Source organism: Bdellovibrio sp. ArHS (assembly GCF_000786105.1).
In the GTDB taxonomy this organism is placed as follows: domain Bacteria; phylum Bdellovibrionota; class Bdellovibrionia; order Bdellovibrionales; family Bdellovibrionaceae; genus Bdellovibrio.
In genome coordinates, this window is record NZ_JTEV01000019.1 from 1 (window position 1) to 56,900 (window position 56,900).

The 56,900-nt window shown below is 46.0% G+C and carries 60 protein-coding genes and 1 tRNA gene (1 of these 61 running past the window's edge); 31 read left to right on the forward strand and 30 right to left on the reverse strand.

Going from position 1 to position 56,900, the window contains the following annotated elements; all coding sequences use genetic code 11:
- From OM95_RS10640 to OM95_RS10650, 3 genes are all read left to right on the forward strand, one after another.
- Positions 1-604, forward strand: a 604-nt coding sequence (locus OM95_RS10640) for an RHS repeat-associated core domain-containing protein (protein WP_041873532.1), incomplete at its 5' end; no start/stop codon positions are given.
- A gap of 2 nt (positions 605-606) precedes the next feature.
- On the forward strand, positions 607-1,161 hold the full coding sequence (locus OM95_RS10645) for a hypothetical protein (protein ID WP_041873535.1): 555 nt from the start codon (positions 607-609) through the stop codon (positions 1,159-1,161).
- A 196-nt stretch (positions 1,162-1,357) separates the two neighbouring features.
- Positions 1,358-1,990 (forward strand): hypothetical protein, encoded by a 633-nt coding sequence (locus OM95_RS10650; protein WP_041873537.1) that lies wholly within the window; start codon positions 1,358-1,360, stop codon positions 1,988-1,990.
- Between the two features lie 17 nt (positions 1,991-2,007).
- Here OM95_RS10650 and OM95_RS17535 read toward each other — a convergent pair whose 3' ends face one another.
- Positions 2,008-2,268 (reverse strand): tyrosine-type recombinase/integrase, encoded by a 261-nt coding sequence (locus OM95_RS17535; protein ID WP_363228118.1) that lies wholly within the window; start codon positions 2,266-2,268, stop codon positions 2,008-2,010.
- A 162-nt stretch (positions 2,269-2,430) separates the two neighbouring features.
- Between OM95_RS17535 and OM95_RS10655 the strand changes: the two genes are divergently transcribed.
- Positions 2,431-4,710 carry an IPT/TIG domain-containing protein gene (locus OM95_RS10655; protein WP_041873539.1) on the forward strand — a complete coding sequence of 760 codons (2,280 nt, stop codon included), beginning with the start codon at positions 2,431-2,433 and terminating at the stop codon, positions 4,708-4,710.
- Complete coding sequence (locus OM95_RS10660; RefSeq protein ID WP_041873541.1) at positions 4,707-7,172, forward strand: hypothetical protein; 2,466 nt, start codon at positions 4,707-4,709, stop codon at positions 7,170-7,172. Before OM95_RS10655 ends, OM95_RS10660 begins: the two co-directional genes overlap by 4 nt.
- 38 nt (positions 7,173-7,210) lie before the next feature.
- Here the strand turns inward: OM95_RS10660 and OM95_RS10665 are convergent, their stop codons facing one another.
- From OM95_RS10665 to deoC, 7 genes are all read right to left on the reverse strand, one after another.
- Positions 7,211-7,738, reverse strand: a complete 528-nt coding sequence (locus OM95_RS10665) for an acetyl-CoA carboxylase biotin carboxyl carrier protein subunit (RefSeq protein WP_041873544.1) — start codon at positions 7,736-7,738, stop codon at positions 7,211-7,213.
- A gap of 1 nt (position 7,739) precedes the next feature.
- Positions 7,740-9,242: an acetyl-CoA carboxylase biotin carboxylase subunit gene (accC, locus tag OM95_RS10670; RefSeq protein ID WP_041873546.1), complete on the reverse strand. Its 1,503-nt coding sequence runs from the start codon at positions 9,240-9,242 to the stop codon at positions 7,740-7,742.
- A gap of 23 nt (positions 9,243-9,265) precedes the next feature.
- The gene (locus OM95_RS10675; protein WP_041873548.1) at positions 9,266-10,834 is read right to left on the reverse strand and encodes an acyl-CoA carboxylase subunit beta; all 1,569 of its coding nucleotides are present in this window, start codon (positions 10,832-10,834) and stop codon (positions 9,266-9,268) included.
- Between the two features lie 138 nt (positions 10,835-10,972).
- Positions 10,973-12,202 carry a S8 family peptidase gene (locus tag OM95_RS10680; protein WP_041873551.1) on the reverse strand — a complete coding sequence of 410 codons (1,230 nt, stop codon included), beginning with the start codon at positions 12,200-12,202 and terminating at the stop codon, positions 10,973-10,975.
- A 229-nt stretch (positions 12,203-12,431) separates the two neighbouring features.
- A complete protein-coding gene (locus OM95_RS10685; protein WP_041873553.1) occupies positions 12,432-13,247 on the reverse strand; it encodes a purine-nucleoside phosphorylase in 816 nt (271 codons plus the stop codon).
- Between the two features lie 26 nt (positions 13,248-13,273).
- Positions 13,274-14,593, reverse strand: coding sequence for a thymidine phosphorylase (locus tag OM95_RS10690; RefSeq protein ID WP_041873555.1), 1,320 nt, complete (start codon positions 14,591-14,593; stop codon positions 13,274-13,276).
- Positions 14,593-15,255, reverse strand: coding sequence for a deoxyribose-phosphate aldolase (deoC, locus tag OM95_RS10695; RefSeq protein WP_041873556.1), 663 nt, complete (start codon positions 15,253-15,255; stop codon positions 14,593-14,595). The genes OM95_RS10690 and deoC overlap by 1 nt, the downstream gene beginning before the upstream one ends.
- Before the next feature lie 60 nt (positions 15,256-15,315).
- Here deoC and OM95_RS10700 point away from each other — a divergent pair, with 60 nt between their 5' ends.
- Complete coding sequence (locus OM95_RS10700; protein WP_291516137.1) at positions 15,316-15,690, forward strand: hypothetical protein; 375 nt, start codon at positions 15,316-15,318, stop codon at positions 15,688-15,690.
- Here OM95_RS10700 and OM95_RS10705 read toward each other — a convergent pair whose 3' ends face one another.
- On the reverse strand, positions 15,691-16,788 hold the full coding sequence (locus OM95_RS10705) for a type IV pilus twitching motility protein PilT (RefSeq protein ID WP_041873849.1): 1,098 nt from the start codon (positions 16,786-16,788) through the stop codon (positions 15,691-15,693). It lies immediately after the preceding gene.
- Positions 16,789-16,906: 118 nt separating this feature from the next.
- Between OM95_RS10705 and OM95_RS10710 the strand changes: the two genes are divergently transcribed.
- The gene (locus tag OM95_RS10710) at positions 16,907-18,427 is read left to right on the forward strand and encodes an Rne/Rng family ribonuclease (RefSeq protein WP_041873557.1); all 1,521 of its coding nucleotides are present in this window, start codon (positions 16,907-16,909) and stop codon (positions 18,425-18,427) included.
- On the opposite strand, the gene OM95_RS10715 is transcribed toward OM95_RS10710, so the two are convergent.
- Positions 18,387-18,698 (reverse strand): helix-turn-helix transcriptional regulator, encoded by a 312-nt coding sequence (locus OM95_RS10715; RefSeq protein WP_291516139.1) that lies wholly within the window; start codon positions 18,696-18,698, stop codon positions 18,387-18,389. The two genes, OM95_RS10710 and OM95_RS10715, sit on opposite strands and share 41 nt — an antisense overlap.
- An 840-nt stretch (positions 18,699-19,538) precedes the next feature.
- On the opposite strand from OM95_RS10715, the gene rplU reads away from it, so the two are divergent.
- The 5 genes from rplU to OM95_RS10740 all read left to right on the forward strand — a co-directional run bounded on the left by rplU (position 19,539) and on the right by OM95_RS10740 (position 23,122).
- Positions 19,539-20,096: a 50S ribosomal protein L21 gene (gene rplU / locus OM95_RS10720; protein ID WP_041873559.1), complete on the forward strand. Its 558-nt coding sequence runs from the start codon at positions 19,539-19,541 to the stop codon at positions 20,094-20,096.
- Between the two features lie 26 nt (positions 20,097-20,122).
- Positions 20,123-20,383 carry a 50S ribosomal protein L27 gene (rpmA, locus tag OM95_RS10725; protein WP_011166148.1) on the forward strand — a complete coding sequence of 87 codons (261 nt, stop codon included), beginning with the start codon at positions 20,123-20,125 and terminating at the stop codon, positions 20,381-20,383.
- Positions 20,384-20,585: 202 nt separating this feature from the next.
- Positions 20,586-21,617, forward strand: a complete 1,032-nt coding sequence (gene obgE, locus OM95_RS10730; protein ID WP_041873564.1) for a GTPase ObgE — start codon at positions 20,586-20,588, stop codon at positions 21,615-21,617.
- Complete coding sequence (gene nadD / locus OM95_RS10735) at positions 21,617-22,648, forward strand: nicotinate (nicotinamide) nucleotide adenylyltransferase (protein WP_041873566.1); 1,032 nt, start codon at positions 21,617-21,619, stop codon at positions 22,646-22,648. Before obgE ends, nadD begins: the two co-directional genes overlap by 1 nt.
- A gap of 3 nt (positions 22,649-22,651) precedes the next feature.
- Positions 22,652-23,122, forward strand: coding sequence for a 23S rRNA (pseudouridine(1915)-N(3))-methyltransferase RlmH (locus tag OM95_RS10740; RefSeq protein WP_041873568.1), 471 nt, complete (start codon positions 22,652-22,654; stop codon positions 23,120-23,122).
- On the opposite strand, the gene OM95_RS10745 is transcribed toward OM95_RS10740, so the two are convergent.
- Entirely contained in the window at positions 23,119-23,931 is an 813-nt protein-coding gene (locus OM95_RS10745; protein WP_041873571.1) for a protein-glutamine glutaminase family protein, read from the reverse strand. The two genes, OM95_RS10740 and OM95_RS10745, sit on opposite strands and share 4 nt — an antisense overlap.
- Positions 23,932-24,678: 747 nt before the next feature.
- On the opposite strand from OM95_RS10745, the gene OM95_RS10755 reads away from it, so the two are divergent.
- On the forward strand, positions 24,679-25,326 hold the full coding sequence (locus tag OM95_RS10755; protein WP_041873575.1) for an outer membrane lipoprotein carrier protein LolA: 648 nt from the start codon (positions 24,679-24,681) through the stop codon (positions 25,324-25,326).
- The gene (gene rimO, locus OM95_RS10760; RefSeq protein WP_041873578.1) at positions 25,323-26,696 is read left to right on the forward strand and encodes a 30S ribosomal protein S12 methylthiotransferase RimO; all 1,374 of its coding nucleotides are present in this window, start codon (positions 25,323-25,325) and stop codon (positions 26,694-26,696) included. Before OM95_RS10755 ends, rimO begins: the two co-directional genes overlap by 4 nt.
- Here rimO and OM95_RS10765 read toward each other — a convergent pair.
- On the reverse strand, positions 26,693-27,886 hold the full coding sequence (locus tag OM95_RS10765; RefSeq protein WP_041873580.1) for a tetratricopeptide repeat protein: 1,194 nt from the start codon (positions 27,884-27,886) through the stop codon (positions 26,693-26,695). The genes rimO and OM95_RS10765 overlap by 4 nt on opposite strands.
- A 31-nt stretch (positions 27,887-27,917) precedes the next feature.
- Between OM95_RS10765 and OM95_RS10770 the strand changes: the two genes are divergently transcribed.
- From OM95_RS10770 to OM95_RS10780, 3 genes are all read left to right on the forward strand, one after another.
- A complete protein-coding gene (locus OM95_RS10770) occupies positions 27,918-28,784 on the forward strand; it encodes a hypothetical protein (protein ID WP_291516141.1) in 867 nt (288 codons plus the stop codon).
- 135 nt (positions 28,785-28,919) lie between these two features.
- Positions 28,920-29,273 carry a DUF2203 domain-containing protein gene (locus OM95_RS10775; RefSeq protein WP_291516201.1) on the forward strand — a complete coding sequence of 118 codons (354 nt, stop codon included), beginning with the start codon at positions 28,920-28,922 and terminating at the stop codon, positions 29,271-29,273.
- Complete coding sequence (locus OM95_RS10780) at positions 29,270-30,889, forward strand: NAD+ synthase (protein ID WP_041873586.1); 1,620 nt, start codon at positions 29,270-29,272, stop codon at positions 30,887-30,889. Before OM95_RS10775 ends, OM95_RS10780 begins: the two co-directional genes overlap by 4 nt.
- Before the next feature lie 48 nt (positions 30,890-30,937).
- On the opposite strand, the gene OM95_RS10785 is transcribed toward OM95_RS10780, so the two are convergent.
- Positions 30,938-31,552, reverse strand: a complete 615-nt coding sequence (locus tag OM95_RS10785) for a 3'-5' exonuclease (RefSeq protein WP_291516143.1) — start codon at positions 31,550-31,552, stop codon at positions 30,938-30,940.
- Between the two features lie 69 nt (positions 31,553-31,621).
- Here OM95_RS10785 and OM95_RS10790 point away from each other — a divergent pair, with 69 nt between their 5' ends.
- Positions 31,622-31,936: a 2Fe-2S iron-sulfur cluster-binding protein gene (locus tag OM95_RS10790; RefSeq protein WP_291516145.1), complete on the forward strand. Its 315-nt coding sequence runs from the start codon at positions 31,622-31,624 to the stop codon at positions 31,934-31,936.
- Here OM95_RS10790 and OM95_RS10795 read toward each other — a convergent pair.
- From OM95_RS10795 to mdh, 10 genes are all read right to left on the reverse strand, one after another.
- The gene (locus tag OM95_RS10795) at positions 31,926-33,137 is read right to left on the reverse strand and encodes a hypothetical protein (RefSeq protein ID WP_291516147.1); all 1,212 of its coding nucleotides are present in this window, start codon (positions 33,135-33,137) and stop codon (positions 31,926-31,928) included. The genes OM95_RS10790 and OM95_RS10795 overlap by 11 nt on opposite strands.
- Positions 33,134-34,447, reverse strand: a complete 1,314-nt coding sequence (locus OM95_RS10800; protein WP_291516149.1) for a glycosyltransferase family 39 protein — start codon at positions 34,445-34,447, stop codon at positions 33,134-33,136. Before OM95_RS10800 ends, OM95_RS10795 begins: the two co-directional genes overlap by 4 nt.
- Positions 34,448-34,449: 2 nt before the next feature.
- Positions 34,450-35,577, reverse strand: a complete 1,128-nt coding sequence (locus OM95_RS10805) for a helix-turn-helix domain-containing protein (RefSeq protein WP_041873590.1) — start codon at positions 35,575-35,577, stop codon at positions 34,450-34,452.
- Positions 35,577-36,323, reverse strand: coding sequence for a tetratricopeptide repeat protein (locus OM95_RS10810; RefSeq protein WP_041873592.1), 747 nt, complete (start codon positions 36,321-36,323; stop codon positions 35,577-35,579). The genes OM95_RS10805 and OM95_RS10810 overlap by 1 nt, the downstream gene beginning before the upstream one ends.
- A gap of 23 nt (positions 36,324-36,346) precedes the next feature.
- Positions 36,347-37,528, reverse strand: coding sequence for a class I SAM-dependent RNA methyltransferase (locus OM95_RS10815; protein ID WP_041873594.1), 1,182 nt, complete (start codon positions 37,526-37,528; stop codon positions 36,347-36,349).
- Positions 37,529-37,550: 22 nt separating this feature from the next.
- The gene (gene ndk, locus OM95_RS10820) at positions 37,551-37,976 is read right to left on the reverse strand and encodes a nucleoside-diphosphate kinase (protein WP_041873596.1); all 426 of its coding nucleotides are present in this window, start codon (positions 37,974-37,976) and stop codon (positions 37,551-37,553) included.
- A 187-nt stretch (positions 37,977-38,163) separates the two neighbouring features.
- Complete coding sequence (locus tag OM95_RS10825; protein ID WP_291516152.1) at positions 38,164-38,916, reverse strand: hypothetical protein; 753 nt, start codon at positions 38,914-38,916, stop codon at positions 38,164-38,166.
- Positions 38,917-39,149: 233 nt separating this feature from the next.
- Positions 39,150-40,019, reverse strand: coding sequence for a succinate--CoA ligase subunit alpha (gene sucD / locus OM95_RS10830; RefSeq protein ID WP_041873600.1), 870 nt, complete (start codon positions 40,017-40,019; stop codon positions 39,150-39,152).
- Positions 40,020-40,024: 5 nt separating this feature from the next.
- Complete coding sequence (sucC, locus tag OM95_RS10835; protein ID WP_041873603.1) at positions 40,025-41,188, reverse strand: ADP-forming succinate--CoA ligase subunit beta; 1,164 nt, start codon at positions 41,186-41,188, stop codon at positions 40,025-40,027.
- Positions 41,189-41,254: 66 nt separating this feature from the next.
- Positions 41,255-42,199: a malate dehydrogenase gene (gene mdh, locus OM95_RS10840; protein ID WP_041873606.1), complete on the reverse strand. Its 945-nt coding sequence runs from the start codon at positions 42,197-42,199 to the stop codon at positions 41,255-41,257.
- Positions 42,200-42,336: 137 nt separating this feature from the next.
- Between mdh and OM95_RS10845 the strand changes: the two genes are divergently transcribed.
- The 13 genes from OM95_RS10845 to OM95_RS10910 all read left to right on the forward strand — a co-directional run bounded on the left by OM95_RS10845 (position 42,337) and on the right by OM95_RS10910 (position 51,696).
- Positions 42,337-43,092 (forward strand): ABC transporter ATP-binding protein, encoded by a 756-nt coding sequence (locus OM95_RS10845; protein WP_041873609.1) that lies wholly within the window; start codon positions 42,337-42,339, stop codon positions 43,090-43,092.
- Positions 43,093-43,167: 75 nt separating this feature from the next.
- The gene (locus OM95_RS10850; RefSeq protein ID WP_041873611.1) at positions 43,168-43,563 is read left to right on the forward strand and encodes a DUF2784 domain-containing protein; all 396 of its coding nucleotides are present in this window, start codon (positions 43,168-43,170) and stop codon (positions 43,561-43,563) included.
- Between the two features lie 87 nt (positions 43,564-43,650).
- Complete coding sequence (locus tag OM95_RS10855) at positions 43,651-44,337, forward strand: ABC transporter ATP-binding protein (protein ID WP_291516154.1); 687 nt, start codon at positions 43,651-43,653, stop codon at positions 44,335-44,337.
- Positions 44,334-45,113 carry an ABC transporter permease gene (locus tag OM95_RS10860; RefSeq protein WP_041873617.1) on the forward strand — a complete coding sequence of 260 codons (780 nt, stop codon included), beginning with the start codon at positions 44,334-44,336 and terminating at the stop codon, positions 45,111-45,113. Before OM95_RS10855 ends, OM95_RS10860 begins: the two co-directional genes overlap by 4 nt.
- Entirely contained in the window at positions 45,110-45,829 is a 720-nt protein-coding gene (locus tag OM95_RS10865) for an ABC transporter permease (protein ID WP_041873619.1), read from the forward strand. The genes OM95_RS10860 and OM95_RS10865 overlap by 4 nt, the downstream gene beginning before the upstream one ends.
- A gap of 8 nt (positions 45,830-45,837) precedes the next feature.
- Positions 45,838-46,614: an MlaD family protein gene (locus tag OM95_RS10870; protein WP_041873622.1), complete on the forward strand. Its 777-nt coding sequence runs from the start codon at positions 45,838-45,840 to the stop codon at positions 46,612-46,614.
- Between the two features lie 21 nt (positions 46,615-46,635).
- A complete protein-coding gene (locus tag OM95_RS17290) occupies positions 46,636-47,460 on the forward strand; it encodes a hypothetical protein (RefSeq protein WP_291516156.1) in 825 nt (274 codons plus the stop codon).
- Between the two features lie 478 nt (positions 47,461-47,938).
- Entirely contained in the window at positions 47,939-48,676 is a 738-nt protein-coding gene (locus OM95_RS10885; protein WP_041873626.1) for a hypothetical protein, read from the forward strand.
- A complete protein-coding gene (locus OM95_RS10890; protein WP_041873628.1) occupies positions 48,664-49,101 on the forward strand; it encodes a hypothetical protein in 438 nt (145 codons plus the stop codon). Before OM95_RS10885 ends, OM95_RS10890 begins: the two co-directional genes overlap by 13 nt.
- 27 nt (positions 49,102-49,128) lie before the next feature.
- Positions 49,129-49,338, forward strand: a complete 210-nt coding sequence (locus OM95_RS10895; RefSeq protein WP_041873630.1) for a hypothetical protein — start codon at positions 49,129-49,131, stop codon at positions 49,336-49,338.
- A gap of 7 nt (positions 49,339-49,345) precedes the next feature.
- Positions 49,346-50,395: a cysteine synthase family protein gene (locus tag OM95_RS10900; protein WP_041873633.1), complete on the forward strand. Its 1,050-nt coding sequence runs from the start codon at positions 49,346-49,348 to the stop codon at positions 50,393-50,395.
- A 7-nt stretch (positions 50,396-50,402) separates the two neighbouring features.
- Complete coding sequence (locus OM95_RS10905; protein ID WP_041873635.1) at positions 50,403-51,566, forward strand: cystathionine gamma-synthase; 1,164 nt, start codon at positions 50,403-50,405, stop codon at positions 51,564-51,566.
- A gap of 54 nt (positions 51,567-51,620) precedes the next feature.
- Positions 51,621-51,696 (forward strand) — tRNA-Phe (locus OM95_RS10910).
- 89 nt (positions 51,697-51,785) lie between these two features.
- On the opposite strand, the gene OM95_RS10915 is transcribed toward OM95_RS10910, so the two are convergent.
- The 7 genes from OM95_RS10915 to OM95_RS10945 all read right to left on the reverse strand — a co-directional run.
- A complete protein-coding gene (locus OM95_RS10915) occupies positions 51,786-52,880 on the reverse strand; it encodes an alkaline phosphatase D family protein (protein ID WP_041873638.1) in 1,095 nt (364 codons plus the stop codon).
- Positions 52,881-52,969: 89 nt separating this feature from the next.
- Positions 52,970-53,605: a hemolysin III family protein gene (locus OM95_RS10920; RefSeq protein ID WP_041873640.1), complete on the reverse strand. Its 636-nt coding sequence runs from the start codon at positions 53,603-53,605 to the stop codon at positions 52,970-52,972.
- A 126-nt stretch (positions 53,606-53,731) separates the two neighbouring features.
- Positions 53,732-54,313, reverse strand: coding sequence for a DNA-3-methyladenine glycosylase (locus OM95_RS10925; protein ID WP_041873643.1), 582 nt, complete (start codon positions 54,311-54,313; stop codon positions 53,732-53,734).
- Complete coding sequence (gene pgeF, locus OM95_RS10930) at positions 54,310-55,008, reverse strand: peptidoglycan editing factor PgeF (RefSeq protein WP_041873645.1); 699 nt, start codon at positions 55,006-55,008, stop codon at positions 54,310-54,312. Before pgeF ends, OM95_RS10925 begins: the two co-directional genes overlap by 4 nt.
- The gene (locus OM95_RS10935; RefSeq protein WP_041873647.1) at positions 55,005-56,000 is read right to left on the reverse strand and encodes an RluA family pseudouridine synthase; all 996 of its coding nucleotides are present in this window, start codon (positions 55,998-56,000) and stop codon (positions 55,005-55,007) included. The genes pgeF and OM95_RS10935 overlap by 4 nt, the downstream gene beginning before the upstream one ends.
- Positions 56,001-56,006: 6 nt before the next feature.
- Positions 56,007-56,633 (reverse strand): helix-turn-helix domain-containing protein, encoded by a 627-nt coding sequence (locus tag OM95_RS10940; protein WP_041873649.1) that lies wholly within the window; start codon positions 56,631-56,633, stop codon positions 56,007-56,009.
- A gap of 8 nt (positions 56,634-56,641) precedes the next feature.
- Positions 56,642-56,900, reverse strand: the final stretch of a protein-coding gene (locus OM95_RS10945; protein WP_291516159.1) for a P-loop NTPase. The gene runs 713 nt beyond the window's last position; only the last 259 of its 972 coding nucleotides appear in the window; the start codon falls outside the window, past its right edge; it ends in the stop codon at positions 56,642-56,644.

The following is a 56,900-nucleotide window of genomic DNA, read 5'->3' on the forward strand; positions in this document are numbered from 1 at the left end:
ATGGGGAAAAATGGTGAAAAATACACTTCCTGATTTCCAGCCCTACGGGTTTGCGGGCGGTTTTTATGACCGATATACAGGGCTCGTTCGTTTTGGAGCACGCGATTATGATCCGGAGGTGGGTCGGTGGACTAGCAAGGACCCAATCTTGTTTGCTGGTGGGGATACTAATTTGTATGGGTATGTTGCCAACGATCCGGTGAACTGGGTGGACCCCGATGGCTTGAGGAAGAACTTTGTTTTTCAGGGTGGAAACTTGTCCTTTTATGGGGATGCTGGTGAGCTACTTTTTGAGGGTCCTGCTGTTTCAGGCCCATGGGGGAATGGAGCCCTGCCGAAAGGCTCGTATTCCGTCGGGGGTATGAGGGATGGTCGATCCGGATCATTTGCCTGCGATGGAAGCAATGGGTATTCTTTAGACTTAGAAAGTAGAAGCCCCATCAATCGCAATCTCTTGAGAATCCATCCTGACGGCGGAACACCCGGAACAAAGGGATGTGTAGGTGTGAGCTGTCAAAATGGAGCGGCGGATGCATTGGGTGAAATTCTTCGAGGAATTTATAATCAGCCCATGACGCCATGGATTGATCTGGATGTGAGGTAGATATGAAGCATTTGTTCAGAACAACGGTCATTATTTTATTCGCCCTCTCTTCTTACGGTGAGGTCTCTCAATTTTCCCGATTTCAATCAGAGGTTACTCCCAAGCTTTCCATGATCCCCGATAAAGACGAGAAAGCCATTTTAGAGAATTACCTGACATATCTTGGGAGTGGTGAAGCAAAAATCTTGGAAAAGGTAATTTCTGATTTGAAGAAAAAAGCGACGAAAAGCGGGAAGCCAGTTTCTCCTCGGTGGATTAGTTTTTTTGAAGGAAACAGCGAATTTTGCCTTCATAAAAACCCAAATGTTTGCGAGTACAGTGTTGGCAGTGCTTCAAGCGAAAAACTAAAGCCAAGAATAGACAAGGGTGACAAGCTTGCGATGGAACTTATCCTTGTTTATTCGGCGGCAGTTGCGACGGATGGAGCAGATGCCGAGGGCCTTGAAGAATATCAAGGTGTGCTGAAAAAAAAATATCCTGAGCAAATTAAAAATATAGAATCGAAGCATAAGTCGTTTTTCAAAAAACTGCCGATCAACTGGCTTGAAGGTGCCTAGTTCTTGTTGAAGGCGTGCCAAAATTACAGTTCCTCCACAGAACCCGTGCCATGAGCGTGCCAAAAAATTCGATAAAATTGGCAACGCAGGCACGATGTACAGAGTGGCGATGCCGCAATCCGTTGACACGCTAAAACAGGGGTTGGCACGGCCTGAAAATGCGACTTGATACGAATTTTTTCGAGGTTAGATTTTGATGGATGACTGGTTCCTAAAGTTTGATGAAGTAATTCTTGGTTGGTTTCTGGGCGTCTTGAGCACACCACTGGTGATGTACTTCACGGCGATTGTTGAGCGAAGAAGATTTGAAAATGTTTTGAAAGAAGAGCTTCGAGAAGTTCGATTCCGGCTGGCCGCTTCAATATATTCACTCAGAAACCATCTTGGACAGATGGATAGACCCGCTCTTGAATGGATCGCTGTTGAATTGAACGCATACCCCGCAGAACCCGTCCGAGATCGACTGCTTGCAGGAATACATCAAATGCTTCAACTTAACGATGCACAATTGACAGCACTGGCCGCTCGACCAAGAAATCCACTTGGAACAAAAGCAGTTCCCAAAGTTGCAATTCCGTACCTTTCGGCCAAGGTTGAGTCAATTGGTCTCCTATGTTCAAGCAGACAGAAGGAGCTCGTCAATCTGCTTCACTATGTTGAAGTCATCAATATTAAGGTCGAGGAATTGGCGGACTGGAACAGGATGACGTTTGAAGTCACGAATGATGAAAATCATGCTCTGATCTCTGGAAATGCCGACGTATCAATCCAGGCGATCATAACGGCAGCAGAACGAGCTTCTGCCTGCATCAAGAATTATCTGTCCTGAAAATTTTGAGCCGCAAATCAAAAATCATAAGGTGTCGTCTTCTCTGTTTTCTTATCCGCGATTCCGCCATACATGAAAACCGTCATGTCGATGCTTCGGTGTCCAAGTAAAGCCTGAAGCTGAGAGAGCGTTCCTTCCTTGCGACGAAAGTGGTAAGCGAACGTGTGGCGGAAGGCGCAACTGTCAAAACTCCGCCTCGCTGCGATCTTGGACCTGAGACGCGCAAACTTTCGATAATATGAGACAACGGACCATGCATCGCCTTCTTTTGCAAAAATCCCGGCTAGTCAATATATTCGTCAAGTCCAGAAGATACCCACTTGTGCCATGCATAATTTTTTATTTGTTTATATAAACTAGATTTACTTTGCAAGCGGTAATCATTTTAAATACTATTTCTGAAAACATTCTGAAAGAGCATCAGTTTCAGGGAGGAAAAGATGTTTAGACTGATATTCACAGGCATACTCCTGTGGGCAAGTTGTGCATTTTCGACTGCGAAAGACTCCAAAAATTTAAGTAGTTTGGAGTTCACTCGATTAATTAAAAAATTAAACATTAGTAGTCAGTATTCAATCGGCAGCATTCGTCTTTCACCTTCACAACCCAAGCAGGGCGACAAAGTTACAGTATTTATTGAGCTATCTACCGAGTTTGAGGGAAATAAAACTGTTCGATCTGTTGTTGCACTTAAAGTTAATGGCGCAGATGTGAAGGTTAGCAGCCGTAGCGAGCGGCTTTGGATTTCTTCACCGATTACATTTCATTCCACGGGGCCACAAAGTATCGAAATCCAAGCATTCGTTGAAGATGCGAATGTGAGTAATCAGTTGCATCAAGCGTTAATGGTATTAAATCGTGAAATAGATCAGCTGAGTAATGAGATTCTAAGAGAGTTGGACCCAATCCGTAGAGCCCAACTTGAAGCAACGTTGGATCAAAAGAATACCCAAAAAATAGACTTTGAAAATACTTTGAATTCCCTAAAAAGGGCGGTCGCTACCAAGACTGAGGTTGTCTCTGTGACCCCCGCCTCAGGAACGATATATCCTACCATAAATAGTCTAGAGCCTAACTATGGTTCGATATCTGGTGGGTATCAGGTTAAGGCAGTGGGTGAAAATCTTTCGAATGTTCAGTCATTAAAGATTGGTGGCGTGACATTAAACTCTTCTCAACTCTCTATTTCAAACAGTGATATCACATTTAATGTACCGCCCATGTCCGTAGGAATGCATGATATAGCGGTTACCCGGATGATCGATGGGCTTGAGGCTACGACTGAGCTAAAAAATGCATTTTTTGCGTTAGACGGAAATATATCTGGTCCCAGCAACAGCCATCCAGTCGCTTTTGCCGGCTTCCCGCAGCATACTCAGTCAGGGGTTTCCACTTCATTAGATGGCTCTAGATCATATGATGACGGTGGACAGTCCCTGACTTATTCTTGGTCAGTTGTCTCAAAACCCGAAGGTGCGACAGTGCTCGACGGAATCTTAAGTGATCCCACTGTTATTAATCCGTCTTTTCTGGCCCACACTGCTGGCAGCTATGTTCTTGCTCTTGTTGTTTCCAATGGCGCCTTAGAGAGCGTTCCATCATTGACTGTAATTACCGTAGGGGAATTAGAAGCCGTTACTGTGATACCTCAAAGTATCGCGGGAACAGCTGTGGATGGATCATTTTATGTTGGTATGTTCCGGGTTTGTAACAATTTGAATTCCGAGGCCTCATACCAAATTATGGGTAGTGGATATTCGTTATTAATGGGAGCTAAGGCGGGCACTTTAATTGCCAGATCCTGTCTCAACTTTCAATTTTCAGTAATCTATTCTGGGAATGGCGAATTGAAAATTGATATTCCGGTAATTCTAAAAGGCGTATCAAATTCTAGAAAGATCATCCAGGTGTCAATCACTCCTGCTTCGCCATCAAGCCTTTCTTTTTTCGGAAAATTCAACTCGCTACAGTGGTCTGGCGAGCAGAATATTGATGAGATTGCCGCAGTCTCTCCAGTTGGACTCTATGGTACTCATGACTCGGTAAGCACAACGGTGTTTGAAATAAGAAACCGATCTAATACGAGCTATACAATCACGAATCCTCCATTGATAACTCATATGGGAGGAGCAACGGGAATTTTTTCAGCATCTTTACCCCCGGGCGGGCTGAGTATCTGCGCCGGTTGCGTCAGTCAAATTTCAATTAATGTTATGCCCGGCAACTTCAATGGCGCTGATACTGCCCAAGGTATATTTGAGTGGGATGCGATTCCTGGCGAAGCACCAAAAGTCTTCATTGTTAAAGCAGCGAAACTTCCGGCTCCAGCCAGCATTATTTATGAACTAAATTTCGGAGATGTTGAGGCGAATCGCTATGTCCCCACCCTTCATCCAAACATTCTAAACGACTTTTTTCAGAACCTTCCAGCCTACAGCTTATTTAAGGTAACTGGGATAGCTGAAGGGTTAAGCGGAAAATTCGACTGGTTTCATTTGCCCTTCGCTCCGTTAATGCTGGGGTCGACTGACTATATTCAACCTACTATGAGTATTTCTGTAGATCTGAATCCGACGTCTACACTTGGTATAATTCAAGATGAAGTTTCGATAGATATCGAGGGTTACACCACACCGCTTAAATATATTCTGAAAGCCAACATTATACCTCAGACATTACTACATAGAAAGCAAACCTCATCATCCGGGAGCGCTAAGTGAAATCATTTTTTGTAATTACTTTTTTATTCTTTTCAAAGGTGTTTGCAGCGACACCGCAATTCATAGAGTTGCGCACCAATAAAGCTAGCTATACTGTCGGAGAGAAAGTTGTCTTAATGGCTTCCGTGAAAACAAGCCCCACCGATCCAGACTCCGAAGTATTCGTGACGGGAACTTGGGGAGCTGCGCCAATTAAGCTGGTCAAGTTTTCTGATTTCGAGTCGGCGGCGGTAACACCTCCACTCGTGTCGCCTGGTCAGATGGTATTTCATGTCGACGCATATTTGCAAAACAAGCAGTTAGCTAAAAACATTTTGACTAGTGTTGCGAGTCTAGAACAGGAATCAATCAAGTTAAATAATTTGCTGTCGAAGGAAACTATTCCCGCGAAGAAAGCTAACCTTCAGCAGGCGATCGACAACAACAGTCAATTAAGGCAGGATTTACTTTCTCAGCTAAGTTCACACAGAACGCTGGTTGAATCGAAGGACGTTACAGTTACCGTTGCCGCTGCATTACTCGAAAAGAAACTTGTTTCTGGATTGTCTTTAATTCCTGACCATTTGAACTACACATACTCGCTCGGTCAAAACGCGAATATCGCGGCAAGCGTGGATGCTGCAGCTCTTGGATACGACATTAAAGAAATTGATTTATTCCTTACTGCAAAGATAAACGCAAATCCATTAATTGCAACACCGACGAACCCATCGTCTTTTAATATTTCAATTTCTTCTGCGAATCTTTCTTTAGGGAGCCATGAAGTAACAGCGAGTTTGACTGTTCGAAATAAACGAGATGGTAAGTCGTTGAATGATGCCATCTCCGCGGGTTTTTTGTACAAATCTGAAATGATTCAAGAAAGGAACAAGGCGACTGATCCTAACTTAATAGCCTATTATCAAAGCGAAATAGATGATTTGGATTTAATAATTGCGGCCTTTTCAGATGTTCTGGATAATCTAAAAATATTTATTGGGGACACTTTAATCACGATCAAAGTTGAAGCGCCTAGTATTATTCTAAGTAAAGATTATATCGAAATTTATGAAGGAAGCAGAAGTTTCTATAATGTTTCATTGGTTGCGCAGCCCAGTTCTAGTGTTACCGTAGTAGCGGCTTCCCCTACTGCTGATGTCACGCTGTCGAATACCGACGGCCCACCTTGGGCGAATACAGCCACATTAACTTTCACAACTTCTAATTGGAATATTCCACAAAAGGTTAGTATTCGCACTCTTGAAGATTTCCTGGCCGACGGCGACGCAGTTCACTCGATAACACATACTGTTTCTGGAGGGGGAATCGCATCAGGTCAATACATGCCTGTTAGAGTAAGCCTCAAAGATAATGGAGCTACGCCTTTGGTTTGGGATAGCATATCAATGAACAATCAGTCTGCGTGTGCGACCCGAGGCGGTGCCCTATATTGCTGGGGAAACAATTTAAACGGTCAGTTAGGCGTTGGCGACAAAGACGATAGAAATGTTCCAACTCCAGTGAAAGGTATGACGACTAACGTACAGTCAGTTAGCGTAGGTCAAAATTCAACATGTGCAGTTAAACAATCAGAACTCTACTGTTGGGGTAGTAACTATCAAGGACAGATCGGTCAAGGAATGGCGGGTGGAGAGTATCCAATTCCAACTAAGGTAAATTTGAACAATGTATTAAGTGTTGCCGTAGGGGACTCAACTGCTTGCGCGATAACGAACAACACGTTCTTAAACCCACCTGAAAAAATGCTTTTCTGCTGGGGCTGGAACGCTGGGGGACAGTTGGGGCTGGGTGACAAGGCCGCCAGGAGTGCCCCTGCGCTAGTATCTGTAAGCAAGCCGAAACAGGTTTCGGTGGGGTATTTGCACACGTGCGCAGTCACAGAAACAGGTTCTCCGTACTGTTGGGGCAACAATTCCTTATACAAATTAGGCAATGGCCTTACCACGGAAAGTCTAACGCCGGTTTTGGCGAATCAATTCACAAATGGTTCGGTTTCTAAGATAGTGGCGGGGCATGAGAATACATGTGTGTTGGAAAATGGCGCTGTTCGATGCGTTGGTGCCAACACTTATGGTCAATTAGGGGACCCCAATTATATCGGTGGATCCTCTGCTTCACCAATTACGGCAGTTGGCTTATCGTCCTTGGTTACTGATGTTGAGCTTGCAAAAAGCTCTATCGCGGCCATTAAGGGTGGACTAGTATACTATTGGGGCTTTGTAGCAGTGCCGGCTGCAGGAATTCCTTCAAGCTTGAAAACTCCGACGATTATGTCGGGAGTAGAGAACGTCACCAGCATCGACTCAGAACAAAATGGTCAATGTGCTATTGGAGAGGGTAAGGCATTCTGCTGGGGCTTCGGCACAAAGGGAATGTTGGGTAATGGTCAGAACCAAAACTCAGATTCACCAGTCGAAGTTAACAGACCTAATTCTCTGCTCAGAAATACTACCAAATTCTAAAATAAAAAGGGGCTTCATCAGCCCCTTTTTTAATAGCCCTACGGCTCTTCAAATTTAATCAAGACAGCCCCGGATTCCACCGAGTCACCTTGTTTGACTTTGATCTCTTTGATCTTCACATCGCGAGTGGCGCGCATTTCGTTTTCCATTTTCATCGCTTCCATAATAAGAAGCGGTTTATTGGCTTTTACGATGTCGCCTTCTTTTGCAAAGATTTCGATGATCTTGCCTGGCATGCCGGACTTCAGCTCTTGATCAGCGCCGAAATTGCCGCCTTTTTTCAAAGATTCATGCAAGAGCATTTCATCATTGAATACTTTGATTGTGCGAAACGAGTTGCGAGTAAATACAGTGTATTCAGTGTCTTGCCCGATTACGTCAATCAAGTAAGACTTCCCTTCAAAAAGGAAGCTGATGTATTGCTCGGCCTCTTTAAAGTCACGTTTAGAAATGTCGTAGTGAGTCCAGCTTTTGCCCTCTTCCTGTAAAGAAACCTTCCAGGTCGTGCGCTGCTCAGTCACGTCGACTTTATATTTTTTGCCTTTTAGTTCTGCTTCGAAATACATGTTACGTCCTTAATTGAAGTTTACGACCGACGCGCTTCCAGTTCGAAGTCAGATTAAGCTGACGAACGTCCTTGGATTTACGGTCATTGTAAGCGGTGATAGCCGCCGCGATCAAAAACACAGGGTCTTCAACTTCCTTAAAGAGCTGTGGTTCGATCACTTCAAAGTTCTTTTCAATAAACTGGGTCGTGTAAGATCCATCGCGGAATTTTGGATGATCCAAGATTGTTTTGTGAAGAACGATGTTGGTTTTAATTCCCGTTAGAACGAACTCAGACAACGCCCGTTGCATTCTATCAATGGCTTCGTCGCGCTTATCACCCCAAGTGATCACTTTCGCAATCATCGGATCATAGTAGATAGGCACTTCGTAGCCAGGGTACGCATAAGAGTCCACACGCATGAACGGACCTTGGGGATGGCGACAGGCGCGAATCACACCAGGGTGTGGTTTATAGGTAATGGGATCCTCAGCGCAGATACGAGCTTCGATGGCGTGACCTTTTTGTTTAATGTCTTCTTGCTTGAAAGAAAGGGGCTTTCCAGCCGCCACATTGATTTGTTCTTTCACCAAATCAAAACCCGTCACGATTTCGGTGATGGGATGTTCCACCTGAAGACGTGTATTCATCTCCATGAAGTAGAATTCTTTGGTTGTGTTATCGAAGATAAACTCAATCGTCCCGGCACCCACGTAGTTGATTTGTTTGGCAGCGCGAACAGCGGCCTCACCCATGCGCAGACGTACATCATTGGGCACAGATGGCGACGGACATTCCTCAATGATCTTTTGGTGACGACGCTGAACCGAGCACTCACGTTCAAACAAGTGAACATGGTTTCCGTGTTTGTCGCCGAACACTTGAATTTCAATGTGTTTGGGGTCGTTGATGAACTTTTCGATATAAACAGTCGGGTCAGCAAAGTAGTTCTGACCTTCAGAGCGGCAGGCACGGAAGGCACTTTCCAGCTCGTCCATCTTGCGAACAACACGCATCCCTTTACCACCACCACCGGCCGAAGCTTTGATGATGACTGGCAAGCCGATCTTTTCGGCAATGGCCTGAGCTTGTTCAACAGTTTCAACCCCGCCATCGCTGCCGGGAACGGTCGGAACACCAGCTTTTTTCATCAAGGCTTTTGCAGAAAGTTTATCACCCATGGATTCAATATTTGAAACCGTGGGGCCGATAAATGTGATGCCGGCCTCTTCCAAAGCTTTCGCAAAGACCGTGTTTTCAGAAAGAAAACCGTAGCCGGGGTGAATTGCATCCACGCCAGCTTGCTTCGCCACTTCGATGATTTTTTTGTAGTTCAAATAGCTTTCTTTCGAAGGAGAAGGCCCAATATGATAAGCCTCGTCCGCCAAGAAAACGTGAAGACTGTCGCGATCCGCATCAGAGAATACCGCGACAGAGCCGATACCCAACTCGCGGCAGGCGCGAGTGATACGGATGGCGATTTCTCCACGGTTCGCAATCAGGATTTTTTTAAATAATGCCATAGTAAAGCTTCCTCACCCTCTGATTAAAGAGGAATATTTCCGTGCTTCTTAGCCGGCATGATGTCGCGTTTATGTTTCAACATCTCTAGTGAATCAATGATGCGCTTACGAGTCATAGCAGGCTCGATCACTTCATCTGTGTATCCAAGCTCGGCAGAAACGTATGGATTGCTGAACTTCGCCTCATACTCTGCTGTTAAGCGAGCCTTTTCCGCGACCGGATCTTTTGCCTTCGAGATTTCTTCACGACTGATGATGCTTACAGCACCTTCCGCACCCATCACCGCAATTTCGGCGGACGGGTAAGCAAGGTTCACATCAGAACGAAGAAGTTTTGAGCCCATCACGATGTAAGCACCGCCGTAAGCTTTACGGGTGATGATGGTGATCTTCGGCACAGTTGCTTCCGCGTAAGCATAAAGAAGTTTTGCGCCGTGAGTGATGATCCCATTCCATTCCTGGTCTTTACCTGGCAAGAAGCCGGGAACGTCGACAAAGGAAACGATAGGAATGTTGAAAGCGTCACAGAAGCGAATAAAGCGAGCCGCTTTACGAGACGCTTCAATGTTCAGGCAGCCGGCAAGTACATTTGGCTGATTTGCCACGATGCCGACAGGGCGACCGTTGAATCGAGCAAAGCCCACGATCACATTTTGTGCGAAGTGCTTGTGAACTTCCAGGAAGTAACCTTCATCCACGCACTCTGTGAGAACACTTAACATGTCATAAGGTTTTTTTGGATTTTCTGGAATCAAGGTGTTCAATGATTCAGTCACGCGGTCTGGACGATCATTGGTCGGAAGAACCGGAGCATCATCCAAGTTGTTTGAAGGCAGGAAGTTCATCAATTCGCGGATCAACAACAAGCAGTGCTTATCATCTTCAGCCGCAAAGTGCGCCACACCAGATTTCGCCGAATGAGTCGTTGCTCCACCCAGGTCCTCTTTGGTCACTTCTTCGTGAGTCACCGTTTTGATAACATCGGGACCAGTGACAAACATATAACTGGTGTTTTTCACCATGAACACAAAGTCTGTGATCGACGGGGAGTAAACCGCTCCACCAGCGCAGGGGCCCATGATCGCCGTGATTTGTGGGATCAAGCCAGAAGCCATCGTGTTGCGAGTGAAGATGTCTGCGTAACCACCCAAGGATTCGATACCCTCTTGGATACGAGCGCCACCGGAGTCATTGATAGAAATGAAAGGAGCGCCGTTCTTCATCGCCAAATCCATCACTTTGCAGATTTTATTGGCTTGAGTGCGTGACATAGATCCACCGATGACGGTGAAATCTTGAGAAGAGACATAAACTAATTTTCCGTTGATACGACCGTAACCCGTGATAACACCGTCGCCTGGAACAACAGTTTTATCCATGCCGAAGTTGGTACAACGGTGAGTGACAAAGCGATCCATTTCAACAAAGCTGCCTGGGTCGACAAGAACATCGATTCTTTCGCGGGCAGTAAGACGTCCACCTTGTTTGTGTTTCGCAATACGTGCAGCGCCCCCACCGGCCATTGCAGCTTCATTACGTTTTTCAAGATCGTTAAGACGAGCTTGAATGCCAGATGAAATTTCTGTGCTCATATGATTCCTTTTTATGAAGGGATGACCCCTTAAAAAACAAGGGACCAATTTATCATGGGGATGTTAGGAATCACCTTAAAATTAGAGACGCAGAGCGCACTATTTATGCCCTGCGTGATTTGACCTATGTTGTTGAATTTATGGGACTAACTGCTTCAGAACTTCGAAGGCCTTTTGCACGTTAACGCGTCCTTGAGTTTTTACTTTAAATTCATGCCCCGGAACCACGTCGACAGACTGCAAAATGGCGTCTTTTATTTGGGCCGCGGAAGCCGTGGGGCGAGCACTCCACAACAAGGCCGCAGCGCCAGAAACCATAGGAGCCGCCATACTAGTTCCATCCATATAGGCGGTCGAGTTGCCGGGAACAGTACTTAAAATTCTTTCTCCCGGCGCGGCCACATGCACAAGGTTGAATCCGCTGTTAGACCAAGAAGTCATAAAGTCAGAAACCGAGGAAGCAGCCACAGTGATTTGATTTCCTAAGCCGAAAGAAGCTGGGAACTCAGGGTAAACATCGACATCGCGGCCATCATTACCTGCTGCGACGATCACCAGAATTCCTTTTCCCTGCAATTCTACAAAAGCATTCCGCAGAGAAGCCACGCACGGTGCGCCTCCCCAGCTGGCATTGATGATCTTGGCTCCGCGAGAAGCTGAGTACTGCAATGCCAGAACAGCATCCCCTAAAGAACCACCGCCATCATTGGCAATAAATTGTGCGGGAATCAGTTGCGCTCGTGGGGCCACGCCTTGGACGGAACCATAGCGTTCGTCTGCAGCAATAATACCGGCCACATGAGTGCCATGCGAGCTGGGAGTAGGATTGCTATTGGGAATCGAGACAAAAGAAGCACCATAGTAGTCATCGACAATACCATTGCCATCATCGTCTTTGCCGTTGTTGGGAATTTCTCCGGTATTCACAGCAATGCGCGGTTTGATTTGCGGATGAGTTGTATCCACAAAGGCATCGACAACGGCAATCTTAACATCTTGTCCTTGAATCCCTTGCGACCACAATGCGGGCGCACCAATTTTGGTTTGCCCCCAACTATCCGTGTAGGCATTGGCTTGAATTTCAGCAGTTCTGCTGGTTTGAATTTGACGATCGAACTCCACATAGCGGATCTTTTCTAGCTGTGGTTCGATAAAATTTTTCGTAAATTCGTCAGCGTTTGCCGCCTGCTCCACCGTAAATTTTCCATCTTCCCATTGGACGATGAATTTATTCTGGATTGCTTGGCCCGTGCATGCGCTCGAGTCCATCGCTCCATTTTCCGGAAATACGGTGCTAGGCGATTTGTTGCCACAAGATGCTAATACAAAGATGCAGGCAACCGCCGAGAGAATTTTTTGAACATCCATGTTCACTCCCTGTGCGGGCCATCCTGGTCCCTAATAGTGGGACGCGTTCGGTTGACCCAATCGGTTAGCTCTTCGGTCATTATATGTCTTAATTTGAGGCTAGAATGGCTTAAACTGGACCTGGACCTACGGATCTGAAGGTAAGCCTAGTGTAGGAAAATTACAGGCTTCACCGTCATTAAGAAATGACGTTAAGAAGCCTCATATTTAATGGGAGTTTAGACCTGATTTAGATCTGCCCGATAAATTCTTTTAGGAAAGATAAAAACTGAATTTCCACGCGTTGAGCCGTTTCAGTCACTTCATCGTGCGAAAGTTTTTGCGAAGAAATTCCTGCCGCCAAGTTCGTGATGCAGCTTAAAGCCGCCACGCGAAGACCCAAATGGTTTGCCGCAATGGTTTCAGGAACAGTGCTCATGCCGACAGCTTTGCCGCCAATAAGTTTTAAATAACGAACTTCAGACGGAGTTTCATAGGTCGGTCCGCTGACGCCGCAATACACGCCTTTGTGAAAGCGAGTCCCTTGTTTTAACAGAACTTGCTCCATGATAGAGATCAAGCGTTTATCATAAGCTTCTGTCATGTCAGGAAAGCGCGGGCCAAGTTCTTTGATGTTCGGACCCATGAGTGGGTTTGTTCCCATCAAATTAATGTGATCTTCGATAATCATGAAGTCACCGGCCTGCATGTTTTCGCCGAAGCCACCCGCAGAGTTTGTCAGGATCAAAGCTTCGATTCCCAGGAGGGCCAAGGTACGAGTGGGGAAGACAACACTTTCCATGCTGTGTCCCTCGTAATAGTGATTGCGGCCCTGAAGAATAACGATTTGCTGTCCGCTGACCTTCCCGAAAATTAAATTTCCAGAATGACCTTCTACTGTTGGCGGAGAGAAATGAGGAATGTCTTTGTAAGGAATCGTGATTTCGACTTCCACATCTTTCACGAAAGCTCCAAGGCCGGAACCTAAAACAACACCGATCTTCGGTTTAGCCGAAGTTTTAGTACGTATATAGGCAATGGTTTCTTGAAGTTTAGTTAAGACCAAAATTTACTCCTCCGCGTCCTTGAGTATTAACTCAAAGTCTTCAGTATCAAACTAGGCTTTGTAATTTTTGGCAAGGAAATATTGATGGCGGATTTGAGCAAGGGAACCGCTGATTGCAGTAGATCTTTGTCATCGCCATGCAACGTGAAGACGGCATCATCCATCTTTACTTCATCGCCTACTTTTACGTGGAACTCTATCCCGGCTGTAGGTGCAATGATGTCTGTTGTTTGTGCGCGACCGGCTTTGATGATAATGCCGGCAATACCAATGCTCTCAGTGTGAAAGCCGTGCACATAGCCAGCCTTTTCTGCCGTGATGACAATGGTGAATTTGGGTTTGGGCAGAGCTTTCAAGTTTCCACCATGAATTACGCAGAGCTCTTCAAACTTGGCCATTGCCTTTCCTGAAGTCAGGATGTCGGTGGCAATTTTGTAAGATTCTTCAACCGTGCGACCCACGCCAGCAAGGAGAAGCATGTGCGCGGAAAGCTGAAGACTTAGTTCTCGGGTATCTTCGTAAAGATCATAGCCCCCAGGCCCCACGAATTTTTCGTTCTTCATGATCGCGACGCACTCTTCGACTTCCAAAGAGTTTCCTGCAAAGCGACCCAAAGGCTGATCCATGTTGGTTAGAAGTGAGGTCACTTTTTTGCCATAGCCTTTGGCAATCGCCATCAGATTCAAAGCGAGTTCTTCCGCCAAAGCGGGTGTTTTCATGAAGGCACCAGATCCGTACTTCACATCCAGGACAAGGCCGTCAATGCCTTCTGCTAATTTTTTCGACATGATCGAAGCACAAATAAGCGGCAGGCTTTCGACTGTCGCAGTGACGTCGCGAAGAGCATAGATTTTTTTATCCGCAGGACAAATTTCTTTCGTCTGTCCGATAAAGCAGATTGCGTGCTTGCGAACAAGTTCGACAAATTCAGGCAAGGATTTTTGGGTATTGAAGCCGGGAATGGATTCTAGTTTATCCAAAGTTCCGCCTGTGTGCCCAAGGCCTCTGCCTGAAATCATTGGTACGGGAACTCCGGCGGCAGCGACAATGGGACCCAAGATCAAGCTGGTTTTATCGCCCACGCCACCGGTAGAGTGTTTATCGACCTTGAAACCAGGGACAGAGGAAAAATCAACAACCTCTCCAGAGTGAAGCATCGCTTTTGTCAGGGACAGAGTTTCTTCTGTCGTCATTCCTTTGAAGAAAGTCGCCATTAAAAGAGCCGACATCTGATAATCAGGAATCTGACCTCGCGCATAGCCAAGAATGAATTCATTGATTTCTTCAAAGCTCAGTTCGCGGCCGTTGCGTTTAGCTTTAATAATTTCTGCGGGAAGGAAAGCCATTAGTAACCTCCCTGAACAGTGCCGCCCTGAACAATGGTCACGCCAGAGCTTGTTCCCAAGCGAGTCGCACCGGCGTCGATCATGGCTTGGGCTTGCGCCAAGTCTTTGATTCCTCCGGAAGCTTTGACTTCCAGAGCATTGCCGACAACAGACTTCATCAACTTCACATCGTCTACAGTGGCGCCGCCGCCACCAAAGCCTGTGGATGTTTTTACGAAGTGAGCACCGGCCTCCATCGCCGCTTTACAAGCTAACACTTTGTCGTCGTGGTTAAGAAGCGAGGTTTCAATAATAACTTTAACCGTGCGACCTTGAGCAGCTTTGACAACGGCTTTGATATCGTCCCGAACATAATCCAAGCGACGGTCTTTCAGCGCACCGACCTGAATGACCATGTCAATTTCACCAGCTCCGTTCTTAATTGCGGTAGAGGTCTCGAAAGCTTTGGATTCTGTATCCATAGCTCCCAAAGGGAAGCCCACCACGCAGCATACTTTTACTGAAGAATCCTTAAGAAGTTCTGCGCATGTTGAAACATAGGACGTATTTACGCAGACGCTGAAGAAGCCATGTTCTTTCGCCTCCGCACAAAGCTTTTCAATTTGCGCCATCTGCGCTTCGGGTTTCAAAAGAGTATGGTCAATATAACGACTTAGTTGCACCGGGCACCTCAAGAGTGTTTAAATAAGAAAAGTTATCTTAGTTCGTTGCGGGAGGCAATCATGACACGACAGAAGTGGACCTCAGTTTTAGTGACAATGATGATTTTGGTCACGTCATCCGCCTCTTTTGCGCAAGCAGACAGAACGGTAAAAAGAAATATCGCCACCGTTTTATTTTCCAGTCTGGGCGGGGCGATCCTGGGTTTGAGCACGCTGTCCTTTTATGGCGAGCCTGAAGAGCATACCGACAACATTACAACCGGTGCGCTTATCGGTTTTGCGGCAGGATTGGGTTATGTCATTTATGACTCTTCGCGCCCAGCAGCGAAGGCTTACGATTACTCCAATGTGTTTGATCAAGAACTGAAAAGCAGAAGAGCCCTGGCTTATACAGCCAAGGCTCCCGCTTTAGTTCAATTTTCGTATGACTTCTAATTAACCCACTTTGGTGCGCGGGGAGGCTGTGCCTGCCATCGTGCCCTGAATGGTGGTGTCGCCACCGCCGGCTTGTCCCAGGAAAGTTTTTGCGTCGGCCGCAGACACTTTCCCTTTGCGAACCAAATCTTCGATATATTTTTCGAAAAGCACCATACCCTGACTTGAGCCTGTTTGCATGGCGGAAGGAATCTGGTGGACCTTACCTTCACGAATCAAGTTCGAAATGGCCTTGGTATTGCGCATGATTTCGTAAGCTGCCACGCGACCTTGTCCATCGGCGCGCGAGAAAAGCGTTTGCGCGACAACTCCGCGCAAACTTTCCGCAAGCATTGTGCGAATTTGTTGTTGTTGACCCGCGGGGAAAACGTCAATGATACGATCGACAGTTTTCGCGGCACTATTCGTGTGCAGAGTTCCAAACACAATGTGACCCGTTTCTGCGGCAGTCAAAGCCAAAGAGATGGTCTCTAAGTCACGCAACTCACCGACAAGCAGGATGTCCGGATCTTCACGCAGGGCCGCCTTAAGGGCATTCGCGAAGCTCTTGGTATGGCTTCCGACTTCACGTTGATTCACCAAAGACTTCAGATTTGGATGTACGAACTCGATCGGGTCTTCGACGGTGATAATATGCGCTTCGCGAGTTGCGTTGATCTGGTGGATCATTGCTGCCAGTGTCGTCGATTTACCGGAACCGGTAGGTCCTGTAACCAAAATCAATCCGCGGTCACAGTCGATCATATCCATAACGGCAGGAGGCAAACCCAATTCTTGCGCAGTTTTAATTTTTTCGGGAATGATACGCATAACAGCGCCAAGACCTTTTCTTTGCATAAAGATATTGCAACGAAAACGCCCGATGCCAGAAAGAGTGTAGGCGAAATCCAGCTCCCATTTTTCAACAAAGGCCTTCTTTTGCTTTTCAGAAAGGATCTCAAAAAGCAATCCCTGCACGTCTTGATTCGTCAATTCACGATAGTTCAACGGAATCATGTTTCCATGGAGACGCAAATAGGGAGGCGCGCCGCTTGTGATATGCAAGTCGGAGGCTCCTTGTTCCACCATGAGTTTGAACAGCTCATCAATTGTTGCCATCGTAATCTCCGTTAAAGGCTCTATTTCCATGATCTTTTCGGTCAGATGTGTTTCAATGTTAAATATTATTTGCTCTCAGTCTTGTTTCTGGACTAATGAACTAGGGTAGGAGGTTGTAGTGTCAGCTGAAATTCTCATCAATGTGAGACCTCAAGAAACTCGTGTGGCCTATGTCGATGGCGGCATTCTTTCTGATTTGAAAATTGAACGTAAAACTTCGCCGACCTTGGTCGGGTCCATTCATCGTGGCACTGTCCTGCGCGTTCTTCCCGGTATGCAGGCGGCTTTTGTGGATATCGGTCTGGAAAAAGCCGCTTTCCTGTATGTCGGTGATATTCGCGAAGACGTGGACGACAACTTCCTTTCGGATGTGGATCGCGAGGAACCCTTAGAAATGGAGGGTGATGACGACAAGCTCCCCACTCATCAAAACAAAACTCCGATTCAGGATTTGCTGAAAGAGGGTCAATCGATTCTTGTGCAAGTTGCGAAAGATCCTTTGGGCACAAAAGGGGCGCGTTTGACAACGCATCTGTCTTTGCCCGGTCGTTTCGTGGTGTTTTTACCGACGGTTCGTCACCTGGGAATTTCCCGCAGAATTGAAGATGAAACAGAGCGTGAGCGTCTGCGCAAGCTGGTGCAAAAAATCAATCCTTCCGGGGGTGTGATTGTGCGTACCGCCGGTGAAGGTGCCTCTGAAGAGATGTTGAAGGCTGACATCGAGTACCTGGATCGTTTAAGTAAAGACATCTTCAAAAACTACGAAAAGAAAAAGACTCCGGGCATGGTTCACACAGAACTTGACGTCGAACTGCGCGCCCTTCGCGATCTGATGTCCGAAGATGTGGCAAGCGTGTGGGTTGATAGTATCGAGATTCACAAAAAAGTTGTGAAGTTTGTTTCGCAATTCATGCCGAAGTACAAACAAAACATCGTGCTTTATGAAGAGCAGAAACCCCTTTTTGATCTTTACGACATTGATATTGAAATTTCCCGCTCCATGGAAAGAAAGATTTGGCTGAAGTCCGGTGGATATATCGTCATCGATGAAGCCGAGGCCTTGGTGGTCATTGACGTGAACACCGGGAAATTCGTGGGTAAGAAAGATCTTGAAGATACGATTCTGAAAACCAATCTAGAGGCCGTTCGTGAAATTGCGCACCAACTGCGGATTCGCAACTGTGGCGGAATTATCATTATCGACTTCATTGATATGGAAAAAGAATCCCATCGAGAAAAAGTTTTGGAAGCGTTGGCCGAAGAATTGGGCCGTGATCGCGCCCGCACCAACATTGTTTCCATGTCTCAGTTGGGCCTTGTCGAAATGACGCGTAAACGTATTCGTCCCAGCCTTATTAAAACCCTGTGTGAACCTTGTTCATACTGTGATGGCAAAGGCTATATCAAACGCAAATCTACCGTAGCCAATGAAATTTTCAGAGAGCTCGAACGTGACGCCGACATGTTGATCAATAAAAAGACCAACGTGGTTGTTCACTGCCACAGTGGGGTGGTTGACTGGATCTACGAAGTTGAGGGTGAAAGTCTAGAGAGTATTGAAAAGAAATTAGGACGCTCTGTAGCCTTTAAAATCGAACCTAACTACCACTTAGAGCAGTACGAGATTTTCTTTGTTTAGAGGATTTTAGATTCTCTTCTTCGAATTTTTGACGAAGAGACTCTGCCGTTTGTTCCAGGTGTTCTTCCAGGATCATTTGAAAAAGTTCGTCTGCATTTATTCTATAAAGCTTGGCGAGGCTCTTTAATGTGGTCACTGGCGGAAGAGACAGACCGCGTTCCCAGTTTGAGATAAACTGAGGAGTGTTGTAGCCGAGGTGAGTAGAAACATCTCCTTGAGAGAGATTTCTTGCCTCGCGAGATTTTTTTAAAAACTCTCCTACTTTCTTCATCGAGCACTCCTCATCTGTTTTAATAAAACTATGAGGTCTTTTCAGTAATTGCATCACGCGCAGCAGTACCTGTTCGGGGCTGTTGAAGGCCCGCCTTTTCGCGCTGCTGGCGATTTCGAGAATGACAGGCCACTTTTAGTGGTGCGGATTAAAGAAAGATGGATCACGTTTAACGAAACCTTTTAGAAAAAGGAAGAGACGCTGAATCAGCCGGAGTGAAGCTTACGTGTGTTGATAACAAAGCCCAAGCAGAGGTGTTTTGTCTTGCTTAAGCAAAAATAACTTTGTTGTACTTGATTGAAAAAGCCGTTCTTAAGGCGCACGAAGTAGGTGCGGAAATCTGTGCGAGATTAATTTATTGGACCGAACATGAACGCTCATATCGCCTCTTCGCCAAGGTTGCTGGCGATTTTCCGAAAAGTAAAAAAGTCTTCCCAATAGTAATGACAAGGCTGATTTGTTCTTTGAAGCTTTGCACAGAGAAAAGATGAGCTGCGCGTTATTGCCGCCAGAACGCACACCGTGGGCATGGAGAGGCCTATAAAGATCACATGGAACTGATAAAAGCTTTGGTGAATAGTCCTAAAGCGCCCCTAAGCGACGCGATTAAGCGTGAACTTTGGCGGCCCAAAATAAACCTAAGATATTGAAAATAATGGGTTTTCTATTAACACTAGACCCCTCTAAAAAACTGTAACAAAGATTTGCATTTGTGAGGGGCCAAAGCTATCCTCTTTTTCTCCCTTTTAAAGCTGAAAAAAATAGCATGTATTAGGTTGACAAAACCTAGTGCGAGGTGGCATTTACCATTGGCTTAATTCGGGTAGCTGGAGGTATTTCATGTACGCGATTATTCGTACAGGCGGTAAGCAATATAAAGTTCAAGCTGGTGACGTTCTTCAAGTAGATAAGCTTGAGCAAGCACTTGGCGCAGAGTTTGAAATCAACGAAGTTTTGATGGTTGGTGGTGAGTCCACTGCTGTTGGTCAACCTCTTGTAAAAGGCGCGAAAGTAACTGTTGTAGTTACAAAACAAGCTAAAACAAGAAAACAAATCGTCTTCAAAAAGAAGCGTCGTCAAGGTTACAGAAAGTTCGCAACTCATAAGCAAGAGTTCACAGAGCTTTTTGTTAAGGCGATCTCTTTTGACGGTAAAACTGCGAAATCAGATGAATCTGCAAAAGTAGTAGACGTGGCAGCAGTTCGTGCAGAAAAAGCACAAGCTCGCGTAGCAGCTCGTAAAGAGCGTGCAGCGAACAAAGGAACTGCAGAAGTTGTTAAAAAAGCGGCAAAAAAAGTAGCGAAAAAGAAAGTTGCAAAAAAAGCAGTTAAAAAGACTGTAAAAAAAGCAACAGGCGCTAAGAAAAAAGCAGCTAAGAAAACTTCTAAGAAAGCATAATTTTTAATTCTTAAGAGAGGTTAGTCATGGCAAGTAAAAAAGCCGGTGGTAGTACAAAGAACGGTCGTGATTCACAGAGTAAACGCTTAGGTGTAAAACGCTTCGGTGGTGAAAAAGTTCTTCCGGGAACAATCATTGTTCGTCAACGTGGAACGAAATTCCACTTGGGTAACAATGTTAAAATGGGTCGTGACTACACGATCTATTCTGTTGTCGAAGGTCTTGTTAAGTTTGAACGTTTCTCTAAAGAGCGTTTCAAAGTTAGTGTTTATCCAAAAGCTGTTTAATCGATTCGATTAAACAGTTTCGATAAGCACCAAGAATTTTTCCATGCAAAAGGAGCCAACTCACGGGCTCCTTTTCGTTTTTGGACTGAGCTCTTAATAATTCTCTGAAAACCGTCGCAAATCCCCTATAAGGCTTTCAAGATCTTACTCAGCATTCCCCTTCTCAATGAATCTGTGATACAGGCTGTTACGTTGGTGCTATATGAAGTTTATCGATGAAGTTAAAATCACTGTTGCGTCAGGACGAGGCGGCCCTGGCTGTGTAAGTTATCGCCGTGAATCCATGCTACCTAGGGGCGGTCCCGATGGTGGAAATGGTGGAAAAGGTGGGGATGTTATCATCCGCACCTCCAAACATATTAATTCTTTGGTCGATTTTCGTCAGAACAAAAGATACGCGGCTCAAAGCGGTCAAATGGGTATGGGCCGACAAAAATCGGGTCATAATGGTGAAGATTTAGTGATGATCGTTCCTGAAGGAACTGTGATCCGAACACTGGACGGCGAAATTATCGTCGATATGACGGGCATTTCTGAATACGTTCTGCTGAAAGGCGGACGTGGCGGAATGGGCAACGAATTCTTCAAAACGAGCGTCAATCAAGCTCCGGACTATGCACAACCTGGTGAAGAAGGTGAAGAGCTGGAAGTTAAGCTTGAGTTGAAGCTCATCGCTGACGTGGGAATCATCGGTTTTCCAAACGCAGGAAAGTCGACTTTGATTTCACGCATTTCTGCGGCTCGCCCTAAAATTGCGGATTATCCTTTCACGACTTTGACACCCAATCTTGGCGTGGTGAAAGTCGGTGACTACACATCTTTCGTCGTTGCGGATATTCCGGGATTAGTAAAAGGGGCCCACGAAGGCGTGGGATTGGGCATCCAGTTCCTAAAACACATTGAACGAACACGGCTTTTCATTCACTTGATTGATGCTTCGGGAATGTCAGGTCGCGATCCGGTAGAAGACTATTTGGATATTAATAACGAGCTTAAGATGTACGACATCAACAACGAAGACAAAGAAGGGTTTTTCCCTCTTGCCACACGTCCTCAGTTTGTTGTGCTCAATAAGATCGACACTTTAAGCGAAATTCAACTGATGAAACTTAAAAATAAGTTCAAAGATATTTCAGGCCAAGAGCCTTATGCTATCTCGGCAGTGACGGGCAAAAATATCAAAGAATTTATGACTGAACTTGCTCGTCAGATTATGCAAGAGGAAGAAGAATAATGAAAATAGGTATTTTTGGAGGAAGTTTTAATCCTCCGCACATGGGCCACATCAACGCCATTCAAACAGTGGCAAAAAAAGTTGGACTTCAAAAAGTTCACATCGTTCCTGCTGCGCAAAACCCTTTGAAGACGCCCGTGGAAGGCCCGACAGCCGAACAGCGCTTAGATCTGACGCGTCTGGCATTCGAACAATATGGCGAGACCTACTTCGTTGACGATCAGGAAATCAAACGTGGTGGCATGAGCTACACGATTGATACGGTGATGAATCTTCGTAAAACCTATGATGCCAATGATCTTTATCTGGTTGTAGGTGCAGACAAATTCGAAGAGCTTTCCCAGTGGAAAGACTATCAAAAGCTTCTTTCTGAAGTGAATTTGGTTGTGACCACTCGACCTGGTTACGAAACTCCAGAGTCGTTGGATGAAATGCCGGGCTATTTAAAGCCGATGGTTTCTGACTTTGACTTTAACTTCATCGAGTTGAATACAGGAAGAAATATCCAGTTCATCACTTTGCGTGATATCGAAATTTCTGCAAGCGAACTGCGTAAGTGGCTGCGCACTGGAAAGCCAGTTGAAAAATATCTACCGCTCGCGGTGGAATCCTACATCAAGGATCACAAGCTTTATAGAAACTTAGGCGATCGCATCGGCGATTTTAAAAAGTTCTCTGAGTTCTGTGCAAACGTACTATTTGCTAAAAAAGGCATCAATGTTCGCGGTTTTGATCTGACGGGCATTGCGGCTCCTAGCGAATACACTTTGATTGCTTCCGGTACCTCAACTCGTCACGCGGCCGCGATGGCAGAAAACATCGTGATGGCGGTGAAAGAGGAATACAACGTCCATCCACAAAGCGTGGAGGGTATTGATGAAGGTCGCTGGGTTCTTGTGGATTACGGTTCGTTGATTGTTCACATCTTCTACGATTTCGTACGTCAGGAATACAGCCTAGAAAATCTTTGGAGAGAAGGCAAAGACCTTGGCTTTAAAGATCCCTACGTGGGTAAGCCTGAGGCTCAGTAATTTATGAAATTCATTTTGTACAATCTCGCTACGGCCAAAGAAGCCTGGGCTGATGAGGTCAGCGAGTTGTACAAAAAGAAGATCTCTTTTTTCATTCCCTTTGAAATTCAAAGTTTGAAAGCCAAGAAGTCTGCGCGTGAAGACGCGGACTTTAAGCGCAACGAAGAATCCCAACTTATCCTTAAAAATATTAATAGCGATGACTTTGTCGTGTTGTTTGATGAGCGCGGCTCGGCGCTTGATTCGATACAATTTTCCAAGAAAATCGAAAACATTCTGGGGAGTTCGAAAAAACGCGCCATCTTCATTATTGGCGGTGCTTTTGGTGTGAACGAAGAAGTTCGCAAAAGGGCGGACTTGAAGGTGGCCCTATCCCCGATGGTGATGAATCATCTGATGGCGCAGGCGATGAGTTTAGAACAAATCTACCGCGCCTTCACGATTATTAAAAAAATCCCTTATCACAATATTTAGTGAGCACTTAACCAGGGTGGAAACTCCCCCAGCTCTTTATAGGGATCACGGCCCAAATTTTCAACTCGCTCCCATTCGTATTCAAGAAATGATGTCTGTTCGCTCAAAGCCTCTTGCGGTGAAGTGAGTTGAGGTTTTGAACAATCTGAGGACGGATCGAAGGCGTCTTTATGGCAAACAGAATATTGCACAAGTGTTCTGCCGCCGCCGACCTTGTCATTCCACTCAATCAGCTTCAATGGGCGCGTGGGCTCAATTGCAGGATCAAAAATGTAGACATCGCTACCGACACGATAAGTAACCGCAACGTGATACCACCACTGTACGTTGCCAGTCGGAGAATTTTTTGTCATCGCCTGAAGATTTCCGAATACGAAGATCTTTTTAGGTGCTGGAAAATTGTGTTGAATCAATTCAAGCTTAGCCATTTCCGCACGCGCATAACAACCATCATCAGGATACATCCATGTCAGGCGGCGGGCGAAACCAGAGTCTGTTTCAATGAAGCGAGTGTCGCGAACGTATTTGAATTCGCGTAGAAGGTCTGCATACGATCCGACGTCGGGAATCTCTGAGATATCTAGCTTATTTAAAGGCTTCTTGGATCTTTCGACGGGAGAACCGAAAGACATTTCCTCGACTTGGTCATCCAGAGGGGAAGGAAATGGAGATGGAATGCGGAACTTCCAAGCAAAGAAGTGTCTGTCTCGGGCCTGTTGATAGGATTCGCCGGAATGACGAATTGAAGATAGGCCTGCAAAAGCTTCAAACGAAACAGTGAGTGTAAGAACGAGAGCTATGAATTTCATGGTTTCCCCTCTGCTCTTTTTCTAGGCCTGCCCCGAAAGACTGTCAAAGATTTTGCAGTGGAAGCACTGTGATGACTTCCACATTTAATTTTTTTAAGAATCACCTCTCTTGTTGTCTGAATTGCGGATCCTTCTTGGTTATCAAGGGAAGGTTTTGTCGCTACTGTGCTCAGAATCTTCCCCGGTGGGAGCTGGCACAGCCTGTTCAGGTTCCTCCGTTTCAGGTTATCGCCCACTATGAATGGGATCCGGGTCGCAGCGATATTCTTTCGAGCCTAATCGTATCCTTAAAGGGACCTGGGAATCAGGATGTCTGGAATTTCTATGCTCGGGAGTTCATCAGTAAGCATCTTGGAAGCTTTCCTAAGAATAAACGTCTGCGGGTCGTCCCGGCGCCGCCCAAAAGGCCCGATCTTAAAGATCATTCCTTTGCGTGGGCACAAGGTCTGGCGGAGGCCCTAGGGGCGGAGCTTTATCCCTGTTTAAGGAAGGACTCGAGGCACCATCAGCGCGGCTCCGATAGGGCGGAACGCGCCTTAATCGAGATGAGTCTGATTGAAAATTCTTCAAGGCCTGTGGATTTTTCACCTGAGATTCATTGGATATTTGCCGATGATATCTTAACTACAGGCGCTACAGCGAGGGCGGCTCATATAGCCTTGGGATGCCCCGCCAATTTCACAGTTTGCGTGCTGGCCTATAGGAGGCTCTCTTGCGGAGCGTCCAGACATCTGTTATAAATCGCGAATGCTTAAAAGAATCAGTATCTTGTTTTTCCTAACTACATTTTCCTGGGGCGTATTTGCGGCGACAGGAAATGGAACCCTTCAAAAAGTTTCTAAAAAATATCGTAATGCCAAGCTTGTGGAAATGAGCGTGGAAAAGTCTGTTAAATCGGACCTTCTGGGCAAAGAGACAAAACATGAGGGTAAAATCTTTGTGGCTAACGGAAAGTTCCGTTGGGAAAACACGAAGCCTGAACAAACTCTTTTGGTTTTTGATGGTTCGACAATTTGGAGTGAACAGACTCCGCCGAAAGAATTTGGTGGCCCCGTTCAAGTCGCAAAAGGGAAAGTGGACAAAAAAACTCGTTCCCATATTTTGATTTCCTCTTTGTTGGGGGCGGATCTGGAAAAGAACTTCAAGATTCAAAAAGAAGAAAAAGTCGGAGATCTGGTGAGATTGGATGTGACCCCACTGTACGACGACCTGACGGTCAAGTCGATGCAGGTTCTGATCAACCCTAAAGACAGCACTTTGGACGAAATCTCTTACAAAGATGATATTGGCAACCTCACCACATTGAAGTTTTCAAATATCGAGTTTAAGAAAAAAGAAAAGAAAAGTTTATTTAAATACCAACCTCCTAAAGGTGCACAGGTGACAGACCTATGAAACAAGAGACAACTCAAAACAAAAAAGTTCACTTTATCTCATTAGGTTGTCCTAAGAATCTTGTCGACAGCGAAATTATGGCCGGGACCTTGATGAAAGATGGATATCAAGTCGTGGGCGAAGCTGAAGAGGCAGACACAGTCATCGTGAATACCTGTGGTTTCATTGAGGACTCGAAGAAGGAATCTATCCAAAGAATTTTGGACATGAGTGACCTTAAACAAGAAGGAAAAATTAAAAAAGTCGTCGTCGCTGGCTGTTTAACTCAACGCTATAAAGACGAACTTGTCGATGGTTTGCCCGAGGCAGATCTGTTTGTGGGTTCTGGAGAATTCCAGAATATTTCGAAAATTCTGAAAAATTCCGACGCTGGTGATACGAAGAAAACATTCTTTAATCTTCCAACATATCTCCAGGAAGAAGCGACTCCGCGTGTGAACTCTCAGCCGGGTCACCGCGCTTATTTGAAAATTTCTGAAGGTTGCATGAAGCGCTGTGCTTTCTGTGCGATTCCGCTTATTCGCGGAAATCTTCAGTCCCGATCTATCGACGCCATAGTTGCGGAAGCAAGACTTCTTGTCGCTGGTGGAGTGAAAGAACTTATTATCATCAGCCATGACTTCACAGACTACGGCTGGGACATCCGCAAAAAAGATCCAACTCGCAAAGAAAGTCCTGTAGAGCTGCTAAAAGCCTTGGAGCAGGTTGAAGGACTACAATGGATTCGACTTATGTACCTCTATCCGGATGGAATCACGCCGGAAATGGTACAGGTTATTAAAAACAGCAAAAAAATCGTTAAGTATTTTGATATGCCTTTGCAGCACATCAACGATGCTGTTCTTAAGAGCATGAATCGCAAGATGACTCGCGGTGAAATTGAAACGGCATTGATGAATATTCGTGAGCATATTCCGGATGCGGTGATTCGTACGCAATTCATCGTCGGCTTCCCAGGCGAAACTCAAGAGCAGTTTGAAGAGCTTCTGCAATTCGTGGCTGAACAACAATTCGACCGCGTAGGTTGCTTCAAGTATTCACCTGAAGAGAACACTCCGGGCGGACGCATGGAAAATCAAGTCGATGAGGAAACAAAACAGTATCGTCACGACGCCTTGATGGAAATTCAGCAAAACATTTCGCGAGAAAAGCACGCAGACTTCGTGGGCAAAACTATCGACGTGATTGTGGAAGGCTTTAGCGAAGAGACTGACTTGTTATTGCAAGGTCGTTTCTGGGGCCAGGCCCCGGATATCGACGGGGTCGTGCTTATCAACGAAGGGGAAGCACAAGTCGGTGACATGGTTAAAGTTCACATCACCGACAGCATGGAATATGACCTTCTGGGCGGTATTGTTACTGAAAATTAGAATGTGCAGGTTTCGGAAGCGTCTTCATACTTTCCGATCCACTGAGCGTTCTTTTGATTTCTTAAAATTGTCGTGGCTTTTCTAAAGGCCACGGCATTTTTTTTATCAAATTTGCAGGCATTTTTAAAAGCAATAAGAGCAAGTTCAAATTTGCGAATCTCGAAAGAAGAAGTCGCCAGGCCCAGCCAAGAACGGGCGGCTTTGGGGTCTGCCTCTGTGCCTGCCTTATAGAGATTCATGGCTTCGACATAGTTTTTTTGATCTTCTAAAAGTTTACCGTATTGATATTGAGCAAGCTCTGAAGATGGAAAGTCTTTAGAGGCTTTCTTCAAAGTATTTAAAGCCGCTTGATCTTCCCCCAAGGCCTTTTGGCTCACGCCCAGATAGACATAGCCATCTGCGGTTTTAGGGTCTTTACGAATGGCTTCGTTACAGGCCTGAACGGCCGGCTCATAAGTCCCATCCATCGTGTTAATTTCGCAAAGCTTGCGTAAGTACTGGGGGCGCGCACCGATATTTTGGACCATGTCCTGATACAGAATGCGCAGCTCATAAAGATTGGGGGGCTCTCGCTTCCCGTAAATTTCGATCAGCCCGTCATAGGCAGGTTCATACTGAGGATTGAGCTCGACCGCCTTCTTGTAGCTTTCCATAGCGTCTTTGGTTTTGCGATTCATCACATAGGCATTGCCCATCAAGGAATAGGCCTCGAAGTCCTTTTCATCTTTTCCAATAAGAACATTCAATGCCCGCAACATCTCGCTGGGCTCTTTTCGTTTTTCGTGAGCCTTGGCCAAAAGAACCAGTCCTTTGCGATCAATCTTGTCGACGTGCTTCCACAGCAACAACGTCGTTTTTTCATACTCTTCTTTTTTGTAAAGTTCTTCAGCCAGCTGCACGATCAGAGCGCCATTCTTGGGGCCCTTGCGAATTTCCTTTTTGAGGCGTTCGATTTTTTGCTCAGAGGTTTCATTTGTAGGGGCTTCCGCTACAGGGGCGGGGGCCGACGGTGGATTTGCAGGCGGGGCTTTCGCATCTTTGCTGTTGTTATCAAGTTCCTTTTCGAACTGCGAAAATTCATCCTTTCCCTGACTCGTCGCCTGGGCCAAAGCCTGGGGAATGTATAAATATGAGACAAAAGCCAAGAAGAGAATAAATAAGGAGCGATTGAAATTCTGTCCAGTCATCATATGTTGTATTATGACCTAAATGCTCGTACGAGTGAAGAAATCTCAATTTACTTCTAGACTTGGGAATAACCAGGGTCAGGCCGTGATCGAATACGTTCTGATGTTGGTTATTACGGTCTCTCTGATTTTGATGTTAGCAAATCAGATCTTTAAGCCGTTTGGGCAATTCGTAGATAATTACATGGGAAAATACGTCGCGTGCTTGTTGGAATATGGGGAACTGCCTTCGTTGGGCAGCGACACACCTTCGGTCGTTGATGAGGACTCTGAATGTGACAAAAAGTTTCAGCCGGGGACTTTAAGCGGTGGTCGACCACCCAATGGCAATGGTAGTGACGGTTCTTCGGGAAGCAACTCTGCAAATAAAAACTCGAGCTCTGGCAGCTCCTCTGACGGAAGCAGTGGCGGATCTGGCGGAACTTACGCAGGCTCGGCGTCCCGCCGTGGCGGCTCCTCTTATATGGGGCGGGGCCGTCGTCCTTCTTCAGGTGTAGAGACCGGGGGGAATAGTGCCCAGGCTGGCGGTAAAGTCGTTGAAATTGCCCTGGATAATGGTGGCAACGGCGGCTTTTTCAGATCCAGCAATGGGGGGCGGTATATCGCGCCTCAAAGGAAACGAATGTCCGTGGGTATTTCTGGGCTGACTGAAACAGAACGAAAGAAGCTGGAAAAGAAAGCCGACGGCACGGGCGGGCGTATAGTCACCGGCGAGTCCTTCAATCCTCCCCCGAAAAAAACATTGGTGAAAAAGCCCGAGGTGAAGACCGCCGTTCAAGAAGAAGCACCGATGACGATTGGAAATTTTATACGTTATCTGTTCATTGCTGCGCTGGTTATTGCACTGGTCATCTTTATCGGTGGTCAAGCATTGCAAATGTCGAAAAGTGACTCCGGATAGTGCGCGTCGCGTTTAGAAATTCTTCATACAAATTCTTAAGTTATCTGTCTTTGCGTTAATTGCTTGAAACACGCTCTTCTTTCATACATACAGCCATCATCGACATTCAGGGTGGGGGATCAGCGTTTGGAAAATGTGGTTGAAATCAATCGCAAGAAAACATTCACTTTGCAGGAAGCGCGACGCCTCTTGCCGTTGATCTACCGTATGACCGAAGAGGCCAGCCGCCAGGTCAGAACTCATCTAAACCGCATTGATGCCTTTTCTGACAAATCCCATCCTTCTGTGGAAAATATTGAAGCTGAAATCAACGTCATTATTGACCGGTGGCAGGTGAAGGTTGAAAAGTTGGGAGCCGAACCTAAAGGACTTTGGATGGCCGACTTTGATAATGGCGATGGCTTCTATTGCTGGAAGTTCCCTGAGGTTGAGATTAATCACTGGCATGGCTACCAAGATGGGTTTTCTGGGCGTATAGTGATTGAATGAGAATTGCTATTGCCCAAATTAATCCGACCCTCGCTGACTTTCAGTACAATAAAGAAAAAATCTTAAATTTCATCTTCCAGGCGCAGCAACGCAAATGTGATCTTGTTGTTTTTCCTGAGTGCGCTCTTTTTGGTTACCATCCCTTTGATCTATTGGAACGATCCAAAGTCGTGGCAAAACAAGAAGAGGAGTTGAAGTCGCTGATCACAAAAATTCCTAAAGACATTGGCGTCATCTTTGGATTGATCACTAAAAATCCCAAAAAAATGGGACGCCCTTATTTCAACAGCGCTGTCTTCGTTGTTAAGGGGCAAAAACCTCGATACTTCCACAAACAACTTCTGCCTACGGGCGATGTCTTTGATGAAGCTCGTTTTATTGAGCCGGGCGACCTTTCAAAAAATTACTTTTCGTGGAAGGGAAAAAAATTCTTTCTGACAATTTGCGAAGACATCTGGGGTTGGCCTGATAAGGCGGGCCGTTCGCCCTATGTCGTGAATCCTTTGAGTAAGGTCAAAAAGCAAAAGATCGACATGGTGATTAACTTAAGTGCCTCACCCTATTTTGTCGGAAAAATGAAGCAGCGAGAATATGTCGTGGGAAGAACCGCTGACTATTTCAAAGCTCCCATGATGTATGTCAATCTGGTGGGAGCTCAAGATGAAATCATCTTTGATGGAGCCAGTTTCGTAGTTGATAAAAAAGGTAAAAAAATTCTTAGCTGCCACTCTTTTGAGGAAGATATCAATGTCATTGATATCAACTCTCTGGAAGTTTGGAATAAAACTCCGAAGATCGATGTGATCGAAGAGCTTCGTCGGGCGCTTGTTCTGGGCATTCGCGACTTCTGCGCGAAGACGGGAATGAAGAAAGTTCATTTAGGTTTAAGCGGAGGCATTGACTCTGCCGTTGTCGCCGCTTTGGCCGTAGATGCTTTGGGACCTGCGAATGTCGCGACGCTAGGATTGCCGGGGCCTTTTAATGCCGAAAAAAGTCTGACCTTGGCTCGTGATTTGGCTAAAAATTTGGGTGTAGATTTTAAAGTTGTTGAAATCGGGCCCATGTATGAAGAAGTGGTGAAGGGCCTTGAAAAGGGAATTCAGTTAGACGGCTTCAGTCTGGTTCATGAGAATTTACAAGCCCGTTTACGTGGACTCAGTCTGATGGCGTTTTCCAATAAAGAAAACAGCATGCTTCTGACTACGGGAAATAAAAGTGAATATGCCGCGGGGTATTCGACTTTATACGGTGATATGTGCGGAGGCTTGGCTCCATTGGGAGATCTCACAAAAGAGCAGGTCTATGCCTTGGCTCGTTATTACAATCAGCAAGGCGAGGTGATTCCTGAAGAAATTATCACCCGCGCCCCTTCCGCGGAGCTGCGTCCGAACCAGAAAGACCAGGACACGCTTCCTCCTTATGAGGATCTGGATAAGTCTGTGGCTTACTTGGTTGAAAAATCCGGTGCGGCAAAAACGCCTACTGATAAATGGTTGTTGCCGGTTCTAATGCGAACTGAATTTAAGCGTTGGCAGGCGCCACCGATATTGAAGGTGTCTCCGCATTCATTTGGACGAGGACGTCGTTATCCGATCGCTCATAAAGCAAAAGAATAAAAAAAATCCCTGGTTCACAGGGCTTTTTTATTCTGTCGTTTTTAAAAATTAAACGCCGAAGAAGTCCATTTGCTTCGGTTGGCGTACGATTTGTGGGAAGCGCAGCTCCGGTTTACCTGTCAGGGCAACAAGATTTCCTACCTGAGGTGGTTGTCCGCCAATGGAAATTCTTTTTACCATTTGGAAAAACAAGTGCCCGCAATAGGATGCATCTTCTTCCGCTCTGTGGAAGTCGGTCGTAGGAATTTTAAGATGTTGAACCAAAGTTCCTAGCTTATAGTTCGGAAGACCCGGAAATACTTTTCTAGCAATTGGAAGAGTATCCAGAATCAAACCTTTCGGAGCAGTAGACTCATATTTTTTGATGTCAGCAGTTAAAAACTGAGCGTCGAAAGGGGCATTGTGAGCCACCAAGATATCGTCGCCACAGAACTCAGCAAACATCGGCAATAGACTTTCTATGAAGGGCTTTCCTTTAACCATGTCATCAGAAATCCCATTCACCGCCGAGGCTCCTGGAGGAATCGGGCGCTGTGGATCTACAAGTGTTGCAAAAATGGCTTCTGGCTGGCCATCAATGAAGCGAACAGCTCCGATTTCAACGATTTGGTCAACGCCAGGAACAGTTCCGGTGGTCTCTAAGTCAAAAGCTATGAATCTCATGGATTTATTGATACAAAATGAGTAGAGCGGTTTCAACAAAAGAGTCATTCTTTGAAGGAGTTCCTCGCCGTGAAAGGCACTAAGTCTGGAATATATATCACTTTTTTACCGGACCACCGGGATGTCCAGGTGAGTCATGGGGGAGAGAGCGTTCTGGAAGTGGCTCTGCGTGCGGGAGTTGAGATCAATCATACATGTGGTGGAAATGGCACCTGTGGAACCTGTTTAGTACATATTCGGAAGGGCCTTTCGCAACTAGGACCTCGAAATGAAATCGAAGCTGAGATGGCCCAGGATCGAAAATTTTTAGATGAAGAGCGCTTGGCCTGTCAAACCCAGCCGATCCACGGTCTGGAAGTCGAAATCAGATCCGTTAAGGTGTAACAAAGAACGGATTCGTATAGATCCAGGTGATCCATTTTTTTGCGTCTGGTAAGGGTAGCATCGGACTGACTCGGACTTGCACGCGATAAACTCCGGGCGAAGTTATAGGGTATACAGTTTCGGGTTCGTTGATACGTGCTACGACCTCTCCATTTTTTACTATCATGATTTCAAAAAAGTCTTTCGGCTTTGTCGGCAAGGTGACTTTTAAGGACATGTTTTTAGAAAGCTTCACTTCAGATCCCATAAGATGGGATTTGCTTTCACTTTCAATTGTCGCGACAAAGCCTTTCGGATCGCCGAGCATATCTAAGGCGATATAAAAGTTACCATTCTTTAGTGCATTGAAGATCTTTGTACGGTCACCGTTGAAGCTGCCGGTAAGTTCAGATTTCATAAGGATATGATTACTCATGAACTCAAAAGAGCGTTTGTAGCTGGGAAAACGAATGAAATAGTTAGCCAAAGGGATGACTCGCGCCGAGGCCTCTGTGGCGCCAAAGACCACGATTCGTCGCTGCTGACTAAGCTTATCAAGTAGCGCGATTTCATCCGTAGGCTCTGTATACAGACGCAGGAACGAAAGGCGGGGATTGAAAGGGTAAATCAACAAGCTCCAAATAGTGGATATTTTCGATTCTTCCCAGGCGCGATTCACCAAGCTCTTCATGTTAAGAAGTTCAAAGCCATCAAGACCCGTTGGAATTTCCCCGTTCCATGAATAACCCGCCTTATAGGGGTGGGTCAGTATTGTCAGTGATTCTTTACTGGCGCCCGTTTTCTGAGACAACAGATCGGCAAGTTTTACTTGGGCCTCGCCGAGATTATTGCCGATACTTTCTTGGTTTAGTGAATAGTAGATAAGACGCGAATCAAGGTAGCTATATTTTCCTGCGGAAAAGACTAATAAATTTCCATGATAAGATTCAAAAGTCGTTGGCATGTTGAAGATGTTCAGATCCGTGAACATTAAGAAGTCGAGATTGGCCAATTTTGCTGAAGAGATGACAAAGCTTGCTGGTGCGGACCCACTGCTTAAATCAGTGTGAACATTCATCACACCTTTGTAGTCATTAAGATTTTTTGCGTGGTCGCGGGTGATTTGTTGAGGAACAACGGAAACCTCGTACTGATTTATATAAAATCCGTAAAGGAAGTAGGTCACCAGCAAGAAAGAAAAGGCACCAAACAATTTGATCATTTTGTGAATTCCAACACGACAAAGTCAGGAGATATTTTCTTAATCTCTTTCATCTGCCATTGTTGTTCGGAAATCCATGAAGGTAAACCATTTCTCTCGCGCTTCACTAAATAAAAATGATTCGAAGAGGGGGTCGCCTCAGGAAGTGTGTCAAAGAAGTCAAAACGACTGATGTCCTTCAGCTTGAAAGTCGGAACCTTGCTGAAGTACCACAACGATGCAGCCATCTGATAAGAGCTTGCGTACAGCGGACTGTATTCATGCGCCACTGCACTGAGCGTTTGAAACTCGTACGGCTCATTAACTTTGTCGTTCAAGGTGCGCAGGGACGGGGTAAAAAGAGTTGCCAGAACGACGGTGATGATTCCACCCCAGAAAATGACGTAGTACTTAAGCCAGCGTTGAATTTTTTCGTGGAACAAGGCCAAGCCGATGACGGCGGGATAAGCGATGATCGGCCAGTTGGCTTCAACCAGGGCTCGGAAGGAAGTAAAGAAAAAGAACAAAAGGGGACCCCAGCCGAAGTAATACAGCCAACGTAAACCTTGAGGAACTTTCGCGCGTAAAGCCGCCCAAAATACCAAAGGAAAAACAATAAGAATCTGTCCCAAAACGTAGGACAGGGTCCATTCCGGATTGTAACTGCTTTTTTCCAAACCATGCTTTAGCTGAAATTCAAAGGAAGCGAAGTTATTTTGAAAGTTCCAAAGAATGACAGGAGTGCAGAAAATTAAACCGGTGATTACCGTTAGAAGAACGCCCGAAAGACGCACGTCCCGCAATTTCTTTTCGGCAAAAAGGTAAACCAGCAGACAGGGCACAAAAAGCACGATGTGATATTTTGCGCAGAAACCCAAACCCAAGCTTGCGCCCAGGACGATGTAAAAGCTTAGCGACTTCGTATCCAAGGCTTTTAGAGCCAATAGAAGCGAAAGTGACCAGAAAAACATCACCGGTAAATCGGGCGTGACAATAAGAGATCCGAAACCCAACAGCGGAGAAAAAAGGGCGAGATAAACCCACACTTTGATTTTTTCGAAGGGGACGTGATCTTTAAGAATGCCGTACCACACGGCCAGCATCCCGTGACCCAAAATCACTGCAGGCCAGCGGACGGCATGCAAGAACGGTTCAAAGATGTGCCCTAAATAGAAAAGCCAGGCCACCATCGGAGGATGGTCAAAGTAGCTAAGTTGCAGTCTTTGCGACCACACCCAGTAATAGGCTTCATCGGCACTAAGAGGAATTAGTGCCGCAAGGATTAATTTAACAACAAGGCTGAGCGCCCAAAGACGACGGAATTCTTTCAATTTTAGTAGCTCAACTTAATAGGCTTGCCGAGGTCGCCGGGGATACCGATTTCTCGACCGTTATGAATCAAGTTCACGGCGCCACCATTTGAGAAGCTGATGCGAAGACCGCTTTTGCTTTTAAAAGTGTGGACCTGTTCAGCAGACAAACGAATTTTCTGTGGCTTCCCGTTGGGCGCAGAATATTCGATTTCAACTGTATCAAGAGCTTCCACGATAAGTTCGACAGGTTTATTGGTTTCCTTGGGCGTCGGAGAAGGCGACGGTGAAGGACTGGGCGTTGGCGTTGCCGAGGCGACAGGTGTCGCCGTTGCGGTCGGACTTGCCGCCGGAGTGGGACTTGGCTTCGCTGTCGGCGCCGGACTTGCCGTTGCTACCGGAGATGGTGTTGGCGTTGGTGTGGACACCAAGGGAGAAGACGTCGGAGAAGGCGACGGCATACTAGCCGGAGTGGTCGGCGCGGGCGTGGCCGTCAGATTAGTTAGTGGACTTGCTTCTCCGTTAGAGTCAACGTCCGTGAGTTGCGGTGTTTCGGAGATCACTGGAGTGGCGCCTTCCATTGTTTGCGCAACTTCGCTGCTCGGCACTTCAGCTTCTTTGGAGTATTTGTCGATCATTTTTTTGGTGAAAAGAATCAGACCAACTAAAACGAAACCCACGACAACGATGGCAATGGTTTTGGTGGATTTATTTTCCTGAAGAGATTTTAAATCTGATTTTCCTGAGGAAGGCGGCGTGCTGCGACGGATGGGCGTGACCGTGGCTTCCAGCTCCTTTTCTTGTTTCTTTTCCGTTGTCACAGAAGGCGTGGTCGTAGCCTCTGGCGCTGTCGGGCGTTCGTCGGAAGTTTCAACTTTGGGTGCGTCTGTTTGACGGATATAAGGTTGGGGCTTTGTTGAGCCCATTTCTTCATAGAATACTTCCAGGACCTTATCTGAATCCAGTTGAAGAAAGTTGGCATAACTCTGAACAAATCCGCGCAAAAATGTTTTTGCGGGCAATTGTTTTTCATCTCCTTCTTCGATGGCCTTCAAAACCTTGCTGTTGATTTTCAAAGAAAGACCAATTTCGTGAAGAGAGAGGCCTTTTTCCTCGCGGGCTTTCTTTAAAATTTCACCGGTTTTTTTCATTAGTGTCCCTTTCGAATCAAGCTGAGCATGCCCTTTGCTTTTTCACGGTACTTTCCTGAAGGATAGTACTTGATAAGCTCTTCAAAGCGCGCCACCGATTTGGATTTATCTCCCAAGCGGTAATAGGCTAAGGCACTGTAGTAGTGGGGTTCGTCGTAAAGAATTTTTTGACAAAAACCGATGGCGCGATCCAAAGATTCCGCGGCACGAGCGTAGTCTTCAGTTTCAAAGAAGGTACGACCAAAGTAGGTGTTGCCGATGCAATCATCCGGATTTGTGTTAAGAACCTTCGTAAAAGCGGTGCGGGCACCCACGAAATCTTTTTGATTGAACTTAGCCAGACCCAGATTCACATAAGCTTTCTCTGGAGTCGGATACGTTAGATCTGCCAACACGACCTGCAGTTCTTTTTCGGCCTGCGTGAATTTTCCCTCTTCAATGAGAACGCGGGCAAGGTTATTACGGGCTTCTGTGTACCTAGGTTCTAGATCCAGAGCGTTTTGCAGATGCTTTTTGGCCAGATCGTACCGCTCGCGGAAAAAGTAGACCAACCCCAGGTTGTTTTGTGTGGCCGGATTTTTTGCATCAAGTTCTTCGGCCTTCAGAAGGTCGCGAAGCGCGTAAGGGTAGTTGCCGCTTTCCATTTGAGCAGCACCCATTCGTAGATACAAATCAGCTTTTTGCTTATCCTGACTGGCACATCCAAGTGCGGATAAAAGAGTCAGTGCGAGAATCCATTTACGCATGCTAAAAAGGTATCATTTGAAGACTAGGAGTCAACCCTGAGCTCTGCAATAGTCTCAACATGGTCAGTCTGAGGGAACATCTCAAAGGTTTGAACCCTTGAGAGCGTCGCAGATTTGCCAAGCTTCTGCGCCCAAGCAAAGAACCAGTTAAGATCCCGTGCCAAAGAAACCGGGTGGCAACTGATGTAAATGATTTTTTTAGAAGCCGCCGAGGCCAAGGCTCTCATGATATATTCACTGGCTCCGGCGCGTGGCGGATCCAGTAAAACCAAGTCTTCGGTCCCGATTTGCGCCCTTCGCATAAAGTTTTCGACGTCAGAGAGGAAATACTTCATGCGTTTTTCTTTGGCTTTGCTCTTGGCGCGTTCCACCAGCTTTGGGTTCAGCTCAACACCAGTGATGCTTGCCATGGGGTACTTGTGAGCTAAGGGGAAAGTAAAGTTCCCGGCACCCGCATAAAGGTCAAAAACATGGGCGAAGTTTTCCTCGCCCGCCCAGTCCAGGGCCGTACGGACAAGGTCCTCATTTTGGAAGCGGTTCACTTGGGAAAACCCGATGCCGTCGTCGTCTTCAGTGATAAGACCATAACGGACAGGACCTTCTTCGGAGATATACATCTCAAGGCGCAAGAGCTCTTTGGCGTTTTTTTGCTGAGCCCAGGATTTCACTTCCGAAAACTTTTCCGTCAAAGCCTCTTCGGTAATAGGGCAATCGCTGATTTCCACAATGTCGTGGGAATTTCTCGCGAAAAAGCCAAAGCGACCGTGCTGAAACTTTGGTTGAATGCGATTTCGATATCTTAAAGACCGAGGACTTTTTTGTATGGGCAAATAATCAAACTTCAAAGTCGGATTGAATTTCTTGATAGTTTCAAGAACCAACTTTTCTTTTTGCGCAAGCTGCTCTTCTTCGGTGATGTGTTGCCAATTGCAGCCGCCGCAAATGTTGGCAACGGGGCAGGGAGGTGTACGGCGAGACGGACCGGGCTTAAGAACTTCCAGAATTTTTGCCTCTGTAAAGTTCTTTTTGACCAAGGTCACTTCGGCTAAAACCTCTTCATTAGGCGCTGCTTGAGGAACGAAGACGACCATGCCCTCGTGTCGAGCGACTCCAGCACCGCCAATGGACAGCTTTTCAATATGCAGTTTGATCTTGGAACCAAGAAGGGGAGCTTGCGCTCCCCCCTTGTTTATTTTCGCAGACATTTAAAATCGCAATTCGTTTTAATTATACGTTGCAGATTTCATGCTTTTCGAAGAACAAAGCAAGTTCGCGAGCTGCAGAAGCTGCAGAGTCAGAACCGTGAACAGCGTTTTCACCAACGTTGTCACCGAACTTAGCGCGAACTGTTCCAGCGTTAGCTTTCTTAGGATCTGTAGCGCCCATGATTTCGCGGTTTTTCAAAACAGCGTTTTCACCTTGCAAGCACATCAAGCAAACAGGGCCTGAAGTCATGAAAGAAACTAGTTCGCCAAAGAAAGGACGTTCTTTGTGTTCAGCATAGAATTCTTCAGCTTTAGCTTTAGAAAGGATTGTGATTTTTGCAGCAGCGATTTTCAAGCCGTTTGCTTCAAACATGCTGATGATGTCGCCGATAGCGTTTTTCTTCATTGCGTTTGGCTTAATGATTGAGAATGTTTGCTCGATAGCCATGGTATCTCCTTGTAGTTTACAGACCGTTTTTAAAATAGAACCTAGGAGTTTTAGCGAATTGGCTTCCGCATGTCCACTATCCAAGTAGCCTTTATTTTTATAAAATAATGCCTTGAGTCACGTTTTCTTCGTATACAGGTCAATATGCTGAGCTGTGTGCATGAAAAACTTGAATTCATTTATACAATTAGAAGTGAATGACAACGCTAACGCCAACTCGAATGAGTTCATCTCCACGGCAGTATCGATTGGATTCACAAACATCCGGTGGGATGAAAAGATCCAAAGAGACACGTGGAGAGGTGACGTTCTGAATTGCGCCGTTGACGGCGTCCATGATGTTTGCGGCGTTTGCCGCTACCGATTTATACTGAGATTGAGTCAGCTCAGTGGCGCCGCGATTATAAACCAGTCGTCGATCTAAGGAGCTAGCCACCTGAGTATCTTTCATCCCTCGGGGGCCGACCCCTTTCATTAAGAAAGACATCTGAACAAAGCTTTCTCGGCGCTCTTCCATGGCCCCAAAGGTGCTCTCGCGGAAAACAGTGATAGAAAGACGGTCTCGGCGTGCAGAGATTCGGAAATATGTTTCTGTATCGCGCGACCGCGGCAGAGAAACGATCAAAGACGTTCTGTCTTCCCGAGCGACTTTGGGATAAGAGCCGCCTTCTTTTGTGATTTCGGCAAGGTATTCGAACTCGTCGATAGGAACCGTAATGACAGCAACGGCAAAGGGGTGACGTCCGTCCTGAGCGCAAAGACTTGATATTTTAAGACCGGACATGCCTTGGATTCTAAGAGCCGTCTGTTCGCAGGCTTTATGGTCGCGGGTGTCGACGGCCAACAGAAAACCGCGAGTGAACGACTCTTCCGTGTTTGCGAATGAGTTGAACGTCCAAAAGACAATAGCACTAATAGCTAAAATGCATGCTCTTTTCATATTCCGTTTGTAGCATAGGGCCGTCATTCGGTGGGCCCCAAAACACTTTCGGAAAAAAATTCTTAAGCTGTCTATGTTTTTGACACTTTTGTTGTCGATAAGTCCGCGATAACAAACGGGCGAGTACGCCTTGCGCGATTGCACACTGTGCGAGCGATTCTTGAATCGTTGATTTGCTAAAAAAAAAGCCCACGGTGCTACCGTGGGCTCGGAAATTTGAGCTCTTAGAAGAATTACTTCAACATAGATTTCAAAGTGATTCCCATCTCTGCCGGAGAGCGAGAGATCTTACAGCCAGCAGACATCAAAGCTTCGAACTTCGCTTCTGCGGTGCCTTTGCCACCACTGATGATCGCACCGGCGTGACCCATACGTTTACCTTTAGGAGCTGCCGCACCTGCGATGAACGCTGTCACTGGCTTTTTGAATTCACGTTTGATGTACTCAGCCGCTTCTTCTTCGGCGGATCCACCGATTTCACCGATCATGATCACGGCGTCAGTGTCTTTGTCTTTGTTGTACATTTCTAGAACGTCGATGAAGTTTGTTCCGTTCACTGGGTCACCACCGATACCTACGCAAGTAGATTGGCCAAGGCCCAATGCCGTCAATTGACCGACAGCTTCGTAAGTCAATGTGCCAGAGCGAGAAAGAACGCCGATACGACCTGGTTTGTGAATGTGACCAGGCATGATACCGATTTTACATTCACCTGGAGTGATCACGCCCGGGCAGTTTGGACCCACTAGGCGAGTCTTCTTGCCTTGCATGAATTTTTTAACCTTCACCATGTCTAAAACCGGAATGCCTTCAGTGATACAAATCACTAGATCCAACTCAGCGTCGACAGCTTCCATGATGGAGTCTGCTGCAAATGGAGGTGGAACGAAGATAACAGAGGCATTACAGCCGGTTTTTTCTTTGGCATCAGCCACTGTGTTGAACACAGGAAGACCGATGTGAGTTGTGCCACCTTTACCCGGAGTCACACCACCAACCATTTTAGTTCCGTAGGCAACGGCTTGCTCAGAGTGGAAAGTGCCTTGAGCTCCAGTGAAACCTTGGCAGATAACTTTTGTGTCTTTGTTAATAAGAATTGCCATGTCGATTATCCTTTTACCGCAGCAACGATCTTTTTAGCTGCATCTGTGAGGTCGTCAGCAGGAGTGATATTCAATCCGCTTTCTCTCAACATTTTTTTACCAAGTTCTACGTTTGTACCTTCAAGACGGCACACAAGAGGAACTTTCAAACCCAACTCTTTAGAAGCCGCGATCACACCTTCCGCAATGATGTCGCATTTCATGATACCACCGAAGATATTGACCAAGATTCCCTTTACGTTCGGATCTTTAAGAATGATTTTGAAAGCCGCAGTCACTTTTTCTTTGTTGGCACCGCCGCCGACATCCAAGAAGTTCGCTGGAGAAGCGCCGTGAAGCTTGATGATATCCAGAGTGGCCATCGCCAGGCCCGCACCGTTCACAAGGCAGCCGATGTTGCCATCAAGCTTGATGAACGCTAGGTCGTATTTGGATGCTTCGATTTCAGAAGGTTCTTCTTCATTCAAGTCACGAAGTTCTACGATGTCTTGATGTCTGAAAAGGGCGTTGGAATCGAAGTTCATCTTTGCGTCCAAACAAAGAACTTCGCCTTCTTTAGTCACAACAAGAGGATTGATTTCCGCAATCGAGCAATCTGTCGTCACGAAAGCGTTATAAAGGCCTTGGAAGAATTTAACTGCTTTATTCACGATTTCCGGAGCCATGCCGATTTTGAAAGCCAATTGGCGAGCTTGGAAAGGCATCAAGCCCACAGTCGGATCGATATCAACTTTGATGATCGCTTCCGGATGTTTTTCCGCAACTTCCTCGATGTCCATGCCGCCTTCAGAAGAAGCCATCATGGCGGCTCTTCCTGTTGCACGGTCGATCAAACACGCCACATAGTATTCTTTGGCAATGTTGCAACCCTGTTCGATGAAAACTTTTTGAACAACTTTACCTTCAGGACCCGTTTGGTGAGTCACCAAAGTCATGCCGATCATTTTTTTAGTTAGATCTTCAACTTCTTGCAAAGTCTTAGCGATCTTAACGCCGCCGCCTTTACCGCGGCCGCCAGCGTGAATCTGAGCTTTGACAACCCAAAGATTTCCACCGATTTCTTTTGCAGCAGCTACTGCCTCTTCAGGTGAGTGTGCGACTTTACCCTTTAAAGTCGCTACGCCAAATTTTCTGAGAATCTCTTTGGCCTGATACTCATGAATATTCATTTTATCTCCAATTCTAATTCAGAAAAGGCCTCTTTAAGAGGCCTTTAATCTTGCGCTAAAGCGCGATTACTGTACGTTTTTAAGAGCAGACACAAGTGTGCGAACCGCGTCTACTGATTTTTTGAATTCTTCTTGTTCCGCAGAGTTCATTTCGAACTTGTGAACTTTTTCGATACCTTTGCCACCGATGGTCGCAAGAACACCGACCATCAAGCCTTCATTCACGCCGAACTCACCAGTCAACTCGACTGCAACTGGAAGAACTCGTTTTTGGTCTTTAAGGATAGCTTCTGCCATTTCAACTGCACCACGAGAAGGAGCGTAGTAAGCAGAACCTGTTTTCAAGTGACCGCCGATTTCCGCGCCCGCTTGTTTAGTTCTTGCCACGATCGCTGCGATTTTATCAGCCGGAAGAAGCTCTGTAAGAGGAATACCAGAAACAGAAGCTTGGCGAACAAGAGGCATCATCGCATCACCGTGATTGCCGATAACGATACCAGTGACGTCTTTGACAGAGACATTCAATTCTTCTGCGATGAAGGCACGGAAACGTGCTGAATCCAAGCAACCGCCCATGCCAAGGACGCGCTCACGAGGGAAGCCCAGGATTTGTTTTGCGTAAACGGCCATAACGTCCATAGGGTTACAAACCACGATCACAAAAGAATTTGGTGCGTACTTTTTCACGCCTTCACAAACATCTTTTACGATTTTCGCATTGATACCCACAAGCTCATCGCGGCTCATGCCCGGTTTGCGTGGCATACCGGCAGTGATGATAACAACATCAGAATCTGCGATATCTTCGTACTTGTTAGTGCCTTTGATTTTTGTATCAAACATTTCAATTGGACCGGCTTGCGCTAGATCCAAAGCTTTACCAATGGCTGCACCTTCATTGATGTCCAAGATGACAACATCGCCAAGTTCTTTTTGAGCTGCCCAGTGAGCAGTAGTTGAACCAACGAAACCTGCGCCGATAACGGCAATTTTATTTCTTTTGTGAGCCATGTAAATCTCCTTAAGGCTTCAAAACGAATGGAAAAAATTTAAACTTGCGTTCGATGACACATTCAATATCAAATCGTATTTAGAGACAACACTTACCGCTGGGCGCAGAGGGCGTCAGCACAAGAACTGGACGAAGCATGAGTATGATCCGCCTGCAAGATATCAAGGTCGCCTTCGACAACCACGTGGTGTTAGGCAATGTGAGTCTTGATATTATGGCCGGTGAATGTTTCGTTATTGTCGGCCCTAGTGGGCAAGGAAAAACCACCCTTCTGAAAACCATGTCAGGGCTGATAACCCCTCAAAATGGCAAAGTTTTTATTGAACAAAACGACTGGGCAACGCTTGGCAGCAAACAGCGCCTTCCGGTGCTTAAAAGAATGGGAATTTTATTTCAAAAGAACGCGCTGTTTGATTCCCTTACCTGTGTCGAAAACATCTGTTTTCCTTTGCGGGAAACGACGAAGCTGACCGATTGGGAAATTACAAAAAAAGCAGAATACTTTTTGGACGCCGTGGGAATTCCCCATGCACGCGATTTGTACCCTGACGAAATCAGTGGCGGGATGCAAAAACGCCTCGGAATTGCTAGAGCGCTCGCTCTAGATCCCGAAATTATTTTTTATGACGATCCCACCGCCGGTCTAGATCCAATCACGTCAAAAAAGATCATTGAACTTATTCTTAAATTAAAAATGGAAAAAAAATCGACGGTCGTCGCAATCACAAATGACATGAATCGAGCTTATCAAATGGCAGATCGAATCGGTGTCGTGGTTGATCAGCAGTTGATTATCACCGGAACTCCTGAACAAACACAGAACCATCCGGACCCGCGCGTTCATCAATTTGTCCGAGGCTTACTTGAAGGGCCACTGACGGCGATGAACTGAGTTTTCTGTTCAGTAAGAAACTGTTTTTCATTCACTGGATCTTTTGGATCATTCGTAAGTGAGTATTCTGAGCTCATGATCAACGAATACGGAGCTGACTTCGTTCTTTATTGCCACTTTCTTTATGTTTTTACCATTCTTATTCCAATTCCCCTGATAGTTATTGGTGGATGGTTGGATTGGAAATGGGTGCGAAATCTTTGGCTTCGTCGGATTCATCTGGCGATGATTGGAATTGTCGTCGTCGAGTCAGTATTTGGGATCGCATGTCCGTTGACGGTCTGGGAAGAACATCTGCGAGGGGTGGTCGACGAGCCGACGCACTACGAGTCGGGCTTTGTGGCGCAGTGGATTTCGAAGATTCTATTTCAAGACTTCGAGCCCTGGGTTTTCATAACTATATACCTATTGGGTGCGGCGGTGATTACCGGACTTTATTTAAAAGTCCCGCCTCAGAAGCCCCACTACTAAATGCTGGTTGACCCGCGAAGTTGCGGCCCACTACCATGAGATGTGATCGAATTTAAAAACCTCGTAAAGAGATTTGGAACCAGGACTGTGCTTAACGGATTAAGTCTCAAAATCCGCGAGGGAGAGATCATTTTTATTTTGGGGACATCGGGGACAGGTAAGTCCGTCCTACTTAAGAATCTGGTCGGTCTTTTAACGCCTGATGAAGGTGAAATCTGGATTGATGACGAAGAAGTATCTAAATTTACGGAAGAACAATATCTTCCCGTCCGCAAAAAATGCGGCATGGTCTTTCAGCATCCCGCTTTGTTCGATTCTCTAACTGTTTTTGAAAACGTCGCTTTCGGACTTCGTCGTCATTACAATCTTGATGAGGCGACAATCAAAGAAAAGGTGACGAAAGCTTTGCGACTGGTCAACCTGCAAGGTATCGAGCAGAAAACTCCGGCACAGATTTCCTACGGAATGCAAAAGCGGGTCAGTTTAGCGCGAACCGTGGCCCTAGAACCTAGAGTTCTACTTTTTGATGAGCCCACGACCGGCCTTGATCCCGTGACAACCACAGCGGTGAATCAACTTATTTTGGATCTTTCACGAACTTTGAAAACCACTTCTTTGGTGGTCAGCCACGATATGAATTGTGCTTTAACCATTGCTGACCGCATTGTTGTTTTGGACAAGGGAAGTATTGTTGCCCAGGGAACTCCGGAAGAATTGAAAAAATCTGACCATCCACTAGTAAAAGACTTTCTATCTGAGGTTCTGAGCGCATGACTCTTCTGATTTCTATTCTGGATGAAGTCGGGGGAGCCCTTCTTTTTCTTAAAAAAATCCTGGAATCTTTAGTTCGCAAACAAATTAAAACGCACGAAGTTTTCGAGCAAATCTGGAAAGTCACGGCAGACAGCTTTTTTACCACCGCGATGGCGGGTTTTTTTGTCGGCGCCATAATGACGGTTCAGTTTGCCTTGCAAATGAAAGAGTTTGGCGCCCTGGGGTATCTTGGTGGACTTGCGACCAGCGGAACCTTTCGTGAAGTGGGTCCCTTATTAATTGCTTTCATGTTAAGTGGAAAAGTCGGTGCCTTTACATCGGCGGAACTTGGCACCATGCGTGTGACTGAACAAATCGATGCTGTTCGATGCTTAGGTGCTGATCCCATCCAGGAAATCATCGCGCCTCGTTTTCTGGGAATTATTATCTCTAGCTTCTTTCTTTTAGGTGGCGGCCTGATCATGTCCGTGTTTGGCGGAATGTTGATGGGCTATGCATTCGCCGGCGTCAATTTTGAAGAATATCTTCGTCATGTCCCGATGATTGTTAGTCCAGTTTCTATTTTAAGCGGCGTCATCAAGTGTGGGGCGTTTGCTCTTGTTTTGGCGACAATCTGCACCTTCAAGGGATTTACCACAACAGGAGGGGCGAAGGGCGTTGGCCGTGCCGTGGTTGCGACTTCTGTTAGCACGATGATCTGTATTGTCGTCGTCGACTGGATGACAAGCTTTCTAGGAGAGGTCATTTTACAAATGATTCGGGGGTATCGTTCATGATCGCGTTGATCGCTGAAACCATGACCGGAATCTTCAGTCCGCCTTTTCGCCGGAAAGAGTTCTTTCAACAGCTTTATTTCGTGGCCAATAAAAGTCTTCTTATTATTCTGTTCTGCGTTTCATTTGCCGCCATTGTCACGATCCTAGAATCCTCTTTTCACATGAAATTGGTGATTCAAAATGATTCGATGGTGCCCGGATTTGCCGCGCTTCTGATTTTACGAGAATTAGGGGCAATCCTGACAGCTCTTCTTCTGACATCAAGAGTAGGAGCGGGATATGCTTCCGAAGTTGGCACGATGCAAATCACAGAACAGGTCGATGCCTTTAAAATGTTGGGTATTGATCCGGTAAACTATCTGGTGGTGCCGCGCTTTTTAGCCTGTGTTCTCGGCTGTATGATGTTGACGATTATTGCGAACATGACCTGCATTTTTTCGGCAATGCTCGTCAGTCAAAATTACTTGGGATACACGCCCTCGATGTTTTTGACTTCGATGGATCGATTTGTCCAGTTTCAAGATATGGTTTTCGCGGCAATCAAAGGGGCCTGTTTCGGTGGCGTGATCCCTATCGTGGCGTGCTATTTCGGCTTTCGCTGTCAACAAGGCGCAGAGGGTGTCGGCAGAGCGACGACGAATACAGTGGTCGTGGCTTCTATTGCAATTATTGTGATTGATTTTATTTTATCCTATACTTTTAGTTATCTTTATTAGGAGAACGTATGAAGGTTGAAACCAAGGTAGGTTTGCTGGCTCTTGTCTCTGTGGCGCTCATCGTAGTGTTCGCCTACTTTATGGGTTTTATTTCTCCTTTCACGAATGCGAAAGAACTCAATGTGATGTTTAACTATGCCGGCGGTATCGAAGAAGGATCTCCTGTCCGGGTTATGGGTATCAAAGTGGGCAAGGTAAAAGCGATTCACTTCGATCCAGCTTATAAAATGGCCAGCGGTGAAGAAGTTAAGCTGCGTTTGACCATCACCATTGATAAAAAGGCCTGGACCAGCGTCCGTAAAGATTCCAAATTTTTCATCAATCTTGCTGGGGTTATTGGGGAAAAGTTTCTGGAAATTTCCCCGGGAAGCGCGGAAGCGGGTGAATTTTCTTCGGGAGACTATGTTCGAGGGGAAGATCCTCCAAGAATTGATCAGTTGATCTCACAAAGCTACGGATTGGCAGGAAAGCTGATTGATTTGGTGGAAAAAAACGAAGGCTCCGTCAGCAATATGATTCAACAACTGGACAGATTGACGACAAACTTCAACAAAACACTGGTTCTTTTGGACAAAACCACCAAGAATCAGGATGTAGCAAGATTGCTTGATAACGCGGTCAAAATCAGCGATGACATGGCATATTTTACTCACAATATGAGATCTAAGAAAGCGGAAGAAACTTATGACTTAGTTCATAAGCTCCTTTTTAGATTGGAACCATTAGATGGTCCCGCGATAAAAAAGTTTCTTCAGGAAGAAGGCGTAAGAGCCCGGATTTTCTAGATCTCCCAATAAGGAGGTCCTATGTTAAAAGTTTCAGCGTGTTCCTTGGGAGCACTCCTTTTCTTGAGTCTTGGTCAGGCCCATGCGGCTCCTTTGAACCTTGGCTCTGATGCGGCGACAATCAAAACCAAATCGCGCTCTATCGAAGCCGAATACGCCCGCGACATCCGCCGCCAAAATCAGGCGGAATCCCTTGAAGAAAATCCCCAGCAAGGTGCATTGGTTATCGAGGCTGGCACGACCAAGCAAGAGACGCTTGCGGCACCCGCGGCTGTTTCAAAACCACAAAGATCTACATCAAGCGATGCGATTCACTCTATTCCTGGAGCCACAAACACTTATTACAGTGGCTCAAATGGATACTCTTACGACACAACACTGAAGATGCGCGCTGAAAGAAAAGTGGGAGCGGGAGTCGCTGTCGGGGGATCCTTGGGCCTTGCGGGCTTCAATATGGAATTAAATTTCGAAGATGCCGATGGTGTTCTTGCAGGTTTTGGCACTGGACCGGGCTACAACACTGTTCAAGTGGCATGGAAGCACGCTTTCGATGGCGATTTCTTGGCTCCATATACAACGGTGGGATACTCCCGTTGGTACAATTCGCGTGGCAGATCCAGCGATTACGAAAATTCTGATATCCTGGACCGGGTTTTGACTGAAAACGAAAAGAAAACCGGCCGTTTTGGCACAGATTTTGTCAATGCGTCAGCAGGTCTTCAATATAATCAACTCAATGGCGAATTCGCGGGCTTGTCCTTCTTCGGCGAGTTGACGGCGATGTGGGAAGTAAAACGTTCGATGATTCTTCCCAGCGGATCTGTTGGTGCGATCTACTATTTCTAAATGACTTGCGAAAATCAACGAAGCGATTGGGCCTTGCGCACACCTAGCTGAGGCCCGACAAAGTCTTAGGCAGTTTTGTCCTGCCGCTATTCATCTGAATTAAGAAAATACAAAACAGCTAGTGATGGGAAAATGGCTCTGGCAGCGGGTTTCAGGGCATAAAAAAACCCCAGAGTTGCCTCTGGGGTTTTCGTTAAGAACTAAACTAGTTCCGTAAGAATTACTTCTTAGAAGCTTTTTTAGTAGCTTTCTTTGTAGTTTTCTTAGCGGCTTTTTTAGTAGTTTTCTTAGCTGCTTTCTTAGTAGCTTTTTTTGCTGCTTTCTTTGCCATGTGCTCCTCCTAGGATGCAAACGTTGTTGTTGTTTCTAACATAAAAACTTTTCTTAACTTAAGTCTTCAACAATTAGACCAGCCTCGTCAACAAAAAATTTACCTTGCATATTTTTTGCGATCTTCAAAAGCCGGTGGAGGTGCCCCTTGCTTATCTTTTTTATGATTTCGATGATCGGACATGTGCTCGTTCATCGAATTCTCTCATCAATGGCGCGTGATTTCGCTTTCTCTCAACAACTTTTTCGATCTCTTGCGATTTCGAACCTTGTTGTAATCAGTTTCATCACCGCGATCATGCCATCGGCACCTTCACTGTGGCTTTTCATCGGCATTCTTTTGATAACTTTAAAGTTATTTCCGCCAATTTTGCGTTTTTTTCTTCAGAAAGGAATGCGAAGCGCATTGATTCCCCTGTTGGATGGCGTGATTTTGGGTCTTCAGACAGGAAAATCTTTCCGCTCATCGTTGTATGCCGCCATCGAAAATCAATCAGGTTGGAGGCGCCACCAACTGATGGAACTCTATCAGTCATTGGCGATGTCGGAAAATGTCATCGCCATGAAATCCGCTCTGCTACAGGATTTCCGGGACGACCTTCAGGAAATTGATCGTTCACAAAGTCGTTGTATCGAACAAGTGAAGGCACTTCGTCGCGATTTAAAAATGCATGAAGATTTTCGACGTAGGTCTGGACAAGTCACTCAGCAAATTAAAATGCAGGCGATAATTGTCACCGCTCTTTATGTCGCACTTTTTTTATTTGTGATCATGCAATTCGGATTCAAAGAGCACAAAAATCTTATTTTGACGTCCTTTCTTATCTTTTTTGGGGGGCTTGTTTGGATATTTGTGGCTGGAAGGAGGATGAAATGGAAGGTTTAGCGCCACCGTTGGAATTATTAACCTGTGTTAAACGTGCCGTCGAAAAGGGTCAGTCCGTCAAACAGGGGGTTTTGTATTATATTAAAAAGAATGAAGGAGAGTTCCCGGCAGTTGTGACGCAGTGGCTGGCTCTTTTGCAGCAGGGTTACGATCCCAAGGACTGCGTGCAGGGACTTTCTTCGCTGCATCGACGTACTCTTTTGCAAATTTTGGAGCGGGGACTTCGTGGTGAGGCCATTCACGGTGTCCTTGTGCGCTTGGAGGAAGAGCTGATTGAGGCCTGCCAAGACGAAATCACAAATAAAATTGCGCGATTACCATTTGTAATGCTGGTGCCCCTCCTGATTTTTCAATTCCCCGCCTTTTTGATGCTCCTTTTTGGACCGCTTCTGCAAAATTTTTTTCACTCTTTAGGAGCTGGGTGATAGAGTGGCCCTGTTGGAGGAAGGCCCATGGCACAATCAGACAAAAAGCAGGCGGCTTTGGAAAAATTGGTGGATGAGTTGATGAAGGATCAACCCAGTCGTCAATTGGTCAAGCAACTGACGACTGAGCTTGGCATGGACTATTCCGTAGATCCTTTGACTCAAATGAATACAGTTTTGCAGTCGATGAATTCAGTCCTGCTTCGTCCCAACAGAAGAAGAGACTTAGAAAGATAGTAAAATCATGTCACATATCTATAATTCGATTCTGGACGCTATTGGCGACACGCCAATGGTAGCCCTTCATAACGTCACTAAAGGTTCCAAGCACAAGTTTTTCGCCAAAGTGGAATACTTTAACCCGGGTGGAAGTATTAAGGACCGCGTGGCTGTGGCCATGATCGAAGAAGCTGAAAAGCGCGGCGATTTGAAACCCGGCGGAACTATTGTTGAAGCGACTTCGGGGAACACCGGTGTCGGCTTGGCTCTAGCGGCGGCAGTCAAAGGATATAAGAGCATCTTTGTGATGCCCGAAAAAATGAGCGAAGAAAAACGTGCATTGTTGCGTGCCTACGGTGCTCAAGTGGTTATCACTCCGATGGTGGGCCCCGAAGATCCTCTTAGTCACTATTCCGTAGCCAAGAAGATTGCCGAACAGATCCCGGGTGGCTTTCTGGTTAATCAATTTTTTAATCCGGACAATCCGAATCGCCATTATCAAACGACGGGTCCAGAAATCTGGAACCAAATGGATGGAAAAATCGACATGTTGGTGGGGGGCGCTGGAACAGGCGGGACTCTTTCTGGCTGCGCGAAGTACCTGAAAGAACAAAAATCTAATGTGAAGGTTATTTGTGCGGACCCGATCGGAAGCATCCTTTACGACCTCTTTTATCACAAAAAAATTGTTGATCCTCCTGGTTCTTATAAAGTTGAGGGCATCGGTGAAGACATGCTTCCCGGAAATGTGCATTTAGATATTTATGATGGCTTTGTTCGCGTTGGTGATCCAGAGGCTTTCGCCATGACCCGCCGACTGGTATCTGAAGAAGGACTGCTGGTTGGTCCTTCCAGCGCAACGGCACTGGTGGGCGCCATGAAGGCTTCTGAAAAGTTAGAAAAGCCTTCTAACATCGTAGTCATCTTCGCTGATAGCGGTCGCCAATATCTTAGCAAGGCTTTCAACGACAAGTGGATGATTGAAAACGGCCTCTTGAAAGAAGAAGACGTTAAAAACTCGTTCAATCGCGTGATTTCTGCTGAAGAGGCATTAAAAAATCTTCCCTCAAAATAGGTGTGATATGAAAAAGACGACAGAGAATTTAGGTTTTGCAACAAGAGCTATTCACGCGGGTCAATCTCCGGATCCGACGACGGGCGCGATTATGACGCCGGTGTATTTAACCTCGACCTATGTACAAGAGTCTCCAGGAGTTCATAAGGGCTGGGAATACTCTCGCACTCACAATCCCACGCGTCGCGCTTATGAAAACTGCATGGCAAATCTTGAAAGTGGCAAGTTTGGTTTTGCCTTTGCTTCGGGTTGTGCTGCGACGACAACAATACTGCATATCATTAAAAGCGGTGATCATGTTATTGCGATGGATGACATGTACGGCGGTACTTTCCGTCTTTTCGACAAAGTACTAAAGCACGACGGAATTGATTTTTCCTATACGGATCTTACCAAGGTGGAAAACTTCGAAAAGGCGATAAAGCCAAATACGAAGATGGTGTGGTTAGAGACGCCGACCAATCCCACTTTGAAACTTGTCGATATCAAAGGCATCTGCGCAATAGCAAAGGCCAAAGGAATTATCGTGGCTGTGGACAACACGTTCATGAGCCCTTATTTCCAGCGTCCTCTAGAGTTGGGGGCAGACATTGTTGTTCACTCGGCAACGAAGTATATCGGCGGTCACAGTGATGTGGTCGGTGGAATCGCCGTCACTTCGCGAGAGGACTTGGCCGAGAAGCTGGCGTTTTTAAGTAACGGAATGGGCGCTATCCAAGGACCTTTTGATTCATTCATGTGCTTAAGAAGTTTGAAAACTTTGCCATTGCGTATGAAAGCCCATCAGGAAAATGCGATGGCCATTGCCAAGTTTTTGGAAAATCATCCCAAAGTGGACAAAGTCATCTATCCGGGTCTTGAGAGCCATCCTCAACATGCTTTGGCGAAAGAACAGATGCATGGTTTCGGCGGAATGATCACGTTCTACATTAAGGGAGGTATGGATTCTGCCCGCAAATTCCTGGAAAATGTGAATGTTTTCTCGTTGGCAGAGAGCTTGGGGGGCGTTGAAAGTCTTATCGAGCACCCCGCAATTATGACGCACGCCTCCGTTCCGGCGGAAAATCGCAAGGCTTTGGGGATCGATGATTCCTTGATTCGCCTCTCAGTAGGGGTGGAGGACTTGAACGATCTACTAAACGACTTAAAAAACGCCTTCGATAAAGCCTAATTGTTGACATCAAAGAGGCCAAAAGATACACATTTGGTCTCTTTTGATTTCCGTGGCTTGGTAGCTCAGTTGGTAGAGCAGAGGACTGAAAATCCTTGTGTCGGCGGTTCAATTCCGTCTCAAGCCACCATTTTTTGTTTTGAATTTAAATCCTGCTTCTAAAGCGGGATTTTTTTTGTCTAAAATTTGCGGGCTATCTTCAGCCCCAGCATTAAATTCTTAGATTTTGAGACTTAGTTCTTTGGAAACCTTGTTTTCTTGATCAAGTATCTTTAGGTGCAAAGTTCGGTGCTTCCAGTCCCACTCGAGCAGGCCAAAGTTTTCAGAATTTACAGCGTCGCCGATGTAGTGACGATCTTTTTCCGCGCTCATCACCGATTCATTAAAAGGACCGACGGTTAAATCATAAAGAGGTCCGTAATTATCCATGTCGACTTTTCCAAGAGCCCCAAAGTTACGATTTCCACTGACGATGATGACTTTTTTCGCGCCGGCATTGCGAATGGTATCGAAAAGTTTTTGACGGTCATGGGGGTAAAGGCCCCAGCGTTCGCCGTCGTCAGAATTGGCGGCGACTTGCAAGGATGAGACGATGACTTTGAAGTCCGAATCTTTTTTTAGCTCTGAAGCCAACCAGTTCCATTGCGAGGTACCCAAAAGACTTGCTGATTTCGACCAGTTCTTTTTGAACTTCCCGTCAACGCCGCTTTCGGTCCAGGGTGTCGCATAGAAACGCGTGTCCAACACAATAATTTGCACCCGTTTACCTGGAGGTCCCAAAAGCAAAGAATGTTCAACGCCTTTAGCCGACTTTGCTTGCAACTTGGGAATGTAGTTCCAGTACTTTACAAAGGCATCACGATTTTCATTTTTGCCTTGGAATGAAGAGTCGCCGTGGCGAAGGCCAAAATCTAATTCATCCCAAGTGGCCATGAATGGAGTGTTCTGGCGAATTTTTCTATAGTCTTCATTTTCATCCAGCTTTTTATACTGAGCTAAAAGGGGCTTTTCGAAAGCTTTGGTCGAATGAACCGTGTTTCCCGCTGCGATCACCAGATCTGGCTTGTGTGAAGCGACGGTGCTCCAGAAGTGTTGGGGCTGAGTTTGATCGATGCCAGAGACAAAGGCGATTCTTTGCACGCTTTTTAAAGAGGCTGGATTCTGAACGATGTCAGTCTGATAATTGGCTTCGGCTTGCATTCTTAAAAGCTTCAGACTCATGGACTCCGGCGCCTGACTTTTTTCCGCGCACGAAATATTTAAAAGAAGCAACGTACTTAAAAGGGACGTAGCGAAAAGAGAATGAATCTGCATAATCATACCTTCCAGAAGATACCTGATTCGCGTGTATGACTAAATTGTATGGAATGCGAAGGGCCTGTCACTCTTAAACGACAAAAAGGCTAGGTCAGATAAATGAGTACGCACAGATATTGAAATGCGGTCCCCGCCATCACACACAGATGCCACAAGCCGTGGCCATGTTTGATTTTTGTATCGTTGAAGAAGAAATAGACTCCGATGGCGTAAGAAATAAAGCCTGCCATAATCATGGCAAAACCCAAAGGCGGAATCGCATCCATCAGTTGCTTAAGGGCGGGTAGAACAGTGACGCTCATGATGCCATACAATGCGAGAGACAAACTGCGGTTTTTTGGAGAGGCAACAAGCTCCCACATAATTCCAAGAACCGCCAGAGTCCAAACTACGCCAAGAACCATCCATCCCGTGTTTCCACGCAAAGCCAAAATAGCATAAGGCGTATAGTTACCTGCGATCTTCAAATAAATGCCGATATAATCAAGCTTGCGGTAGAAGTCTTTCTTCTGCCCTTGCGTGCCATGATAGATGGTGGAGATACAATAAAGACCCACAGTCGTGAATGCATAAACAGAAAAAGAAAATAAACGCCAAGTATCCTGTTTAGAGGCGGCAAGGCCGATCAGAAGTACGGACCCCACAAGCGCCAGGAATGCTCCCAATGCATGTGAAAAGGTATTAAAACGTTCCCCGTACTCAATCTTCTGCAAAACCTTCATGGCTCAATAGTAGCATTCTTCGCAATGAGGACCAATGAAAACATATTTTTTTGTTTCCAGCTTTTCACTTTGTGTTCACTTAAAACATTGGTCTGGGAAAAGTTTATCGATGAAAAAAGCAAAGCCTTAGGGGCGAGAAATATAAAGATTGTCCTGTAAATAGAAACGCAAAGGCCAGTGAGCGGCCTCACCAGCGTAGTCAACGCCAATGCGGGGCCGCGAAACAATTTGTTTCGGTTTAATAATGTGATCATCTTCACTCACAAAAAGTGCGGAAGTATTTTTCCAAAGTTTTAAGCCGTCATCGTCTTTGTTGATGCTGTAATATTTGCAAAGCTTTCCAGGGCCATTGGTTTTAATGTCTTTCTTTTTGACGTGAGGCTCGGCATTCAATGGCTGCACCCCTCGAATCAGAACAGCTTCAGGATGCTTTTCTGTGCGAGTGACGAAGTTTAAACAGTAGTACATTCCATAAATCATATAGACGTAACTATGTCCCCCGTTCAAATACATCGACTTAGTGCGAGGTGTGCGTCGATCTCCAAAGGTATGGCAAGCCGGATCTTCAATACCTAAATAAGCCTCCACCTCGACGATGCGAGCCTGGTGCTCTTCGTGGCCTTTTCGAATATGTAAGATTTTTCCAAGAAGCGACTTCGCGACGCTGGTGGTGTCTTCAAAGTAGAAATCTTGTGGCAGAATTTTCATGAGGTTCGACAGATGAAGCTGATTTGTCGTCCTGATTTTTCTTTGTCCCGACGGTAAGAGTGGAATCTGGAATCAGTGACGGTATTAATATGCAGAAGGAAAACCTGATCGGGCAGGATGCCCGCTTGTTGCAACTGAGTGCGCACGACCTGATTAAGATCCACCAAAGATTTATTTTCGGGAAGGGCCTCAAAATATTGGGCACGGTCTGCGGGACTTAAGGGTCCGAGGCTAGAAAGAATCTGGTCTCTGACATCTGTGCCGACTTCAAAACTGGGTTTCTGAATGTGGGGTCCGATAACGACATGCAAGTTTTCTGGTTTTGCACCTTCGGCAACAAGCTTTTCAATTGTTTTGGGGATAATTTTGGAAGCCACACCTCGCCAGCCTGCATGAATGCCAGCGATCAGATCTGTCGTCGCATCATAAATAAGCGCGGGCACGCAGTCCGCCGTGATTACACATAAAGCTAGATTCTTTTCTTTGGTGTAGTGGGCATCAGCGATAATTTGGTAATCAAGATGACCGTCACGGCTTTCCACCACTGCATCGCTATGAATTTGTTTTACGCGCACAAATGTGTAGTCGGGATAAAAAGATTTCAGTTGTGGCAACTGGGCATTCACTCCACCTAGAAAGATTGTGAAATGCGGAAGGCGCACTTCATATCCTAACTCGGTTTGCTCCAGATTCATCTTAGACCCCATTTTTTTAACAACTGTAAAATATCTTCTGGCCAGTCCTTTTGAAAGAACATTCTTTCTTGCGTTCTGGGGTGAGTAAAACCCAACTCCGCAGCATGAAGCAGAAAGCGATTCAGTCCGCGAATGGATTCCTGAGTTTCCCGGGCTTCGATGTTCTTTGTCTTTTTGTCCGCGCCATAAAGAACATCCCCGGCTATAGGCAGACCGGTTTCCGAAAGATGCACGCGAATCTGATGAGTTCTTCCGGTCTCAAGCTTTAGTTTTAGATAACTAAGTCCGCTTTTACGATTTAAAACTTCGTAATGAGTGACTGCCCATTTTCCAATCTCTGGAGGGTTTTCTTTATCCGCATAGGGTCGCTTGTCTTCATCGAGAACAGAGGCATAACGTTTGCGGTCCGTTGGATGACGGGCCAAGAAGCTTTTTATCGTTCCTGAAGACAAGGCTTTTGCTGTGCCGACACAAACTGCATAATAGATCCGATGAGTGCTGCGCTCTTTGAATTGAGCCGTGAGTGACTCATGAGCCTTGTCATTCTTTGCGGTTACGATGATGCCGCTGGTCTCTTTATCCAGGCGATGCACGATGCCCGGCCGCTCTTCGCCAAACTTCATTGAAAGATCTTCGGTGTGGGCAATCAAAGCATTTACCAAAGTGTCGTGCGCATGGCCCGCAGCCGGGTGTACGACCAAGCCTGCCGGTTTGTTGATTACGATAAGATCTTCGTCCTCAAAAAGAATATCCAGTTTAAAGTCATAAGGTTGAAGTTCCGAGGGGACGGCTTCAGGCAAAGTGATTTCGATCTGATCATTTTCCTTTACCGTAGCCGAAGCTTTAGCGGTCTTTCCATTGAGCAGAATGGCCGACGAATCAATAAGGTGAGAGGCGCGGGATCGAGTTCCGATTTCTTCAATAAGAGCTAAAGCCTTATCCAGGCGCAGCCCGTGCATCTCGGATGTCGCTGTGACATTAATTTTTTGCAAAATGATTTACTTTCCAAGACCGTTCTTGAAATTCTTCATGTAAGAGTCGGCAACTTTTTTGTCGTCCAAACCCAGTGCTTTAGCAATTTGCACCACATATCCGCGCACAAAAACCACAGCCGGAAGATTGGAAGCATCCATATTCTCAACAGCGGTAACGTAGTAAGAGTTGATTTTAGTGATCTCACTCATACGTTGTACGGAAATTTGTTTGTATTCACGAATCTTTTGAAGGAAAGCCCCATCCCAGTTGTCGCGGGCAGCGATTTCTTTTTCAAAAGCTTCGTCTTTTTTGAAAGAAGGGGCGGGCTTCTCAACTTTTTGTTCTGGGAAGACCTGCTTGCTAGCTTCAACAATAGAGGCATAGGTCAGATCGTTGAGAGAAGCGCGACCGCTTAACAGTCTTTGATCATAAATATTTCTAAGAATCTTGTTCCCAAGAACCTGATAAGCCTCTTCGATTAAAACCAATAGCTCGCGAGCTTCTTGTTCTGAAAAGATGGTATAAATGGCGGGATTTTCGCCCGAGTAAGTCGTGCGCGCGCGGTCATAGGCAGCGCTGACCTCGTGTTGAGGTGCATTTGCTGTCAGTTCAAGAATCTCGTAGTAGTTATACCGTGACGTCGCTTGCATCGTAGCTATTATACTACGGCGCGAAGCTCCTCGGGATCAATAAGTTGTTTGCAAGTCGCTAAAAATTGTCCTGCTAAAGGAGTGAAAGGCTGAGCCTCCAAGACATGTTCTCGAGAGCGGATTGACTGCCACACAGCGTTGTCGAAGTCGATCGCACCAGCAAAATCAATACCTAAGTCGTAGTACTTTTTGCAGACACTCTTAATTGAATGACCCAAATCCGCATTGGATTGGCTGCGAGCTGAGTTCACAATCAAACGCACGGGC

Coding starts and splice junctions, on each gene's coding strand:
- OM95_RS10645 (WP_041873535.1), top strand. CDS start 607: ATGAAGCATTTGTTCAGAACAACGGTCATTATTTTATTCGCCCTCTCT.
- OM95_RS10650 (WP_041873537.1), top strand. CDS start 1,358: ATGGATGACTGGTTCCTAAAGTTTGATGAAGTAATTCTTGGTTGGTTT.
- OM95_RS10655 (WP_041873539.1), top strand. CDS start 2,431: ATGTTTAGACTGATATTCACAGGCATACTCCTGTGGGCAAGTTGTGCA.
- OM95_RS10665 (WP_041873544.1), bottom strand. CDS start 7,738: ATGTATTTCGAAGCAGAACTAAAAGGCAAAAAATATAAAGTCGACGTG.
- accC (WP_041873546.1), bottom strand. CDS start 9,242: ATGGCATTATTTAAAAAAATCCTGATTGCGAACCGTGGAGAAATCGCC.
- OM95_RS10675 (WP_041873548.1), bottom strand. CDS start 10,834: ATGAGCACAGAAATTTCATCTGGCATTCAAGCTCGTCTTAACGATCTT.
- OM95_RS10680 (WP_041873551.1), bottom strand. CDS start 12,202: ATGGATGTTCAAAAAATTCTCTCGGCGGTTGCCTGCATCTTTGTATTA.
- OM95_RS10690 (WP_041873555.1), bottom strand. CDS start 14,593: ATGGCTTTCCTTCCCGCAGAAATTATTAAAGCTAAACGCAACGGCCGC.
- OM95_RS10700 (WP_291516137.1), top strand. CDS start 15,316: ATGACACGACAGAAGTGGACCTCAGTTTTAGTGACAATGATGATTTTG.
- OM95_RS10705 (WP_041873849.1), bottom strand. CDS start 16,788: ATGGCAACAATTGATGAGCTGTTCAAACTCATGGTGGAACAAGGAGCC.
- OM95_RS10715 (WP_291516139.1), bottom strand. CDS start 18,698: ATGAAGAAAGTAGGAGAGTTTTTAAAAAAATCTCGCGAGGCAAGAAAT.
- rplU (WP_041873559.1), top strand. CDS start 19,539: ATGTACGCGATTATTCGTACAGGCGGTAAGCAATATAAAGTTCAAGCT.
- rpmA (WP_011166148.1), top strand. CDS start 20,123: ATGGCAAGTAAAAAAGCCGGTGGTAGTACAAAGAACGGTCGTGATTCA.
- obgE (WP_041873564.1), top strand. CDS start 20,586: ATGAAGTTTATCGATGAAGTTAAAATCACTGTTGCGTCAGGACGAGGC.
- nadD (WP_041873566.1), top strand. CDS start 21,617: ATGAAAATAGGTATTTTTGGAGGAAGTTTTAATCCTCCGCACATGGGC.
- OM95_RS10740 (WP_041873568.1), top strand. CDS start 22,652: ATGAAATTCATTTTGTACAATCTCGCTACGGCCAAAGAAGCCTGGGCT.
- OM95_RS10745 (WP_041873571.1), bottom strand. CDS start 23,931: ATGAAATTCATAGCTCTCGTTCTTACACTCACTGTTTCGTTTGAAGCT.
- OM95_RS10755 (WP_041873575.1), top strand. CDS start 24,679: ATGCTTAAAAGAATCAGTATCTTGTTTTTCCTAACTACATTTTCCTGG.
- rimO (WP_041873578.1), top strand. CDS start 25,323: ATGAAACAAGAGACAACTCAAAACAAAAAAGTTCACTTTATCTCATTA.
- OM95_RS10765 (WP_041873580.1), bottom strand. CDS start 27,886: ATGATGACTGGACAGAATTTCAATCGCTCCTTATTTATTCTCTTCTTG.
- OM95_RS10780 (WP_041873586.1), top strand. CDS start 29,270: ATGAGAATTGCTATTGCCCAAATTAATCCGACCCTCGCTGACTTTCAG.
- OM95_RS10785 (WP_291516143.1), bottom strand. CDS start 31,552: ATGAGATTCATAGCTTTTGACTTAGAGACCACCGGAACTGTTCCTGGC.
- OM95_RS10795 (WP_291516147.1), bottom strand. CDS start 33,137: ATGATCAAATTGTTTGGTGCCTTTTCTTTCTTGCTGGTGACCTACTTC.
- OM95_RS10805 (WP_041873590.1), bottom strand. CDS start 35,577: ATGAAAAAAACCGGTGAAATTTTAAAGAAAGCCCGCGAGGAAAAAGGC.
- OM95_RS10810 (WP_041873592.1), bottom strand. CDS start 36,323: ATGCGTAAATGGATTCTCGCACTGACTCTTTTATCCGCACTTGGATGT.
- OM95_RS10815 (WP_041873594.1), bottom strand. CDS start 37,528: ATGTCTGCGAAAATAAACAAGGGGGGAGCGCAAGCTCCCCTTCTTGGT.
- ndk (WP_041873596.1), bottom strand. CDS start 37,976: ATGGCTATCGAGCAAACATTCTCAATCATTAAGCCAAACGCAATGAAG.
- OM95_RS10825 (WP_291516152.1), bottom strand. CDS start 38,916: ATGAAAAGAGCATGCATTTTAGCTATTAGTGCTATTGTCTTTTGGACG.
- sucD (WP_041873600.1), bottom strand. CDS start 40,019: ATGGCAATTCTTATTAACAAAGACACAAAAGTTATCTGCCAAGGTTTC.
- sucC (WP_041873603.1), bottom strand. CDS start 41,188: ATGAATATTCATGAGTATCAGGCCAAAGAGATTCTCAGAAAATTTGGC.
- mdh (WP_041873606.1), bottom strand. CDS start 42,199: ATGGCTCACAAAAGAAATAAAATTGCCGTTATCGGCGCAGGTTTCGTT.
- OM95_RS10845 (WP_041873609.1), top strand. CDS start 42,337: ATGAGTATGATCCGCCTGCAAGATATCAAGGTCGCCTTCGACAACCAC.
- OM95_RS10850 (WP_041873611.1), top strand. CDS start 43,168: ATGATCAACGAATACGGAGCTGACTTCGTTCTTTATTGCCACTTTCTT.
- OM95_RS10860 (WP_041873617.1), top strand. CDS start 44,334: ATGACTCTTCTGATTTCTATTCTGGATGAAGTCGGGGGAGCCCTTCTT.
- OM95_RS10865 (WP_041873619.1), top strand. CDS start 45,110: ATGATCGCGTTGATCGCTGAAACCATGACCGGAATCTTCAGTCCGCCT.
- OM95_RS10870 (WP_041873622.1), top strand. CDS start 45,838: ATGAAGGTTGAAACCAAGGTAGGTTTGCTGGCTCTTGTCTCTGTGGCG.
- OM95_RS17290 (WP_291516156.1), top strand. CDS start 46,636: ATGTTAAAAGTTTCAGCGTGTTCCTTGGGAGCACTCCTTTTCTTGAGT.
- OM95_RS10890 (WP_041873628.1), top strand. CDS start 48,664: ATGGAAGGTTTAGCGCCACCGTTGGAATTATTAACCTGTGTTAAACGT.
- OM95_RS10895 (WP_041873630.1), top strand. CDS start 49,129: ATGGCACAATCAGACAAAAAGCAGGCGGCTTTGGAAAAATTGGTGGAT.
- OM95_RS10900 (WP_041873633.1), top strand. CDS start 49,346: ATGTCACATATCTATAATTCGATTCTGGACGCTATTGGCGACACGCCA.
- OM95_RS10905 (WP_041873635.1), top strand. CDS start 50,403: ATGAAAAAGACGACAGAGAATTTAGGTTTTGCAACAAGAGCTATTCAC.
- OM95_RS10915 (WP_041873638.1), bottom strand. CDS start 52,880: ATGCAGATTCATTCTCTTTTCGCTACGTCCCTTTTAAGTACGTTGCTT.
- OM95_RS10920 (WP_041873640.1), bottom strand. CDS start 53,605: ATGAAGGTTTTGCAGAAGATTGAGTACGGGGAACGTTTTAATACCTTT.
- OM95_RS10925 (WP_041873643.1), bottom strand. CDS start 54,313: ATGAAAATTCTGCCACAAGATTTCTACTTTGAAGACACCACCAGCGTC.
- pgeF (WP_041873645.1), bottom strand. CDS start 55,008: ATGAATCTGGAGCAAACCGAGTTAGGATATGAAGTGCGCCTTCCGCAT.
- OM95_RS10940 (WP_041873649.1), bottom strand. CDS start 56,633: ATGCAAGCGACGTCACGGTATAACTACTACGAGATTCTTGAACTGACA.